This is a genomic window from Phytohabitans sp. LZ39, assembly GCF_059359075.1.
Window position 1 is genome coordinate 1 of the sequence record NZ_JCADBM010000005.1, and the last position, 57,671, is coordinate 57,671.

Annotated in this window: 42 protein-coding genes and 3 tRNA genes (1 of these 45 running past the window's edge); 22 read left to right on the forward strand and 23 right to left on the reverse strand. The window is 69.9% G+C overall.

The genetic code is table 11. The annotated features are described in order from the left end of the window. Window positions 1–181 precede the first annotated feature (181 nt). The gene (locus AC5L36_RS11440) at window positions 182–718 is read left to right on the forward strand and encodes a P-loop nucleotide/nucleoside kinase family protein (protein WP_441215429.1); all 537 of its coding nucleotides are present in this window, start codon (window positions 182–184) and stop codon (window positions 716–718) included. A 54-nt stretch (window positions 719–772) separates the two neighbouring features. Here AC5L36_RS11440 and AC5L36_RS11445 read toward each other — a convergent pair whose 3' ends face one another. Beyond that, a complete protein-coding gene (locus AC5L36_RS11445) occupies window positions 773–1,327 on the reverse strand; it encodes a hypothetical protein (RefSeq protein ID WP_441215430.1) in 555 nt (184 codons plus the stop codon). Between the two features lie 124 nt (window positions 1,328–1,451). Between AC5L36_RS11445 and AC5L36_RS11450 the strand changes: the two genes are divergently transcribed. Next, complete coding sequence (locus tag AC5L36_RS11450) at window positions 1,452–2,066, forward strand: cadmium resistance transporter (protein WP_441215431.1); 615 nt, start codon at window positions 1,452–1,454, stop codon at window positions 2,064–2,066. Window positions 2,067–2,132: 66 nt separating this feature from the next. Here AC5L36_RS11450 and AC5L36_RS11455 read toward each other — a convergent pair whose 3' ends face one another. The 7 genes from AC5L36_RS11455 to AC5L36_RS11485 form a co-directional block, all read right to left on the reverse strand. Further along, complete coding sequence (locus AC5L36_RS11455) at window positions 2,133–2,870, reverse strand: phosphotransferase family protein (RefSeq protein WP_441215432.1); 738 nt, start codon at window positions 2,868–2,870, stop codon at window positions 2,133–2,135. A gap of 167 nt (window positions 2,871–3,037) precedes the next feature. Continuing rightward, window positions 3,038–3,442 carry a hypothetical protein gene (locus AC5L36_RS11460; RefSeq protein WP_441215433.1) on the reverse strand — a complete coding sequence of 135 codons (405 nt, stop codon included), beginning with the start codon at window positions 3,440–3,442 and terminating at the stop codon, window positions 3,038–3,040. A 64-nt stretch (window positions 3,443–3,506) separates the two neighbouring features. After that, entirely contained in the window at window positions 3,507–4,187 is a 681-nt protein-coding gene (locus AC5L36_RS11465) for a GNAT family N-acetyltransferase (RefSeq protein ID WP_441215434.1), read from the reverse strand. 87 nt (window positions 4,188–4,274) lie between these two features. Next, a complete protein-coding gene (locus AC5L36_RS11470; RefSeq protein ID WP_441215435.1) occupies window positions 4,275–5,222 on the reverse strand; it encodes a hypothetical protein in 948 nt (315 codons plus the stop codon). Between the two features lie 262 nt (window positions 5,223–5,484). Beyond that, the gene (locus tag AC5L36_RS11475; protein WP_441215436.1) at window positions 5,485–6,090 is read right to left on the reverse strand and encodes a hypothetical protein; all 606 of its coding nucleotides are present in this window, start codon (window positions 6,088–6,090) and stop codon (window positions 5,485–5,487) included. Between the two features lie 71 nt (window positions 6,091–6,161). Next, complete coding sequence (locus tag AC5L36_RS11480) at window positions 6,162–6,593, reverse strand: peptidase inhibitor family I36 protein (protein ID WP_441215437.1); 432 nt, start codon at window positions 6,591–6,593, stop codon at window positions 6,162–6,164. A 41-nt stretch (window positions 6,594–6,634) separates the two neighbouring features. Continuing rightward, entirely contained in the window at window positions 6,635–7,684 is a 1,050-nt protein-coding gene (locus AC5L36_RS11485) for a hypothetical protein (protein ID WP_441215438.1), read from the reverse strand. Window positions 7,685–7,728: 44 nt separating this feature from the next. On the opposite strand from AC5L36_RS11485, the gene AC5L36_RS11490 reads away from it, so the two are divergent. The 8 genes from AC5L36_RS11490 (at window position 7,729) to AC5L36_RS11525 (ending at window position 15,281) form a co-directional block, all read left to right on the forward strand. Further along, window positions 7,729–8,154, forward strand: a complete 426-nt coding sequence (locus tag AC5L36_RS11490) for a cellulose binding domain-containing protein (protein ID WP_441215439.1) — start codon at window positions 7,729–7,731, stop codon at window positions 8,152–8,154. A gap of 388 nt (window positions 8,155–8,542) precedes the next feature. Then, a complete protein-coding gene (locus AC5L36_RS11495; RefSeq protein ID WP_441215440.1) occupies window positions 8,543–9,055 on the forward strand; it encodes a flavin reductase family protein in 513 nt (170 codons plus the stop codon). Then, complete coding sequence (locus AC5L36_RS11500) at window positions 9,056–10,111, forward strand: ABC transporter substrate-binding protein (protein ID WP_441215441.1); 1,056 nt, start codon at window positions 9,056–9,058, stop codon at window positions 10,109–10,111. Further along, a complete protein-coding gene (locus AC5L36_RS11505) occupies window positions 10,108–10,947 on the forward strand; it encodes an ABC transporter permease (RefSeq protein ID WP_441215442.1) in 840 nt (279 codons plus the stop codon). The genes AC5L36_RS11500 and AC5L36_RS11505 overlap by 4 nt, the downstream gene beginning before the upstream one ends. After that, complete coding sequence (locus AC5L36_RS11510; RefSeq protein WP_441215443.1) at window positions 10,923–11,651, forward strand: ABC transporter ATP-binding protein; 729 nt, start codon at window positions 10,923–10,925, stop codon at window positions 11,649–11,651. Before AC5L36_RS11505 ends, AC5L36_RS11510 begins: the two co-directional genes overlap by 25 nt. Window position 11,652: 1 nt before the next feature. After that, on the forward strand, window positions 11,653–12,984 hold the full coding sequence (locus AC5L36_RS11515) for an LLM class flavin-dependent oxidoreductase (protein WP_441215444.1): 1,332 nt from the start codon (window positions 11,653–11,655) through the stop codon (window positions 12,982–12,984). 12 nt (window positions 12,985–12,996) lie between these two features. Continuing rightward, complete coding sequence (locus AC5L36_RS11520; RefSeq protein WP_441215445.1) at window positions 12,997–14,232, forward strand: vanadium-dependent haloperoxidase; 1,236 nt, start codon at window positions 12,997–12,999, stop codon at window positions 14,230–14,232. After that, entirely contained in the window at window positions 14,232–15,281 is a 1,050-nt protein-coding gene (locus tag AC5L36_RS11525; RefSeq protein ID WP_441215446.1) for an LLM class flavin-dependent oxidoreductase, read from the forward strand. The genes AC5L36_RS11520 and AC5L36_RS11525 overlap by 1 nt, the downstream gene beginning before the upstream one ends. A gap of 81 nt (window positions 15,282–15,362) precedes the next feature. Here the strand turns inward: AC5L36_RS11525 and AC5L36_RS11530 are convergent, their stop codons facing one another. Continuing rightward, a complete protein-coding gene (locus AC5L36_RS11530) occupies window positions 15,363–16,769 on the reverse strand; it encodes a DUF8189 domain-containing protein (protein ID WP_441215447.1) in 1,407 nt (468 codons plus the stop codon). Window positions 16,770–16,994: 225 nt separating this feature from the next. Here AC5L36_RS11530 and AC5L36_RS11535 point away from each other — a divergent pair, with 225 nt between their 5' ends. Next, window positions 16,995–19,784, forward strand: a complete 2,790-nt coding sequence (locus AC5L36_RS11535; RefSeq protein ID WP_441215448.1) for an AfsR/SARP family transcriptional regulator — start codon at window positions 16,995–16,997, stop codon at window positions 19,782–19,784. 29 nt (window positions 19,785–19,813) lie between these two features. Here the strand turns inward: AC5L36_RS11535 and AC5L36_RS11540 are convergent, their stop codons facing one another. Then, window positions 19,814–20,236, reverse strand: a complete 423-nt coding sequence (locus AC5L36_RS11540) for a MarR family winged helix-turn-helix transcriptional regulator (protein WP_441215449.1) — start codon at window positions 20,234–20,236, stop codon at window positions 19,814–19,816. Window positions 20,237–20,323: 87 nt separating this feature from the next. On the opposite strand from AC5L36_RS11540, the gene AC5L36_RS11545 reads away from it, so the two are divergent. The 8 genes from AC5L36_RS11545 to AC5L36_RS11580 all read left to right on the forward strand — a co-directional run bounded on the left by AC5L36_RS11545 (window position 20,324) and on the right by AC5L36_RS11580 (window position 28,124). After that, on the forward strand, window positions 20,324–21,322 hold the full coding sequence (locus tag AC5L36_RS11545; protein WP_441215450.1) for an NADP-dependent oxidoreductase: 999 nt from the start codon (window positions 20,324–20,326) through the stop codon (window positions 21,320–21,322). A gap of 83 nt (window positions 21,323–21,405) precedes the next feature. Beyond that, on the forward strand, window positions 21,406–21,975 hold the full coding sequence (locus AC5L36_RS11550) for a SigE family RNA polymerase sigma factor (RefSeq protein WP_441215451.1): 570 nt from the start codon (window positions 21,406–21,408) through the stop codon (window positions 21,973–21,975). Beyond that, on the forward strand, window positions 21,962–23,071 hold the full coding sequence (locus tag AC5L36_RS11555; RefSeq protein WP_441215452.1) for a hypothetical protein: 1,110 nt from the start codon (window positions 21,962–21,964) through the stop codon (window positions 23,069–23,071). Before AC5L36_RS11550 ends, AC5L36_RS11555 begins: the two co-directional genes overlap by 14 nt. Window positions 23,072–23,240: 169 nt before the next feature. Further along, window positions 23,241–24,266, forward strand: coding sequence for a fibronectin type III domain-containing protein (locus tag AC5L36_RS11560; RefSeq protein ID WP_441215453.1), 1,026 nt, complete (start codon window positions 23,241–23,243; stop codon window positions 24,264–24,266). A 47-nt stretch (window positions 24,267–24,313) separates the two neighbouring features. Next, on the forward strand, window positions 24,314–24,775 hold the full coding sequence (locus AC5L36_RS11565; RefSeq protein WP_441215454.1) for a transglutaminase-like domain-containing protein: 462 nt from the start codon (window positions 24,314–24,316) through the stop codon (window positions 24,773–24,775). Window positions 24,776–24,818: 43 nt separating this feature from the next. Next, a complete protein-coding gene (locus AC5L36_RS11570) occupies window positions 24,819–25,130 on the forward strand; it encodes a hypothetical protein (protein WP_441215455.1) in 312 nt (103 codons plus the stop codon). Window positions 25,131–25,193: 63 nt separating this feature from the next. After that, a complete protein-coding gene (locus AC5L36_RS11575) occupies window positions 25,194–25,607 on the forward strand; it encodes a VOC family protein (RefSeq protein WP_441215456.1) in 414 nt (137 codons plus the stop codon). A gap of 348 nt (window positions 25,608–25,955) precedes the next feature. Beyond that, window positions 25,956–28,124: a CBM35 domain-containing protein gene (locus AC5L36_RS11580; RefSeq protein ID WP_441215457.1), complete on the forward strand. Its 2,169-nt coding sequence runs from the start codon at window positions 25,956–25,958 to the stop codon at window positions 28,122–28,124. 182 nt (window positions 28,125–28,306) lie between these two features. Here AC5L36_RS11580 and AC5L36_RS11585 read toward each other — a convergent pair whose 3' ends face one another. Continuing rightward, window positions 28,307–29,896 carry an FAD-binding oxidoreductase gene (locus tag AC5L36_RS11585; RefSeq protein ID WP_441215458.1) on the reverse strand — a complete coding sequence of 530 codons (1,590 nt, stop codon included), beginning with the start codon at window positions 29,894–29,896 and terminating at the stop codon, window positions 28,307–28,309. Window positions 29,897–30,145: 249 nt separating this feature from the next. Beyond that, the gene (locus tag AC5L36_RS11590; protein WP_441215459.1) at window positions 30,146–30,505 is read right to left on the reverse strand and encodes a nuclear transport factor 2 family protein; all 360 of its coding nucleotides are present in this window, start codon (window positions 30,503–30,505) and stop codon (window positions 30,146–30,148) included. Window positions 30,506–30,597: 92 nt separating this feature from the next. Between AC5L36_RS11590 and AC5L36_RS11595 the strand changes: the two genes are divergently transcribed. Next, complete coding sequence (locus tag AC5L36_RS11595) at window positions 30,598–31,602, forward strand: RNA polymerase subunit sigma-70 (protein ID WP_441215460.1); 1,005 nt, start codon at window positions 30,598–30,600, stop codon at window positions 31,600–31,602. Between the two features lie 462 nt (window positions 31,603–32,064). Continuing rightward, window positions 32,065–34,503, forward strand: coding sequence for a non-reducing end alpha-L-arabinofuranosidase family hydrolase (locus AC5L36_RS11600; protein ID WP_441215461.1), 2,439 nt, complete (start codon window positions 32,065–32,067; stop codon window positions 34,501–34,503). A gap of 114 nt (window positions 34,504–34,617) precedes the next feature. On the opposite strand, the gene AC5L36_RS11605 is transcribed toward AC5L36_RS11600, so the two are convergent. From AC5L36_RS11605 to AC5L36_RS11630, 6 genes are all read right to left on the reverse strand, one after another. Next, window positions 34,618–35,544 (reverse strand): phosphotransferase family protein, encoded by a 927-nt coding sequence (locus AC5L36_RS11605; RefSeq protein WP_441215462.1) that lies wholly within the window; start codon window positions 35,542–35,544, stop codon window positions 34,618–34,620. 103 nt (window positions 35,545–35,647) lie between these two features. Further along, window positions 35,648–41,356, reverse strand: a complete 5,709-nt coding sequence (locus tag AC5L36_RS11610) for an RHS repeat-associated core domain-containing protein (RefSeq protein WP_441215463.1) — start codon at window positions 41,354–41,356, stop codon at window positions 35,648–35,650. A gap of 29 nt (window positions 41,357–41,385) precedes the next feature. After that, a complete protein-coding gene (locus AC5L36_RS11615) occupies window positions 41,386–47,892 on the reverse strand; it encodes a LamG domain-containing protein (protein WP_441215464.1) in 6,507 nt (2,168 codons plus the stop codon). A 384-nt stretch (window positions 47,893–48,276) separates the two neighbouring features. Continuing rightward, window positions 48,277–49,479, reverse strand: coding sequence for a helix-turn-helix domain-containing protein (locus AC5L36_RS11620; RefSeq protein WP_441215465.1), 1,203 nt, complete (start codon window positions 49,477–49,479; stop codon window positions 48,277–48,279). 217 nt (window positions 49,480–49,696) lie between these two features. Continuing rightward, window positions 49,697–50,194: a YfbM family protein gene (locus AC5L36_RS11625; RefSeq protein WP_441215466.1), complete on the reverse strand. Its 498-nt coding sequence runs from the start codon at window positions 50,192–50,194 to the stop codon at window positions 49,697–49,699. Window positions 50,195–50,366: 172 nt separating this feature from the next. Then, on the reverse strand, window positions 50,367–51,386 hold the full coding sequence (locus AC5L36_RS11630) for a 5'-3' exonuclease (RefSeq protein ID WP_441215467.1): 1,020 nt from the start codon (window positions 51,384–51,386) through the stop codon (window positions 50,367–50,369). 240 nt (window positions 51,387–51,626) lie between these two features. Between AC5L36_RS11630 and AC5L36_RS11635 the strand changes: the two genes are divergently transcribed. Continuing rightward, the gene (locus AC5L36_RS11635) at window positions 51,627–51,818 is read left to right on the forward strand and encodes an MTH938/NDUFAF3 family protein (RefSeq protein WP_441215468.1); all 192 of its coding nucleotides are present in this window, start codon (window positions 51,627–51,629) and stop codon (window positions 51,816–51,818) included. Window positions 51,819–51,867: 49 nt separating this feature from the next. On the opposite strand, the gene AC5L36_RS11640 is transcribed toward AC5L36_RS11635, so the two are convergent. From AC5L36_RS11640 to AC5L36_RS11660, 5 genes are all read right to left on the reverse strand, one after another. Further along, window positions 51,868–51,940 (reverse strand) — tRNA-Arg (locus AC5L36_RS11640). Window positions 51,941–51,943: 3 nt separating this feature from the next. Next, window positions 51,944–52,015, reverse strand: a tRNA-Arg gene (locus AC5L36_RS11645). Between the two features lie 8 nt (window positions 52,016–52,023). Further along, window positions 52,024–52,097: transfer RNA gene (locus AC5L36_RS11650), tRNA-Lys, on the reverse strand. Window positions 52,098–52,248: 151 nt separating this feature from the next. After that, entirely contained in the window at window positions 52,249–55,050 is a 2,802-nt protein-coding gene (locus AC5L36_RS11655; protein WP_441215469.1) for an AfsR/SARP family transcriptional regulator, read from the reverse strand. 129 nt (window positions 55,051–55,179) lie between these two features. Next, window positions 55,180–57,671 carry the 3' portion of a S8 family serine peptidase gene (locus tag AC5L36_RS11660; protein WP_441215470.1) on the reverse strand. Its footprint extends 742 nt past the window's final position, so the window shows 2,492 of its 3,234 coding nt (coding positions 743–3,234); the start codon falls outside the window, past its right edge; the stop codon is at window positions 55,180–55,182.

The window sequence follows — 57,671 nt, forward strand, 5'->3', positions numbered from 1 at the left end:
CTACATGTGGTGCAGCGACATCACCATCACCTGACCGGTAACACCAACAGCCACAGCACCACCCCGGCCCAGGACACTCGGTGTCCTGGGCCGGTCGTCTCGGTGCGGGCGAAGTCATGGTATGACGGTTCCCAGGACGGCAAGTCCGCCAGCGATAGCCGGGCGCCGGAAGTGGGTGATGATGCGGCAACCAACGCTGTTCCTGACCGTGGGACTCCCCTGCACCGGAAAGACCACTGCCGCTCGGCGCATCGAGATCGAGCGAAAAGCGCTTCGTCTCACGAAGGACGAATGGGTGAAGGCTCTCTACGGGCGCGAGAATCCACCATCGGCTGGAGACGTGATCGAAGGGCGGCTCATCCAGATCGGGCTGCGCGCGCTCGAACTGGGCAACAACGTCGTGATCGACTACGGCCTCTGGAGTCGAAACGAGCGCTCGTGTCTACGCCAGGCAGCCGCGGACCTTGGCGCGACCGCGGAGCTGCGCTACTTCGCGCTCGCCCCGGCCGAGCAGCGCAGACGACTCGATCAGCGCCTGGCCGAAGCGCCACACACGACCTGGCCCGTGACCGACGAGGAACTCGCCGAGTGGGCAACCATCTTCGAGATCCCGACGCGAGGCGAACTCGACGGCAGTGAACCCGTCGACGACCCACCGGCTGGATTCGCGACATGGGACCAGTGGCGCGGACACCGCTGGCCGCCATCGGTGTCCTGACGCCTACTCCCCGCGGCACTGCCCCGTTCACGAAAGGTCGGAGGTGGAGTGTCGCTAACGCAAGATGTCGCAGAACCCTGGCAGCGCTCGCCGAATGTCGAAGCTGCCGTCAATGAGGCGGCGGATCGGGTGCGGGCCGACGGCAAAGAGAATCCTGCCGGTCTGGCCGTCGATGAGGATCGGGCCGCGGTCGACCAGGTGCTGGCTGCCGCGGCGCACGTTTACCGAGGTGCCCACGACGAAGATGTGCGTGCGCAGCCCCGTCTCCGGATCGAACGTCGACGTCTGCACGAAGTCGACGGGACTGTCCGGCAGGGTGAGCCCGGTGACCGTGTTGCGGACGGTGTTGTCCTCCGTGATGTGCTGCACCAGCTTTACCCGGCGCCCGGCCTGGTCGAAGAACGTCAGGTTGACCGAGTGCAGGTCGATGTTCCACTCGACGCCGTAGTCGCCGCACGCCACCGGATCGCTGTGCACGACCTGCACGTCGGTCTCGGTCCTGGTCGGTGGCGTGCCGCCGGCGGCTTCAGCCCGCGCCGGTGCTGCCAGACCCGCCAACGCCAGCGTCGTCACAGCCGCCACCACGACGCCTCGCCGGAGCATTGTCATCGCGCCCTCCCCCGTGGTCGATCCCGCGCCACGCAGACTATCGCGGGCCAGACGCATTCGGTGTGATCAATTCAGGAAAGGCACGAACCCGACTCCGGTCGAGCGGGCATTACGCTGGCCGGTCGTGGGTGACCAGCTCAGAACTGTCGTGGCAGCGGTTGGGGTGTTCGCGGGTACCAACGTGGACGACCTGATCGTGTTGACGGTGCTGTTCCTGTCCGCCCGCGCGGCTGGCCGGCCCCGGCCGTGGCAGGTCTGGGTGGGGCAGTACGCCGGTATCGGGGTGCTGGTTGCGGCGTCGGCGGTGGCTGCGCTCGGGTTGACGATCATCCCGGACCGCTGGGTCGGGCTGCTCGGGCTGGTGCCGTTCGCGCTCGGCGTCCGCGCTCTGGTCACCGCCTTCCGCGCCCGCGGTGGCGAGCAGGACGCCCCGCCCGTGGTGGCGACCGGGATGGCGTCGGTGGCCGGGGTGACGATCGCCAACGGCGCGGACAACATCTCCGTCTACACGCCGATGCTGCGCAGCATCGGCGTCGCCGAAAGCCTTCTGACGGTGGCGGTGTTCGCGCTACTGGTGGCGGTGTGGTGCGCGGCCGGCTCCTGGCTGGGTTCGCACAAGAGGGTCATCGAGGCCATGCAGCGCTTCGGGCACTGGATCGTCCCGGCGGTGTTTATGCTGATCGGCTCGGTCATCGTCGCCGAGTCCGGTGTCATCGGCGAGTTGTTCAGGCTCGGGTGACGGTGACCCGCAATCCTCGCGCCACGACGCCTGGCCTGGCCCGAGGCATTGCCGCCCCGTGAGGCCTCACATCTGCGATCTCAGTACGTCGAACTCGCAGCCCGGCAAGGACGGGTCGAATCCGTGCTCGACCAGCCAGCGGACCGCCACCAGGCTGCGCCACGACCACCATCCGCGGATCACGTCGGTGTCGACATCGGTGCCGTAGCCGGCGACCACGTCGGCGAGGTGCTCCTCGTGTCCGAGCGTCAGGACGGCGAGGTCGTACAGGGCGTCGCCCTGAGCCGCCTCGGACCAGTCGATCACACCGGTGATCTCGTCACCGTCGACGAACACGTGGGTGATCTGCAAGTCGCCGTGCGCGAACACCGGTTTCCACGGCCGCAGCGCGGTCTCGGCAACCTCGCGGTTACGGGTGACAAGTTCCGCGGGAAGCACACCGTTCGTGACGAGCCACTCGCACTCGCCGTCCAGGCGGGAGGCGAGCTCGTCGAGGCGCCGGCCAGGCCATGGCGGCAGGGGCGCGTCGTGCAGCTTCCGCGCGGCCGCGCCCGCCGCGGCCCACGCCGCCGGCGACGCGGGCGACGGCTCGCCGAGGCGGCCCAATGCCATCCCGGGCACGGCGGCGAGCGCGAGCACGGGCGGCTTGCGCCACAGCACCCGCGGAGTCGGGATCGGCGCCATCGTCATCGCCTCGACCTCGACGTCGGTGCGCGTCTGATCAGCGTCGATCTTCAGGAACACGTCGCCGACGCGCAGGGTCGCGCAGTCGTCGTGGGCGACAACGACCTTGACCTCCTCCATGCCGGCCATTATCGCGGAACGATCATCGACGCCGCCGCAGGTTTATCGCGCGCAAAATCGCGACCGCGCGACACAGCCGATGCCCGTGCAGGATTCACGGGCGGTCCCGCGTCTGTTTTGTAGGAGTCCGGCTGACGTGGTGACGACGCCGTCGGCGCGTTGCGGGCTCAGTCGCCCCAGCCGGGCTGGAACAGGTTGAGCGTGGCCGCCTCCTGTGTGCCATCGCGGTAGAAGGTCGCGATCACCGAGAGCGGAAACCTGTCGTCGAAGCCGTTGAGTTGGGGTCGGGCCGAGGCGGCCCATGGCACCGGCCCGTCCGCGCACGGCACGCTCACCTGGCCGGAGCCGGTGGCCACGTCGAGGGGAAACGAGTTGGTCGCCCAGTATCGGACAAGGGCCTGGCCGGTCGGCTGCGAGCAGGTGACCGTGCCCGAGACGACGATCTCGTTGCCTTGCCCGAAGTGGACGTCGTCGACGGTGATCGCGCTGGTCGCCGCGGCCGCTGGTGCGGCCGGTGCGACGATGGCGGCGACGAGGAGGACCAGTACAGGTAGGTAACGTGCGTACCGCATGGAACTTATCGTGTCGTCGCGCCGCCAAGACCACCAGTGGTGCCGGCCCATGTCCGGATGGTGCTCAGCGTGTCGGTACCCACTCCTGCCACCGGCCGACGGGAACGAATCCGGCTTGTGCGTACAGCCGCTGCGCCATCGCGGTCGACTGGAGGCTGGCGGTGACGAACCCGCGAGCCCTGGCGCCAGCCAGCGCGTGGCGCAGCACAGTCGTGGCCAGACCACGACGGCGCGCCGTCTCGCGGGTGGTGACGAACGAAACGTTGACGTCCGTGTCGACCGGGATGAGCACGAGTCCCGACTCAAATCCCTTGCTGGCGAATGTCCACAGCCCTGGCACTCCCCGCAGCAGCGCGGGGTCCACCTCGGTGAGCTCGGCGATCACCTCAGGCGCCACGCCCTCCAGGACGCCGTCGTCCTCAGGCCGTGGAACGATACGCAGGTCGCAGCACATGGGCACCGTTGTCATGTCCCGGCGCAGCCCGGCCGCCTGGACCGCCGCTCCGGTCACCTCGTCGGCCGACCAGATCGCGTACTGAACGGTGCCGGCGAACACCGCCAGGGCCGCCGGCAGCGCGTCCGGGCGCAGCAGGACGGCGTTGTTGAGCACGGGGTGTCCGCCGAACCGTGCCGCCATGAAGCCGTCACCCAGCACGACCTCCGCGTCATCGTGCGGCGCGGCGAGCGCCTGCCAGGACCCGACAAGCGACGTGAGGTACCGCTCGAACGAAAGCGTGTCCCGCATCGTCCAAAGTGTAGGCTCCGCTGCCCCCAGGTAACTGGCGGTCAGCGGGTGTGCCGGCCGCGTCGCACGGAACTTACGAAATACGGCCTAGCAGCCTCGCTGCCAGGTACCGGCAACCTGCTGGGTCTGTGTCGTCCCGTCGTGGTCGAAGTTTGCCACCACGACATTGCCGTCGGTGATTCCCTCGCTCGCGGTCATCCGGATGGCGAACTGTTCCCACGCGTTGCCGTTGCGCACCGCCACATAGACGGTGCCCGGAGGCGTGGCTACCATCACGCCCGAAGCGTTGACCGCATGTGGGAAGCTTCCGGCGAACTCCCGGACAACCTGTGCCGAGACGTTCCACTCCACGACGGTGTTCGTGGCCAGGTCCTCGCTCAGGATTCGACCCCGGTCGTACAGCCTCATGGACACGGGACGCGGCAACGTGATCCGTGAGCCGTCCGGGTTGACGATGACGCGGTTATTCAGGACCATCCGGCCACTGTCGTCGATGCCCACCGCATAGATCGAGGAGCCAAGGCTTGTGAACTGACCCGGCGTCGCCGCCTTCCACAGCAACCCCTCCGAGGAGGGGGAGAGAGTAAAGGCCTGACCGACGACGTCGCCGACGCTGTTGATCCCGGTGACGGCGACACCCATCATCGTCGACGGCACGGGCAGGATCTCGTAGGCGCCGTCCCGATAGCGCCACGCCGCTACACGGTTGTCCGCACCCCACCAGACACCCGCGATCACACCCTGGTCGTTGATGATGTCCGCGCGGTTGGAGCCGCTGCCCTGGATCGGCGGCTTGGGCAATACCTGGGGGATCCGGTTTCGCCACACCACGGCATCGCGCCCGCTCCCATCCGTACGCACCGCGTGCCCGACGACGGACCCCGACGCTGGCGCGACCCCGTTGGCGACGGCATACGAGTACCCAGCCGGCGCGGGCAGCGGACTAACCCGCCAGGTACACGCCGCCGCCGCGGCCGGAGCCGCCGGCACGGCCACAACAGCCAGAATCGATGCGACGCCTATCAATATCTTCATGGCCCATGAGTTTTGACCGCCACCACCGAACTACGTCAACAACCGATTCGCCGACCTATCCAGTAATGCTTTAAAGGAAAAATGGCCCAACGTGAGTTGATCCAGAACTTCTGGTTGAACGAAATCCTGCCGAAATTCAAGCGAGAAGTCCTCTGCCACTGTGGGGCACATCACCAAACCCATCATGTTCGAATGCAATCTGATCCAGGTTGCCCGGTCATCGCGGGCGATGTGCCAGACGTAAAGCCCGCGACAGCCGCGGCTAGCTCAGGCCGCGCGCCGCGCATTCCTCCTCGTACCGCTTGCTGTGCAGAGCGGCCGGGTCGACGACCGCACGACGGTGCGGTAGGTCGTCCGCTCGCCGCGCGGCTATCGGCAGCCCGTGCGCCTCGTACAATTCCGCGGCCGCGGCGAACCGGTCGTCCTGGTATCCGGCGTAGTGGTAGATCACGGCCTCCACCAGGGACTCGCCGGGCTGGATGTCGAACTCGCCTTCGGTGCTGAAGGTGACGACCAGCGGTGGCTCGCCAACCGGTTCGTCGGGGTGCAGCCAGTAGCCGACCACGTCGCCGTCCACAAGGGTGCCGATCCACGCCGCGTGCGGCAGCACGGTATCGATCGCGGCGATGTTGGCCATGATGTCGGGGTCGGCACGATCGTTCTCGTTGAGGTAGCTGTGGTCGAGCAGGGCGTCGGACTCACCCGGTTCGAAGATGACAGTCCTGGTGTGTAGCAACGGATCCCTCGCCCGCTGCTCGCCGGCGGGCCGCGCGGCCTGGATGGCCACGAGCCGGCGCAGATCGTCGGGCACGGGCCGGCCACGCAGCCGTCCGGCAAGGGAGGCGAGGATCTGATCCGCGGTCGCCATCTGGCGCCTCCTGATCGCTTGACACCAATGCGGCACCACGGTAGCGCCCCAGGACCAGTGGTCGCCGCGCGCTAGCAGCCGCCGTACCAGCTGTGCGACGAGCCGCGGTTGTTGGCGGGTCCCCAGGACGCCAGGCTCTGGCCCCGGGTGAGGCAGACCGTGACCGGCGCGCCGTAGTTGGTGTTGTCGAATACGCGGACCGCGTCGCAGCCGACGCAGGGGTTGCTCCGGTTGCGCCAGGACGAGTCGTTGTTGTTGATCGATATACCGCTGGCCGTGAAGTTGTTGGACCAGTTGGAGTCGTTACCCGCCCAGGCGTACAGGCTGAAGGTGAAGTTGACGACTTCGTACGCGCAGAAGTCGCCCGGATCGCACGAATGCGCGGCCAGCGGCTCGACGTCCACGACGGTGGCGACCGTGGCCTTCGGCGCGGCGTGCGCCGCCCCCGGCAGCAGGCCGACCACGAGGCCGACGCCCATGGCCAGCGCCGTCACGAACCTCATTTGTGTCCTCACCAGGCTCTCTCCCTTCAAAGCTGCCCCGGTCAACGGTTTCTGGTCAGGTCCGCCGCCCGAGGCAGTGCGGCGGCCTGGAAATCGCGGTGGGCGCGGATGTCCGCGGCGAACATGGCCCGCACCGGCGCGCCCAACTCCCGCTCCAGCTGACGACCCACCTCGGCCAACCGGGTCCGCCCGACGCACTCGGCTTCCGCCGTCGCCACCTGTCGTTCCCGCTCGGCGGATGTCGAGGGAAACCGTTCCCGCAGGTCTACCGGGTCCCGGTAGGCGTAGCCCCGGCCGGCCATGCACCCCGCCCATTCCCGCGCCAGCTCCTGGAACCGCTTGTCGGCGAAGACTTTCGGCCGGATCGCGGCGGCCAGATTGTTGACGATGGTCTTGGCCGGGAACCATCGCCGCAGGTCCCCGTACAGCTCTTGCTGGGCCGACGCGAGGCAGCCGTCCGTCGCCATGGTGACCTGGTCGCCGGTCGGGATCGTCACCGCCAACACCTTGACCTCCGCGCCGAACAGAGCAGTCGAGTAGGCACGCCGCCGATCCGGCGACAACGAGTCCGTGTACCGGCTGTTCGGGTTGTCCTGGCCGGCGCGGCGGCTGGCCAGATCGCGGAGAACCCGGCCCAGCCCGTGGCGGGCAGCCCACGCGGGATCGTCGATGCCGTACGGGAAGTCGCGGTCCTCGGCCAGCACCAGATCAGGCGGCACAACGTGGTATTCGAAACCTTGGGCACGCATGCACCGCGCCACCAGGACCTCCTCCGCCTCGGCCAGCTCGCGCAGCTGGGCCGGAGACAGCGGCGGCACATCTTCCACCGCCCGCGCCCCGCCACCGCTCCCGCAGCCGACCAACGCGACGGCCAAGAGCGCCCCTACCCACGCGTGCCTGAGCATGCCGCCCTCCCCCAAGGCCCGGACATCGACGCCTGTACGAAACGTAGAGGCTCGCAGCTTCAGATCGCCTTCACCGATGCTTCGCGCAAGCCACGCGGCACAGCGCGCCGGCGGTGCGTCCGGCGCGACTCCAGCGACGCGCTGAGCAGGACCACGTGGTCGAAGCGGCCGCAGAAGGACGTCCAAAAGAGGCACGATGGGTCCACGGCGACGCACGTAGGATGGCGGGCATGAGTCGTCGTCGATGGTTGTGGCGCACCGTCCCGCTGATCATCGCACTGGCCGCCGCCGTTGGGGTCGCCGTGCCGGCCCGGGCGGACGCGCCGATTTGCCAGACGAGCTATCAGGTGCTCGCGGTCTGGGACACGGGCTTCTCCGCGACCGCGACCATGCGCAACACGGGCACGGTCACGACGCAGAGCTGGCAGGTCCGCTGGTCCTACCTGGACGGGCAGAGAGTGGTCGCGCAGTCGGTCGCCAACGCGGAGCTGGTGCGGGCGACGTGGCCGCCGATCATCGGCCCTCTCGTCACCATGCGAAACCTCACCTGGAATGGGATCGTGCCACCGGGCGGCGCGGTGACGATCACCTTCAACGGGCGCCTCGGCTCGTCCGGCTCGACCGCCGCGGCGTTCCTGAGCTGCACCGCGACGTAGCCGCGGCTTGGCGGCCGGTGGGCCGGCGAACCCGATACCGATCATTCCGGCCGGCCGCACGGGCTGCACGCCATCGAAATCCTACTTGACACGTAGGAGAAATAGGCTAACGTTGAGGCCATGACCAGCCAGGACGCTCCGCTTGACGGCACCGCGGTGGCGGTGTCGCGGGTGTGTTGCCGTGGCTGGACCGGCGCGTGCGGCTGCTGCCGCCAGGCGCTCTTCCTTCCCTGACTTTGCCATCAGCGTCGCGCCGCCGGCTCAATGGGGACCGGCTGCCTTCGCCGTGATCCGATCAACGGCCGCTTGAGGTATCACCGCGCCCGCGCCCGCCCCGGACGCCTGCTCGTGCTGCCGTGTGCCGGTCGTCTCAACCGGGAGGAATGCCATGACCGTTGCCGCCGAACCGCTCGCTCCGGTCGACCCCGACGCGTTCCGCGCGCTGCTGCGCCGGCAGGCCGCGTCGGTCGCCGTGGTGACCGCCGCCGGTGTCCCGCCGGTGGGGTTCACCGCGACCTCGTTCACGTCGGTGTCGCTGCGCCCGCCGCTGGTGTCGTTCTGTCTGGACCGGGCGTCGTCGAGCTGGCCGACCGTGGCGCGCGCCGGGCACGTCGCGGTGCACCTGCTCGATGCCGATCAGCGGGATGTCGCGCGGACGTTCGCGACCAGCGGCATCGACCGGTTCGCCGCGCACCCCGGCTGGCAAGCCGGACCGTACGGGGTGCCCCTGCTGGACGGGACGCTGGCCTGGCTGCTGTGCCGGGTGACCCAGCGGGTGCTGGCCGGAGACCACGCCGTGGTGCTCGCCGAGCCGGTGGCCGGCGAGCCGGGCGACGGCAGTCCGTTGCTTTACCACATGGGGCGGTACGCAGCCCTGCACAACGCTTCCGAGGAGTACTGAGTGTCATCCATTGTGGACCGCCGAACGTTTCTGTCCGCGACTCTGGGCGCGGTCGCGCTGGGCCTGACCGCCTGCGCCGGCGACGACGAGCCGGACGCGGCACTCGCCGCCGCACCACTCACGGACTCGGTACCGAAGGGCACCGTGCTCACCGTAGGCGACAAGGAGCACCAGAAGGCGATCGAGTTCTCCGGTCTGGTGGACTCGCTCACGTTCGAGGTCAAGTGGGCCAACATCAGTGGCGGCCCGCAGACGCTGGAGGCGTTTCGGGCCGACGCGCTCGATATCGGCGCGGTGGCCGACATCCCGCCGATCCACTCGCACTGGACCGGCATCCCCACGAAGATCGTGGCGTCCAGGTTCCGCCAGGACCCGCTCGATCACGCCATCTACCGGCTCGGCATCGCCCCAGGCGTCGCGGTCACCACGCTCGCGGACATCCGCGGCAAGCGGATCGCCTACAGTCCGGGGCAGGCGCAGGGCGCGCTCGTGCTGCGCGTGCTGCACAAGGCCGGACTGTCCAAGCAGGACGTCGAGCTCGTCGAGCTGCCGAGCACCAACGACGTCTACGGCACCGCACTGGCCAGCCACCAGGTCGACGTGGCGCCGATCGGCGGAGTGCAGATCAAGCGCTACGAGAGCAAGTACGGCAAGGACGGCGCCAAGACGATCCCGCACGGGCTGCGCGACGACCCCGGCCACTTGTACGCCCCGACCAGCGTGCTCGCCGAACCGGCGAAGGCCGCCGCCATCCGCCAGTACGTGCGGGTGTGGGCGAAGGCGTGGCGGTGGCGGGAGGCGCACCCGGACGAGTGGATCGAGCGCTACTACGTCAAAGACCAGGGCCTCACCACCGAAGACGGGAGGTGGATCGTCGAGAACACTGGCCTGGCCGACATCCCGGCCAGCTGGACCGATGCCATCGCCCGACACCAGGAAACCATCGACCTGCTCGCCAAGGAGACCGGCAACAAGCCGCTCAAGGCCGAGGACCTCTACGACCGTCGGTATGAATCCGTCGCCGCGGACGCGCTCACCGCGGGAGGTGCCGGATGACCGCCTCGGTTCTCACCCCGCCGCGGGCGGCGACGACGACGGTGCCCGCCCGCAAGCCGCGGCGCCGGCTCGGACCCGGGCGGCCGATCCCGTTCGGGGCGGCGGTCGGCCCGTTGCTACTTCTGACAGTGTGGACGGTCGGCTCGGCGACCGGCTGGATCGACTCACGTACCCTGTCGGCGCCATGGACCGTCGTCACGACGGCGGGTGACCTCGTCGCGGACGGCCGGCTGCCGGACAACCTCGCGGTCTCCGCCCGCCGGGCCGGTCTGGGCCTGGCGATCGGCACGGCGGTCGGCACCGTCATGGCCGTCATCTCCGGCCTGAGCCGCTGGGGTGAGGCCATCCTCGACGGGCCGATCCAGATCAAGCGGGCGATCCCGGCCCTCGCCCTGGTGCCGCTGCTCATCCTGTGGCTCGGCATCGGCGAGCAGATGAAGGTCACGACCATCACCCTCGGTGTGTTCGTGCCGGTCTACATCCACACCCACAACGGGCTACGCGGCATCGACAGCCGGTACGTCGAGTTGGGCGAGTCGATGCGGCTGCGTCCGAGTGTGTTCGTCCGGCGGATCGTCCTGCCCGGTGCGCTGCCGGGGTTCCTGCTCGGCATGCGCTTCGCGGTCGTGGGCGCGTGGCTGTCCCTTGTGGTCGTCGAGCAGATCAACTCGACCAGTGGCATCGGCTACATGATGGACCTGGCCCGTGAGTACGGCCAGACCGACGTCATCATCGTCGGCCTGGTGCTGTACGGGCTGCTCGGTCTGCTCTCCGACGGCGCCGTCCGACTCGTGCAAAGGAGGGCGCTGTCGTGGCGACGCACACTGGCGGACTGACCGCCACCCACACCGTCCATGTACAGGGACTGGTGCGCGGCTTCGGTGACCGCGCCGTCCTGAATGGACTGGATCTGCGGATCGCCGGTGGCGAGTTCGTGGCACTGCTGGGCCGCAGCGGGTCCGGCAAGAGTACTCTGCTGCGCGCCCTGGCCGGGCTGGACCGTGACGTGGCCGGCTCCGGCCTGGTCGAGGTGCCGGAGAAGTCGTCGGTCGTGTTCCAGGACGCCCGGCTCCTGCCCTGGCAGCGCGTCCTGGACAACGTCATCCTCGGCCTGGGCGGGCCGGACGCCCACGAGCGGGGCCGCGCGGCGCTCGCCGAGGTCGGCCTGTCCGGGCGGGAGCGGTCCTGGCCCAACGAACTGTCCGGCGGAGAGCAGCAGCGGGTGGCGCTGGCCCGGTCCCTGGTCTCCGAGCCGGAGCTCCTGCTGGCCGACGAGCCGTTCGGCGCCCTCGACGCGCTGACCCGGATCAAGATGCACGGCCTGCTGCGCGAACTGTGCGCCCGGCACCGGCCCACCGTCCTCCTGGTCACCCACGACGTCGACGAGGCCATCACGCTGGCCGACCGGATCGTCCTGCTCGACGCCGGCCGCATCGCGGTCGAGCAGGCCATCGACCTGCCGGCGCCGCGCTCGCACCGGCAGCCACGGTTTCTGGCGTACCGCGAATCATTGCTGAACGCCCTCGGCGTGGAGGAATGACATGCTGCATCTGAACGCGTTCCTGATGGGCGTCGGCCACCACGAGGCCGCGTGGCGGCTGCCGGAAAGCGACCCGTTCGCACAAACCGACGTCGAGCACTTCAAACGCCTGGCCCGGATCGCCGAACGCGGCAAACTCGATTCTCTGTTTCTGGCCGACAGCCCGGTGCTGTGGAACAGCATCGGACGGCGGCCGGCCGGCACCCTCGAACCCACCGTGCTGCTCACCGCGCTCGCCGCGGCCACCGACCACATCGGACTGATCGCGACCGCGTCGACCACGTACAACGAGCCGTTCAACCTGGCCCGCCGGTTCGCGTCGCTGGACCACATCAGCGGCGGCCGGGCCGGCTGGAACATCGTCACCACCGCGGGCGTCGAGGCGGCCCGCAACTTCAACCTCGACGAGCTGCCCGCCCACCGCGACCGGTACGAGCGGGCGGCCGAGTTCGTCGAGGTGTCGCTCAAGCTGTGGGACAGCTGGGACGACGCCGCGCCGCTCGGCGACAAGGACGCCGGCCGGTGGGGAGACGACGACCTGCTGTACCCGCCCAACCACCGCGGACGGTACTTCCGGGTGGCCGGCCCGCTCAACGTGCCCCGCTCGCCCCAGGGCTACCCGCTGCTCGTCCAGGCCGGCTCGTCGGAGGACGGCAAGGTGCTGGCCGCCCGGTACGCCGAGGCGGTATTCACCGCGCAGCAAACGCTCGCCGAGGCGCAAGCGTTCTACCGCGACCTCAAGCGCCGGGCCGCCCTCCTCGGCCGGGAGCCGGACAGCGTCAAGATCCTGCCCGGCATCGTCCCGGCCATCGGCGCCACCGAGGCCGAGGCACGGGCGCTGGAAGACGAGCTGGATCGGCTGATCAAGCCCGAGTACGCCCGGCAGCAGCTCGCCACCACGCTGCGCGTCGCCCCCGAAGACCTCGACCTCGACTCCGAACTCCCCGCCGACCTGCCCGGCGAAGACCAGATCGAGGGCGCCAAGAGCCGGTACACGCTCATCGTCACCCTGGCCCGCCGCGAGCGGCTGACCGTACGCCAACTCATCGGCCGGCTCGGCGGCGGCCGCGGACACCGCACCTTCGCCGGGACGCCCGAACAGGTCGCCGACGCCATCGAGCAGTGGTACCGCGGCGGCGCGGCCGACGGGTTCAACATCATGCCGCCGGTGCTGCCGTCCGGATTGGAGACGTTCGTCGACCACGTCGTGCCGATCCTCCAGCGGCGCGGCCTGTTCCGCGCCGAATACACCGGGAGAACCTTGCGCGACCACTACGGGCTCGCCCGCCCGGCCAACCAGTCCACCCGGCAGCCCGCGACCGCATCCCGTTGAGGAGGGACCAGCATGAACCCGCCGACCTTTCGCGTCTGGCGCCGTTGCGCGGCCGGTATCGCCGCGGCCGCGTTGGTCGCCGGCATCTCCGCCGCACCCGCCGCAGCCGCGTCCACTGTGGATGTCGCGGTCGAATGGTACGACGTCACCGCCGCCACCGTCGCCACCGGCACCCGGCCGCAGGTCACCAGCAGCCGCGCATGGGCGATCAGCTGGCTCGCCGCCGCCCGCGCCGTCCGCACCGCGCCCGCCGGGACACTTCGCCACTACCAGGACGCCGCGCTCGCATCCGCCGTCCACACCGCGCTGACCACCCTGATACCCGAAGGCACGGCCGCCCTCGACGCCGCGCTGCGGACCACATTGGACCGGATCCCGGACGGGCGGGCCAAGGAGCGCGCCACCGCCGCCGGCCAGGCCCAAGCCCGCTCCCTGCTCGCCCAGCGAGCCGGCGACAGGCTCGACCCCGCCTCCGTCAACCCGCCATACGCCACGCCCGATCCCGCTCCAGGCGTCTGGCAACCAACCCCGCCGAGCTTCACCGCCGCCCAGCAGACCGGCGCCCGGTTCGCCACGCCGTTTCTGCTCGACCGCGCCGATCTGTACCGGCCCGAGCCACCGCCCGCGCTGGACTCACAGCGGTACCGCGCGGACCTCGCCGAGGTCCGTGCGTACGGTGCCGCCGACAGCGCCGTACGCACACCGCGACAGACCGACACGGCCACGTTCTGGCTCGGCTCCTCGCTGACCCTCTACACCGGAGTCCTGCGCGCCGCGCTCGCCCAATCCACCCGCCCGGTCGCCTGGCGGGCCGGCCTGGTCGCCATCTTCCACGTCGCGCTCGTCGACACCCAGATCGCCACGTCCGACACCAAGTACGCGTACCTGCGCTGGCGCCCGGTCACCGCCATCCGGACCGGCGCCGACCGTGATCCACAGTGGACGCCACTGCATCCGACCCCCGCGCACCCGGACTACCCCAGCGGGCACAACACCTACTCCGGCGCCGCCGAACAGGTGCTCACCGCCCTTGTCGGCCCAAGAGCTCGCGAGCCCTACACCCTCACCAGCCCCAGCCAGCCCGGCGCCACGCGCACCTACACCGACTGGCGGCGCCCCACCGAGGAGAACATCGACGCCCGGGTCTGGTCCGGCATCCACACCCGCACCGCGGACGAGGTCGGCGTCCGGCTCGGACGTGACGTCGCCGCACACACCGTACGCAACGCGGCGAGGTTGTTCCGCTGATGAGCGCCAAGTTCCTGTGGTACATCCCGAACCAGGCCCAGCCCGGTCACCGCGGCGACGACGTCGCGCCAGACCACAACAGCCTGGCCACGCTCACCAGCCACGCCAAGGCCCTCGAGGAGCACGGCTGGGCCGGAGCGCTCATCGGCACCGGCTGGGGACGACCGGACACCTTCACGGTCGCCGCCGCGCTGGCCGCGCAGACCACCACCTTCCAGCCGCTGATCGCGATCCGGCCCGGGTACTGGCGACCAGCCAACTTCGCCTCCGCCGCCGCGACCCTGCACCACCTCACCGGCGGTCGGGTACTGGTCAACATCGTCTCCGGCAAGGACAACCTGGCAGCGTACGGCGACCGCGAAGGCGACCAGGCCCACCGCTACGCCCGCACCAAAGAGTTCATCCAGGTCGTGCGCAGGCTCTGGACCGAGGAAGGCGTCACCTACCAGGGCGAGCACTTCAGCGTCACGGGCGCCACGGTGGTGCCACGACTGACCGAGCCACCACGGCTCTACTTCGGCGGCGCGTCCGAGGCCGCCGAGAAGGTCGCCGCCACCGAGGCCGACGTCCAGCTCTTCTGGGGCGAACCGCTCGACGGCGTGGCCGAGCGGATCGAGCGCCTCAAGCGCCTCGGCGAGAAGTGGGGACGCGAGCACGCCCCACTCGAGTTCGGCCTACGGGTCACCACCCTGGTACGGGACACCACCGAACAGGCGTGGGCCGACGCCGAAGCCAAGGTCGCGCGGATGGCCAACGGCAACGGCGCCTTTCCACCCGACCCGCTCCGGCGGGCGGCCGTCGGGCAGCAGCGGCTGCTCGATCTCGCCGCGCGTGGCGAGGTGCTCGACGACAATCTCTACACCGCACCGGGCCGGTTCGGTGGCGGCGGAGCGGGCACCACGTGGCTGGTCGGCTCGGCCGAAGACGTCGCGAGGTCGCTGCGCAAGTACCAGAGCCTCGGCATCACCCACCTCGTCCTCTCCGACACGCCGTACTTGCCGGAGATCAAGCGCCAGGGCGACCAGCTGCTACCTCTGCTCGGCGGCTGAGCCGCCGGCCGCCCGCTCGCTCAGGCCGAGGTCCGGAGCGCCGCCGAGACAACGGTGGCGCTCCGGACCCGTAGCGTTCGGTCAGCCGGCGAGTTTGGTGGTCGTGATGGTGTTCCAGGGGTTCCAGGTGCCGTTGTAGATCTTTTGGATCAGGTGGTGGTTGGTGTTGGCGGCGAAGATGTCGTAGCGGCCGGGGTCGGGGTTGACGGCGGTGGGTGCGGCGGTGAGTACGCCGCCGAGGTCGTTCCACCCGGTCCACGCCGTGCCGTCGTAGATCTTGTGGACGAGGTGGTGGTCCGAGTCGGTGGCGAACACGTCGTACCGGTCACCGCGACGGGTCACCGACGGGGCGGAGGTGAGGTAGCCGCCCAGGTCGTTCCAGTTCGACCAGTTGCCGTCGCCGTAGTAGACCTTCTGCACCATGTGGTGGTCGGTGTCGGTGGCGAACACGTCGTACCGGCCACCGACGGAGACCACGTCCGGGGCCGAGCGCAGCACCCCGCCCAGGTCGTTCCAGGCCGACCACTGGCCACCGGCGTAGATCTTCTGGACCAGGTGGTAGTCGGTGTCGACACCGAAGACGTCGAACCGCCCGGGCGACGGGTTGACCACGCTGATGCCGTAGTGCAGAACACCACCGAGGTGTTCCCAGGCCGACCAGGAACCGCCCTGGTAGATGCGGTGGATGAGTTGATGGTTCGAGCCGATGGCGAATACGTCGTAGCGTCCGGACGAGTCGACCGTGACCGCGGCGGCGGAGATGACCGGCCCACCCAGGTCCGTCGGCCCGTGCCAACGACCATCCTGACTATTCAGATACGTCCACTGCAACAGCCGGTTGTCCGCGGTACGCCCGAACACGTCGTACCTGTCTCCCCGGGTGACCGCTGACACCGCCCCCACCAGCTGCGCCGGCGGCGGCGGTGGCGGCGGCTCGACCACCACGTTGTTGTACGCGGCGACGAGCAGCGGCTGGAGGTTGACGAACGGATAGGCGGCGCAGGCTGACCCGGAGCACGAAGGCCGTGACGTGTAAGGCGGCGGCAGCATGTCGATATGCAGGTGGGGTTGCGTGCCCACGGCATGGGCGGACGTTCCGACGTAGCCGATGAGGGTCCCACGCGCCACGCGCTGGCCATCGGTGACCGCCAACCCAGGCGAGTGATGCATGTGTGCCAGGTACCAGATGTCGCCCTCGTCATCGCGAATCTGGACCCGGCTGCCGACGCCGGACGATGCCAGCGTCGCGCTGATGACGGTGCCGGACACCGGTGACACCACTCGCGTGCCGGTGGGAGCGAAGATGTCGGCGGCGTTGTAGTCGTGATGGCAGTTGCCTTGACTCGCGAAGCACCATCGCAGGGGCGACTGCGACTCGATGACCGATTTTGGCGCGTCGAGCGGAAACGTGATCGTGCTCGGCACGGCCGACGCGGCCGTTGCCACGGCCTGGCTACCCAACAACGCCACCACCGCGAGCACAATCATGAGCACTCTTCGATCGCGGAACCACCCGACGAACGATCCTCTTGTTGTCATCAACTCCACCTCCTGAAGCTTGGCAATGTGTCGTACCGCGGAGAGCATCAATGGCGGCCGTCATCGGACCGGTACCGATCCGGTCAGCCATCCGGTATCTGACTGGTGCGACCCGCGGCTGGGCGACGCGTGCGAGCATGGGCCGGACCGGTACCGGCGTCCGGGGGGAGGGGTGTGGAGTTTCGGATCCTCGGGCCGCTGGAGGTCGTCGACGCGGCCGGAGAGCGGTGCCCGCTCGAGCCCCGGCAGGTCCGGCTGCTGGCCGCGCTGCTGCTGGCCCCCGGGCGCACCGTTACCCGCGAGTCCCTGGTCGAGGCGCTGTGGGACGTAGGGCCGCCGGCCACCGCCGTGCAGCAGCTGAAGAACCTCGTCTCGGGGCTGCGACGCCGGCTAGCCGATGCCGGCGGCGGGTCGGTCATCGTCGCCGACGGACCCGGCTACCGCATCCGGCTCGACACCGCGAGGCTCGACCGGCTGGAGTTCACCAGCCGCGTCGAGGCCGTGCCGTCCATGGTGGACGACGGCCGGATCGCCGATGCCGCGGTGGAACTGCGTGCCGCGCTGAGCCTGTGGCGCGGCCCCGCTCTTGCCGGATGCGCCGGCGGCATCCTGGTGGCCGCCGCGGCCCGGCTCGACGAGGAACGCCTTGCGGCACTGGAGCAGTGTGTCGACCTGGAGCTGCTGCTCGGCCGCCACCATCAGCTCGTCGCGGAGCTCACCGAGCTGGTCGCTACCCATCCGACGCGCGAACGACTGGTCGGGCAGCTGATGCAGGCACTACACCGCTGCGGCCGATCAGCCGAGGCTCTGGACGCCTTCCACCGGCTGCGCGGCCGGCTCGCCGACGACCTCGGCATCGACCCCGGCGCGCCGTTGCGGGATCTGTACACCGCGGTCCTGCGGGACGACACCGGCACTGCCGCCGGCCCGACCGCGGGACCGACCGAGAGCCACAAAGCCGCGCCGCGACAGCTGCCCGCGGCGAGCCGCCACTTCGTCGGCCGTACCGCCGAGCTGAAGGAGCTGGCCCAGCTCGCCGCCGAAGCCACCGGCGAAAACAGTGCGGTCGTCTGCACGATCACCGGAGCCGGCGGCATCGGCAAGACCACACTGGCCGTGTACGCCGCCCACCAGGTGGCCGACAAGTTCCCCGATGGCCAGCTGTACCTCAACCTGCGGGGATACGACCCCGCCGACACTCCGGTGACGCCGTCGGCCGCGATCCGCTCGCTGCTGGAAGCGTTCGCGATGCCGGCGGAACGGATTCCGCCCGACCTCGACGCCCAGGCCGCCCTGTACCGAAGCGTGATCGCCGGCCGCCGCATGGTGATCGTGCTGGACAACGCCCGCGACGCCGAGCAGGTGCGCCCGCTGCTGCCCGGCAGCGCCGCGTGCCTGGTGCTGATCACCAGTCGTAGCCCCCTCGCCGGCCTGGCCGTTGCCGCGGGCGCCCACCCGTTCACGCTCCACCCGCTGTCGGACGTCGAAGCGCACGACCTGCTCGCACGCCACCTGGGCCCCGAGCGCTTGGCTGGCGACCCGGCCGCCGCGGTCGAGCTGGTCAGGCGTTGCGGTCGGCTGCCGCTGGCGTTGGCCATCGTCGCGGTCCGCGCCGCTGGACAGCCGACCTTCCCGCTGCGGACGTTCACCGCCGAACTGGCCGACCCCCGTCGCCTGGATGCCCTCGACATCGGTGATCCAGCCGTCAACCTGCGCGCTGTGTTCTCCTATTCCTACCGCTACCTCCACGAGCGGACGGCTCGGCTGTTTCGGCTGCTCGGGCTGCATCCCGGGCCGGAGATCACCGCGTCGGCGGCGGCCAGCCTCGCCGGGACGTCCTTGCCGGAAGCCCGACACGCGGTCACCGAGCTTGTCCTTCACCACCTGCTCACCGAGCCGGCACCGGGCCGGTACGCCATGCATGACCTGCTGCACGTGTACGCCGCCGAGCAGGCGCGGCACATCGACACCGACGGCGACCGCCGCGACGCCACGTTCCGGATGCTCAGCCACTACCTGCACGCCGCGCACGCCGCCGCCCAGCTCTTGAACCCGCACCAGGACCCGATCGCACTCGTTCCATCCCGTTCCGTCCTGGTTCCCGAGCGGCCGGCCGACTACCAGGCAGCCCTCGATTGGTTCGCCACCGAACGCACCGTCCTGCTAGCGGCGATCAATCACGCCGCCGCTGCCGGGTTCGACGCGCACACCTGGCAGCTGGCCTGGACAATGACCAGCTTCCTCGACCTGCGGGGGCACTGGGACGACTGGATCGCCGTCACACGAGCCGCCGTGACCGCCGCCGACCAGCTGGGCGACCCCGCGGCGCGGGTCCGCGCCCACCGCATGCTCGCACACGCCCACCTTGAGGTAGGCGCGATCGGCGACGCGGAGGCTCACCTACGGGTGGCCCTGGACCTGTACGAACAGGCCGGCGACCAAACCGGGCAGGGCCACGCGCACATCGCGCTCGCCGAGGTGTGCGGGCGGCAGGATCGCAATCCCTCGGCGCTACACCATGCGCGACGTGCGTACGAGCTGCACCAGGTCACCGGTCACCGCCGGGGCCTGGCGCACGCGCTGAACCTGGTCGGGTGGTACGAGGGCCGCCTCGGCAACCACGATCGGGCCGTCGACAGATGCCGCCAGGCGCTCACGCTGCTTCAGGATGTGGGCGACCGCGAGGGGACGGCAACCGCATGGGACTGCCTCGGCGTCGCCCATCACCACCTCGGTGAGCACCGTCAGGCGATCGATTGCTACCAGCACGCCCTCGAGCTGCGCGGGGAGCTCGGCTACCGGTACTACGAGGCGGAGACCCTCACCCACCTCGGCGACACCCAGCACGCCGCCGGTGACCGCCACGCCGCCCGTGACGCCTGGCTGCGTGCCATGTCCATCCTGGATGATCTCAACCACCCCGACGCCGACAAGCTCCGCACCAAGCTCGGTGATTCCGCGTAGGTCGCTTTGGATGGGGCCGCGGGTGCGTGTCAGCCCAGTGCTTTGCGCAGCAGGGCCGTCAACTGATCCTGTTCGTCGGACGAGAGTCGCCCGACCGCCGTGCGGGCGAAGGTGAAGGCTGCTGCGAACCGGTGGTTGATCTCGTCTCCTTGGGGGGTTCGCGTGACGAGTCGCGCGCGGCGGTCCCGGGGATTCGGTTCGCGGGTCACCAGGCCGAGCGCTTCGAGACGCATGACGATCTGAGTGATGTTGGAGGCATCACAGCCGAGCTCCTCGGCCAGGGCGCCCATGCCGCGTTGCTCGTCGAGTCGCCCGAGGACACATGCCTGCGCCGGGCTGAGCGACAGCTCGGCCGCGGCCGCCTCGTAGGCACGGTCGTATACGTCGACCAGGTCGAACAGGACGGCCTCGGCCTCCGACGAGGTGGTTACGGGCCCGTTCGGCAGTGCCATGGCGTCCAGCTTAGGGCAGTTACTTGATGTACTCAAGTATCCGTGGTCCAATGATCCTTGATTCACTCAAGTAAACGAGGAGAGCTGATGGACAGCAGGATCGAGCGCTCAACGGGCATCCCGACCGTGGCGCCACAGATGAAGGCGGTCGTCCTCGACCGGTTCGGCGGCGTCGACGAACTCTCGTCGCGCCGGATACCGCTCCCGGTGGTCGGCGACGACGACGTCCTCATCCGGGTGGAGTTCGCCGGGGTCGCGTCCTGGGACGCGTTCGAGCGGGAGGGGGGCTACGACGGCGCTTTCGGTGTCGCGTCGACCTTCCCCTATGTTCTCGGCTGGGACGCGGCGGGCACGGTGGCCGCGGTCGGCCGCAACGTCACCCGGTTCGACGTGGGCGAGCGCGTCTACGCTTCGACAAACCCGGTGAACCGTGGCGGCTTCTACGCCGAGTACGGCGTCGTCGAGGCGGAGTTCGTGGCGCGCGTGCCCGACCGGCTGCCGGCCGAGCAGGCCGGCGCGATGCCTTGGGATGCCCTGACCGCGTTGAGCGGCCTCGACCTGCTCGGCCTGCGGCCGGACGGAACCCTCATGATCTTCGGGGCCAGCGGGGGTGTCGGGCACATGGCTGTGCAGCTGGCGCGGCACCGCGGCATCCGGGTGTTGGCCGTGGCCTCCGGTGACGACGGTGTCGCCCTGGCCCGGCGGCTGGGCGCCGACGAGGTCGTCAACGGGCGCAAGGACGATGTGTTGGCCGCGGCATTCGAGTTCGCACCAGGCGGGCTCGATGCGGCTCTGGTCACCGCGGGAGGCGAGATCGCCGAGCGGTCTCTTCGCGCGGTCAAGGACTCTGGACGGATCGCCTGGCCGAACGGTGTCATGCCCGCGCCTGTGACGCCGCCGAGCGCGACGGTGTCCTACTACGACGGGGATATCACCCGTGCCGGCACCGACCGGCTGAACGCGATCATCGAGGCGAGCTCCTTCGAGGTCCACGTCGCCCAGACCTTCCCGATGGAGCGCGTCGAGGATGCGCATCGCGCCCTGACTGATCACTATGTCGGGAAGCTGGCCCTCCAGGTCGGATAGCCGAGGTACGAAAATAGCCGCCGCGGTGATGCAACCCCGCCGTAGGCCGCGTCCGTTTCACCTCGACGGAGGGAGCCGGCCTGTTGAAGCAGGACGATCACGACGGGTTTCGCGAGTTCGCCACCGCGCGCATGGCATCGCTGCGCAGCTTGGCGTACGTGACCTGCGGCGACTGGTACGCCGCCGAGGACGCCGTGGCCAACGCCCTGGCCAGGCTCTACCCGCGCTGGGGTCGGCTCGAGCGACCTGACCTGTACGCGCAGACGATGGTGTTCCGCGCCGCCATCGACGAGACCCGCCGGCCCTGGTGGCGGCGGGAACGACCGGCCGGCGACGTGCTGCCCGACGTACCGCGGCCCGACCCGGCCGAGTCCACCGACGAACGCCTCCGGGTGCGGGCTGCCCTCATGACGGTGCCGCCCCGGCAGCGGGCCGTGCTCTTCCTGCGCTACTTCCAGGACCTGAGCGTGGACGAGACCGCCGAGGTCCTCGGCTGCTCGGGCGGCACCGTGAAGAGCCAGACGCAGCACGGCTTGGCGAGGCTGCGCGCGGTCCTGGGTGTGGACCGGATCGAGCTGGACGAACCCCCCGACCGCCGGTCGGGCGGCAACGCCGCTATCAACACGGGAGAGTGGATCAATGCGGGTATATGACGTTGTCGACCTGGCGACGTCCGGGGCGCCGCCGCTGCGGCACAGCGCCGACGACATCGTCCGGGCCGCGGTGCGCAGGCGACGCCGCCGGGTCTGGGCCACGATCACTGGCGGCGCCGCCGCGGTGGCCGCCACCGCCGTCGCCGTCGCGGTCGTCGTGCCGAGCCCGGTGTCCACCGACGCATCGCCAGAGCCCGCCGGCGCACCGCCCAACGCGGTGCCGGCCACCGCGCCCGGCCCGCTGAAGGTGCCCGCCGACCCGTTCACGTTCACCTTCACGGGCTACGAGGTTGGCCGGTTCCAGGTGAAGGCGCCACTGGTCGCGTCCACGGCCTACCAGATCGCCCCGGTCGTCGAAGACAGCGACAACGGGCTGTCGGCCTACCTGGTGGTCTACCGGCCGGGCGCCTTCGACCCCAACGGACTGCGAAACCCGCGGCGGCTCACGGTCGCCGGACGGCCGGCCCTGCTACAGGAGCTCACCGACATCCGCTTCCACAAGCTGTTGGCCTGGCAATATCTGGACGGCGCGTGGGCCACCCTCGAGACGTACTCCAGCGACCCGGATGATCCCTCGCCGGACGACCTGGAGCGGCTCGCCCTCGCCCTGGCACCCGCCAACCCGGCCCCGGTCAGGCTGCCATTCCGGATGAGCTACGTGCCGGCCGGGTTCAAACCGGTCGTACTCGGCTCGCACGCGATGGCGGGAATGGATGGCGTCGCCGCCGCCGAGGACGGCGACTTCGGCGGTGCGGTCTTCGCCAAGCCGGCCCCCCGACCCGCCGGCCTGACCAAGCCTTGGCCGCAGAGCGCCGGCCCCGGCCTGCCCGGCAGCTTCGAGATCTTCGTGGTACCCAACGCCAACTCCAACCAACAACTGCGCGGCGGCCAGCGCCCCCCGACGTCACCCAGGTGCTCGGCCACCCTCTGCAACACCTGGACACCGGACGGCAAGGTCAACATTCAGATCGCCACCGAAAACGGAGCGCTCTCCAAAAACGAGATGATCAAGGTACTCAACGGCATCGCGCTCGCCTCGGTGGACAACGACGACACCTGGTTCGACGCCGCGACCGCCATCCCGGTCGCGCCCTGAGCGAACGAGCCCGCCCCAACAGCCATCGCCGCCCGGCCCCTCCGGCCGGGCGGCCTGCGGCCTGTGGCCCAATTCAGTCAAATGTCTCTTGTGGACCCTGGTGCGGCCGCCGGCGTTGGTTTCGACAACCATCGATATATTGATGGAAATCGAACTTGAGGGACTGCCGATGACCGCCCGTATCCTGCCCCGCAGACCGCTCGCCACCCTTGGTACCGCTCTCCTGACCGTACTCGTGGTGCTGGCCGTGTCCGGCCGCCCGGCACGGGCGGACACTCCACTGTCGACGCCTGGCACCCCGGTCGCCGGCGCCGTCACCACGACCAGCGCCTCCTTCTCCTGGACGCCGTCGACCGGTCCGGTCGCCAACTACACGATCGAAGTGACCCCCATCTTCGCCTCCGTCCCGCAGAGGCTCATCACCACGACGACGCCGTACCACACCCACACCGGGTTGAACCCGGACACCGCCTACCAGTACCGGGTGTGGGCCAACCCGCAGCCCGGCTCCGGCTACACCATGAGCAATCCGTCCGGGTACCTGACCGTCCGCACCCAACCGGTACCCGACAGCGCGCCGCCGACCGCGCCCGGCGGCGCCTACGTATCCAGCGTCGGAACGATCTCCGCCACCGTCGTGGTGCTCAACCCGTCGACGGACAACCATCGCGTCGCGGGATACGTGGTCCAGCGCCAGACCGACGGCGGATGGACCGACGTCGCCACCAACGACATCACCTCGCTGTACCTGCGCAACCTGACCCCGGACACCAGCTACACGATCGCCGTGGTCGCCTTCGACGCGAACGGCAACCGGTCGCCGCGCTCGGCCCCGCTGACATTCGCCACCGCGAAGCCCGAGCCGTACCCCACATGCAAGGTCCAGATCAGCGGCTGGGGTCAGTACGTCACCGTCTACGTGACCATCCGGAACTTCACCCTCGACACCGTGCTGAACGACTGGCGGCTCACCTTCACCCTGCCGACCGCGTACACCGTGGACTCGGCGTTCAGCATGACCGTCAGCCGCAGCGGGGACCAGGCGACCGGCACCCCGGCATCGTGGAACACCAGAATCCTTCCCGGCTCAGGCACGACTGTGGGCTTCAACGCGACCCGGTCGGGCGACGCCCCGCTACCGAGCGGGTTCGCCGTCACAAGTCCGGCGCTGAGCCCCGTCCTCTGCACCAACTAGCAATCGACCGCCGTGCGCCCCGCACGGCAACGGACAGGCCGGCCGCCGTGCCGGCCCTGTTCCGTGCGAGCGGACCCACCACCGACGCCGCGGACATGCTGTTGGCCGGCCAAGGCGTTTGCCGCGACTACGCGCACCTTGTCGCGACCCTGTGCCGCGCGATCGGCGTGCCAGCCCGAGTAGCCGCCGTCTACGCAGCCGGCCTCGACCCGATGGGCTTCCACCTGGTCACCGAGACCGCACTCGACGGCCGCTGGTGGGTATGGCACCCTCGAACCGGTCGAGCAGACGATCACCGCCACCACCGCCGGCGACCTACCACCCGACGACTACACCTCGCCGGTCGCACTGCCCACCTGAACTTTCTCGGACTTCTACGGCCGCCACCACCGGCAGCGAGCACTTCGGCCCGGGCACATGGGACACTCAAGCACTGTGATACCTCGATGGCTGATCGTCGCACCCGCCCTCATCCTGGTGACCGCGCTGTGTGGATGTGCCGCAGGTGACGAGGGCTCATCTGCCAGCAAGGCCACAGCGTCATCGAGCGCGGTGGCAACGCCGGCCACGGCCGCCGCGACGACCCCGGCCTTACCGAGCGAATCGTCGTCGACCTCCACCGACGCCGCTGGCCAGCAGATGTGTGACTCGTTGAAGGCGATCGAGGCGGCCGGCGGGGCGACCCCGGCGGACCTGGCCGCCGCGGGCGAGGTCGGCACGCAGTCATCCAACCCCGACATCAGCCGGCAGGCGCAGCTGCTGGCCGCGTACGCGGCGGCGGCCGCAGTGGGAAATCAGGCGGGCGACCTGCGCGGAATGGTTCAGGACCTGCTGGCGGCGTGCCGAGAAGGCGGCTACATATAGCTTGCGCGCAAGCCGTACCCCGAGAGCGTCACGGCGGTGAAGCCGCGCATTAGGGTGGTCCGGATGAGACCTGTGACTGTCGTCGTTTCGTTGCCCGTCGCGGATGTCGAGAAGTCGCTGCGCTTCTATCGCGACGGTCTACAACTAACAAACCCCGAGATTGACGAGGGGATGATCGCGTTCGAGCTGCCGAACCTGTCGCTGTTCCTGATCGAGCGGTCTGAGTACGCGACGTACACCGACCGCGCCGGTGTCCCGCCGGTCGACGCCGCCACGCCGGGGGCGTGTGTCTTCTCGTGCGCGATCGGCAGCAAAGAGGAAGTGGACGACATCCTCACGCGCGCCGGGGTAGCCGGGGGTTCGGTCCCTGGGCCGGCAGCGGACCATGACGGCTCGTACATGGGCTACTTCAGCGACCCCGACGGGCACGTCTGGGAGCTGGTCTTCAACGCCCGCACCGAGGCCGCCGCGCGCTAGGTCGGGCTGCTTGGGCTGGTGCCGTTCGCGCTCGGTGTCCGCGCTTTGGTCACCGCCTTCCGTGCCCGCGGTGACGGGCAGGACGCCTCGCCTGTGGTGGCGACCGGGCTGGTGTCGGTGGCCGGGTGACCATCGCCAACTGCGTTGACAACCTGCCCGGCTGAACCCGCCCGGTCAGGTCCGTCAATGTAACAGAATGGTAACAGCGACTTTCGTTGATGCGTGTGACCGGTCACACTACTTGCTGGCATCTCGCATCGGATGCCGTTGGGCGCCGGGCAGCCCACGCCATGATTCCGCACGCGCATGCGGCTGACGCTGCTCAAAACCCACGGAGGTAGCTCCCCCATGAGACCGATACGTCGAAAACTCCTCGCCACCGCCGCGCTGGCGGTACTGCTGGCGTCGGCACTGCCAGGCGGCGTGGCCAGTGCCGCACCGTCCCAGCTGACCGTCGACCTGGCGGCGAACACCGGCGCCTTGCGGTACGGCGCGACGGGATTCCTGTACGGCCTCGGTGACGAAGGCATCCCGAACGAGACGATGCTGTCCGCGATCAAGCCGCAGGTCGCCGCGCAGAAGGCGCCGGACGGCCTACAGCACCCGAACGGGGACGCCCTGCGGGTGGCGCCGATGTTCAAGCGGGCCGGCGGCCGCCAGATCGAGATCTACATGCAGGACATCTATCCGAACTGGCCGTACGACAACCTGGGTATCAACGACTACCTGTCCAAGGTGGACACGATCGCCCGCAAGGTGGTGGCCGACCCCAACCGCGGCTTCTTCGTGTACGTGCCGTTCAACGAACCCGACTGGATCTGGTACTCCGGCCAGCTCCAGGGCCGGTTCCTGACCGACTGGCGCACCGTGTACCAGCGGATCAAGTCCATCGACCCGAGCGCTCGCATCGCCGGGCCGGGCTTCGCCAGCTACCGTTCGGCGGACCTGCGCGCGTTCCTCACGTTCGCGCGGAACAACAACGTCCTGCCGGACGTGGCGACGTGGCACGAGTTGGGCAACGACTTCTTCGCCAACTGGAACAACCACTACAACGACTTCCGGGCGATCGAAAGCAGCCTGGGGATCAGCCCGCGGCCGATCACCATCGACGAGTACGCGCGGCAGAACGGTGACCTTGGCGTGCCCGGCAACCTGGTGCAGTACGTGGCCAAGTTCGAGGCCAGCAAGGTCGACGCGTGCCTGGCCTACTGGACCACCGCCGGCGGCCTCAACGACCTGGTCACCCGCAACAACCAGGCGACCGGCGGCTGGTGGCTGTACAAGTGGTACGGCGAGCTGACCGGCAACACAGTGGCCGTCACGCCGCCCTCGATCGGGGGCTCGCTGCAAGGGCTGGCCGCGGTGGACCCGGCCAAGCAGCAGGCCCGCGTCGTCTTCGGCGGCAACAACCCGCCATCCGGCAGCTACGACACGAACGTCGTGGTCCGCGGCCTGGGCTCGGCGCCGTTCCTCGGCGGCACCGTGCACGCGACCGTGTGGGGTGTGGACTCGTCCGGCCTGAACCCGTCGTCCGGACCGTTCGTCGTGGCCGAGGGCGACTACACCGCCAGCGGCGGCCAGGTGACGATCCCGCTGACCGGGCTGCGTGGCTCCGCCGCCTACCAGGTGATCCTCACTCCGAACAAGGACCTGTCCACTGTGGGCGGCGCGTCTCGGTACCAGGCCGAGTACGCGCGCCTGGACGGTGGTGCCCGCGTCACCTACGGCGGCAACACCGGCTACTCCGGCACCTACTTCGTCGAGGGCTACGGTGCCAGCACCAGTGCCAGCACCAAGTTCGTCGTCACGGTGCCCTCGGACGGCTACTACAACCTGGGCCTGCGGTACTCGGCCGGTCTGCTCTCCGGCGCCCCGGCCAACCGGTCGATCCGGTTGCGGCTCAACGGATCGGACCTGACCGACCTCACGCTGCCCGGCACCGCCGACTGGAACAGCTGGAACACGGTGACCACGAAGGTGTTCCTGCCCGCCGGCATCAGCCGCGTCGAGGCCAACGCGTACGCCGGAGACGACCGCGACGCCGTCAACCTCGACTACGTCGACGTCACCGCGACCACCGGCACGGTCACCTCGTACGAGGCCGAGGCGAGCGGCAACACGCTGTCCGGCACCGCCGCCCGGGGCAGCAACACCGGCGCCTCTGGTGGCCAGCACGTGGGGTTCGTCGGCGCGGGCGCCGGCAACACCTTGCGGTTCAACAACGTCACCGTGCCGACCGCGGGCCGGTACCGGATGGTGGTCGCGTACGCCAACGCCGAGGTCGTCGGCAACCACCAGTACAACAACAACATCGTCGACCGAGGCGCGGACATCAGTGTCAACGGCGGCGCTTCGCGGCGGGTCTACTTCCGCAACACGTTGAGCTGGACCACTTTCAGGACCACCGTCATCGACGTGGACCTGGCGGCCGGCGCCAACACCATCACATTCGGCAACGCCACGAGCGGCTACGCCCCGGACCTCGACCTGATCCGCGTCGCCGCCCCCATCGGCTGATGCGGGCCGGCAGCGCCAGCCAGATCACCGAGTTCGACAGATGGATGTTCCGCGACTTCTGGCGCCACCTCAAGAGCCGCTACGGCCGATAACCCAAACCGCTGGTCCCGGGCGTTTCCCCCCGCCCGGGACCAGCACCCGTCCCAACGCCGCTCAGGCGGCGGTGTGCGCGGGTCGCCCGTTCACCGGATGGAGAGGGCGTGGCGGAAGACGCCGCGCGGGTCCCAGCGGGCCTTCACCGCGCGGAGGCGGGCGTAGTTGTCTTTGTAGTAGAGGGTCTGCCACGTGACGCCGGAGGTGTTCCACGCGGGGTCGGCGAGGTCGGCGTCGGGATAGTTGATGAAGGAGCCGTCGTTTGTCGCGCCGGGTACCGGTACGCCGCCGGTGTCCGCGTACATGTCCCGGTAGAACTCGCGCAGCCAGCCCACGTGCAGGGCGTCGCCGGCCGCGTCGGGCCAGGCGGCCAGGTAGAAGAGCTTGAGGATCGAGTCGCGCTGGGCCGCCGCAGTGGCGTCGGGCGCTGTCGCGTTGACCTGCCCGCCGTACGAGTTGAGGCTGACCGTGCCGCTGAACAGCCCCGGGACGTCGCTGGTCAGGTGCTGGTACACGACGTCGACCTGCCGGTCGGTGAAGGCCCGGCGCAGGTACGCGGCCTTGCACTTCAGCCGCCACCGGCCCGGGTCCTCGCCAGGCCCGCGCAGCGCGGCGGCCAGCCACGGCATCCGCTCCTGGGAGCGCGCGGACGGCGGGGCGAACCCGTCGGCGAGCGCGCTGACATGCTCGTCCAGCAGCCGCTCGGCGTTTTCGCCGGCGACCTGACCGAGCATCATGTGCCGGCCGAACGGGCGCCGGAAGAGCAGCAGCTCGCTGTAGAGGCCGGCGTACGGCGATCCGGGCGCGCTGTGCCGCTCGAACCACCGGCCATGGTTGCGCACCAGCCGGGCGAACGCCTCCGGGCCGAGCCCGTCCCACGACCACTCCATCGAGAACGTCAGCACCGAGGCCGGCGGGCGGGGCAGCAGCCGCTCGGGGTCGCTGCCACGCGCGCCGGGAGAGCGGAACCAGTAGCGGGTGACCACGCCGAAGTTGCCGCCACCGCCGCCGGTGTGCGCCCACCACAGGTCGCGGTGCGGGTCGTCGGGCTCGCGGGTCGCGACCACGCTGCGCGCGGTGCCGTCCCGGCTCACGACGACGACCTCGACCGCGTACAGGTGGTCGACGACCAGGCCGAGGAGGCGGCACAGCGGACCGTACCCACCGCCCTGGACGTGCCCGCCGGCGCCGACCTCGGGGCAGTAGCCGCCCGGGATCGTCACGCCCCAGCCGAGGAAGAGCCGCCGGTACACCTCACCGAGCGTCGCGCCCGCCTCGACCGCGAACGCGCGCCGGTGCGGGTCGTAGTACACGCCGGTCATGCCGGACAGGTCGAGCACCACCCGGACCCGCGGGCTGTCGACGAAGTCCTCGAAGCAGTGGCCGCCGCTGCGTACGGCGATCCGCTTGCCGGCCCGTACCGCGTCTTGCACCGCGCGCACCACCTGCGCGGTCGAGCCGAGCACGTGTACCCGCTCGGGGTTGCCCAAAAAGCGGAGGTTGTAGCGGCGCCGGACCAGGTCGGGGTAGCGCGGGTCGCCGGGCGGGACGACCGCCGGGCCGAAGGGCGCCGGCTGTTCCGCCGGGGCGGCGCCGGCGGCTCCAGAGTGGACGGTGACTCCGGCCGCGGCCGCGATGGCCGTGGTGCGCAAGAGGTTTCGTCGCGTGGGCGTGGACATGGGTGCGTCTCCTCCGCGTGGACGTCGCTGTCCGAACGACGCTACGGACGCCCGCGCGGCATGGACATCCGGCAGCCTGGAGGGACCGGAGTGGGGCTGGCACTACCCCTCGCGGTAGTCGAGCTCGTGGCGGGCATGGGCGAGGGTCAGCTCGCCCTGTAGGACGAGGACCGCCCGCACCGGCTCGGTGACCTTTTTCGGCCGGCCAGCTCCGTAAACGCTGGCCGGCCGAAGACGCCCACCACCTGGCTATCGCCGGGCTGCCTCGAAGGGAGCGCGGTCGAACAGGAACCGGCTGTAGGTGATCTTGTTGTCTTTGACGGTGACACATTCGGCGCCTGGCGCGTTCGGCACCGGTACGGTCGTCGTGTCGTACATGACCAGTGCGGTCTGCTCGTCGCCGAACGCGGCGATCATCCTGGCGTCGAGGAGGATCCGCACGAACGGCGCCATGAACGCGCGGTACGCTTCGGCGCCCTCGATGCGGCCGGCCGGCGCGTCGCAGACGATGTCCTCGGCTATGTAGGACATGGCGCGGTCCAGATCCTTGGTCGTCCACGCTTCGTGGTAGGCGAGCGCGATCTGTAGGGCGGTGCTGTTCTCGGTCACGGTATCTCCTTCTCGTACGTCCTTCCGTTCGTTCAGACACCACCGAAGGCCTGGGCGGAACGCTCCCGCGGAAAGCATGGCAAGATCTTTTCGTGGGCCGGAACCTGCTGGAGCGCGCCCAGGCCGGTGACCAGGACGCGTTCCGTGACCTCACCGAGCCGCACCGGCGTGAGCTGCAACTGCACTGCTACCGCATCCTCGGCTCGCTGACCGACGCCGAGGACCTGCTACAGGAGACGCTGATCGCGGCGTGGCGCGGGCTGCCCCGTTTCGAGGGACGGGCCTCGCTGCGTGGCTGGCTCTACCGGATCGCGACCAACCGCTGCCTCAACGCGTTGCGCGACGCGGGCCGCCGGGTTCCGGCCGAGCCGGTGCCGCCGTTCACGCCGCCGGAGCCGAGCCGGCGCGGCGAGGTCACCTGGCTCCAGCCCTACCCGGACGACCTGCTGGAGCAGTTGCCGGAGCCGGCACCGGGCCCCGAGGCGCGGTACGAGACGCGCGAGGCGGTCGAGCTAGCGTTCGTCGTCGCCCTCCAGCGGATGCCGCCACGCCAGGCCGCGACCCTCGTCCTGCGCGACGTGCTCGGCTACCCGAGCACTGAGGTCGCCACCATGCTCGGTACCACCGAGACCGCCGTGAAAGGCGCGCTCCAACGGGCCCGCGCCGCGCTCGACGGGCGCCGCACCGCCGGTCAGCCGGCGCTGTCCGCGCCCGGGTCGAGCGACGAGCGGCAGCTGGTCCGCCGCTTCGCCGAGGCGTTTACCGCGGCGGACGTCGACCGGGTCGTCGCCCTCCTGACCGACGACGCGTGGTTGAGTATGCCGCCGGCGCCGCACGAGTATCACGGCATCCCCGCGATCGCCGACTTCCTCCGGACCAGCATGGCGTACCCCGGTAACCGGCGAACCGTTTTGGTGCCGGCCCGCGCCAACACCCAGCCGGCTTTCGGCGTCTACCACGCCGAGTCCGATCAGGTGCCGGCCGGCTCGGGAGGGCTGATCGTGCTCACTCTGACCGGTGGTCGGATTCGAGCCGTCACCCGCTTCCACACCAACCACCTGATGCCACGCTTTGGCTTGCCGGAAAAGGTGGGATAGCGGGCGAGCCCCGCCTTGGCCAGCTCTTGGCGTGCGATGCCGCGGTCGACCGTGCGGGTTCCTGCCACGGGCCGATGGCCAGCACGGGCCCCAAAACTATCGGCCGCTTCCTGAAACTACCGGTTGAAAATCTTGTGACTTTCTGCCAGCCTGAAAGACGTCTATCACTGTGAACGCTAACATGATCTTGTAGTTTGCCGGAGGCGCCTCACGCGACCAATCAGGCCCAGCCGCCCGCCAGGTGACCCACGTCCCCCACCTGGAGAGCCCAGCGCCCACCACCACCTCGGCGGTCGATCAAGCCTGTTTACCAGGCCCTATACCCGCTGGTCAGGCAGGCTAAAGCGACACGCCGACGGGCGGATGTGTGACACGAATCCCGGCCCGGTCTGGCCGCCAACTGAGCGGGCCCACCACCCGAACAGCGACAGCGATTTTCCTATCCCACGCTGGAGGATCCGCATGATTTCCCGAACACGTCCCACCAGACGCACCCGACTACGAGCGCTCTCCCTCTCCGGAACTGCTGCGATAGTTGCGGTCCTTGCCGTCTCGTTGCTGCCCAATCTCGCCCAGGCGGCCGAGACGACCCTCGGTGCGGCCGCGGCCCAGTCCGGCCGGTACTTCGGTGCCGCCGTCGCGGGTGGAAAGCTCGGCGACAGCGCGTACACCACGATCCTGAACCGCGAGTTCAACAGCGTCACCGCCGAAAACGAGATGAAGATCGACGCGACCGAGCCGCAGCAGAACAACTTCACCTTCGGCAACGCGGACCGGATCGTCAACCACGCGATCAGCCGGGGCTGGAAGGTGCGCGGGCACACGTTGGCCTGGCACTCGCAGCAGCCTGGCTGGATGCAGAACATGTCCGGCACCACGCTGCGCAACGCGATGCTCAACCACGTCACCCGGGTGGCCACCTACTACCGAGGCAAGATCGACTCCTGGGATGTGGTAAACGAGGCGTACGCCGACGGTGACAGCGGCGGGCGGCGTGACTCGAACCTTCAGCGCACGGGTAACGACTGGATCGAGGCCGCGTTCCGGGCCGCGGACGCGGCGGACCCGAACGCGAAGCTCTGCTACAACGACTACAACACCGACAACTGGACCTGGGCGAAGACCCAGGCGGTCTACAACATGGTGCGCGATTTCAAGCAGCGCGGCGTGCCGATCGACTGTGTCGGGTTCCAGTCGCACTTCAACGCCAACTCGCCGTACAACAGCAACTACCGCACCACGTTGTCCAGCTTCGCCGCCCTCGGGGTGGACGTGCAGATCACCGAACTGGACATCGAGGGCTCCGGCACCACGCAGGCCAACACGTACCGCAACGTGGTCAACGACTGCCTGGCGGTGGCCCGCTGCAACGGCATCACCGTGTGGGGCGTGCGGGACTGCGACTCGTGGCGCTCCGGCGGCACTCCGCTGCTGTTCGAGTGCAACGGCAACAAGAAGGCCGCCTACAACTCCACACTGGACGCGCTGAACAGCGTGGGCCCCACGCCCACCACGTCGGCGCCGACGCCGACCGTCTCACCCACCACACCACCGAGTTCTGCCTCCGAGATCGTCGGCACGCAGTCGGGCCGGTGCGTCGACGTAACCAACGCCTCACAGACCAACGGCACCCGGGTACAGCTCTACGACTGCAACAAGCAGTCCAACCAGTCCTGGACGTACACGTCCGGCAAGCAACTACGGGTGTACAGCAACATGTGTCTGGACGCGGCGGGTTCCGGCAACGGCGCGGCGGTCCAGATCTACACCTGCCACAGTCAGACCAACCAGCAGTGGAACATCAACGCCAACGGCACCATCAGCGGTGTCCAATCCGGACGGTGCCTCGATGTCTGGAGCACCGCCAACGGAGCACAGATCCAGCTGTACGACTGCCACGGACAAACCAACCAGCAATTCAGGCTCGTCTCCCTCGGCGGTCCCAGCCAACCGCCGCCCACGACGACACCGACGCCGACGCCGACCGGCGGTATGTGCTCTCTGCCGTCGTCGTACCGCTGGACCTCGACGGGTGCGCTGGCGCAGCCGAGGTCGGGCTGGGTCTCGCTCAAGGACTTCACCTACGCCCCGTACAACGGCCAGCATCTGGTCTACGCGACGACGCACGACACGGGAACGACCTGGGGCTCGATGAACTTCAGCCTCTTCTCGAACTGGAACCAGATGGGCTCGGCCACCCAGAACGCGATGTCTTCGGCGACCGTCGCGCCTTCACTGTTCTACTTCGCCCCCAGGAACATCTGGGTGCTGGCCTACCAGTGGGGTGGACCCGCGTTCTCGTACCGCACTTCGAGCAACCCCACCAACGCCAACGGTTGGTCGTCGCCGCAGACGCTGTTCACCGGAAGCATCTCCGACTCCAGCACCGGCCCCATCGACCAAGCCCTCATCGGTGACGACCAGAACATGTACCTCTTCTTCGCCGGCGACAACGGCCGCATCTACCGGGCCAGCATGCCCATCGGGAACTTCCCGGGCAGCTTCGGCTCGAACTACACGACGATCATGACCGACTCGACGAACAACCTGTTCGAAGGCGTGCAGGTCTACAAGCTTCAGGGCCAGAACCGGTACCTGATGCTCGTCGAGGCGATCGGCTCCCAGGGTCGCTACTTCCGCTCGTTCACGGCCACCAGCCTGGGCGGTACGTGGACGCCGCAAGCCACCAGTGAAAGCAACCCCTTCGCCGGCAAGGCCAACAGCGGCGCCACCTGGACCAACGACATCAGCCACGGCGAACTCATCCGCACCAACGCCGACCAGACCATGACTGTCGACCCGTGCAACCTTCAGCTGCTCTACCAGGGACGGTCCCCCAACTCCGGCGGCGACTACGGCCTCCTGCCCTACCGCCCCGGGCTGCTCACCCTCCAGCGCTAACGCCGTCCAAAAATCCCTGAACAGGGACGGACGGAAAACGGGCGGGCTCGGCACAACGCCGGGCCCGCCCGCGTCACGCGACCACCCTGGTGGCACCGTTGAACGACGCGGGTGTTAGCACCTGAGCATCCCCTGGAGTTGTGGAAGGCGGCGGAACAGGACGGGGAGGCCGCGCACGCCGTTGCGCACGGACTCGTGCGACAGCGCGAGGTCGGGGCCGGTGCTGGCCTCGACGCCGGCGAGGCAGCGGAGGATGTTCCATCTCGTGTGCCCCAGCCAGCCGCCGATCATGAACACGAACCAACTTGGACCCCACGGCGGCAGCGCTCCGCCCGCTGCGACGTAGCCGTCGAGGACCGAGCGGAAGATGGCGGGCTGGATGTCGTCGAAGCCAGGCCCCTTCGCGAGGCTCAGCGCGGTCGAGCCGAGCTCGCTGGACACGTCGAGCATCCCCGAGAGCTCCCAGTCGAGCACCACCGGCCGACCGTGTCGAGAGAGCAGGTTCCACGGTTGGATGTCCTTGTGGGTCAACACGACGGGGCCCGGTCGCTCGCAGGTGTCGACGAAGTGGGCGATCGCGAGGAACGTCTCGACCTGGGCGGTAAGTTCGTCGGCCCACGGCTGCCCGGTCGCCGTCGCCCGCTCGGCGAGCTCGGGCCAGTCCCGTGACGCCGGTTCCTCGGTCGAGACGCCGGTCCACGCGACGTCGAGCGCGTGGATGCGCGCGAGAATCTCGCCGATCTCGAACGCGTACGCCGCCGGCACCGGTTCTTCGGGCACCTTCTCACCCTCGACCCACCGGTGGACCAGCGTGTCGTGACTGGCCGAGATCGGCTCCGGCATCGGGATTCCAGCGGCGAAGGCCGCCCGCTCGAACCTGAACACGTCTTCGACGCCATAGGTCCACCGGCGATCGAGGAGGTTCAACTCCTTCACCGCGAACGACCCCTGCTCGGTGTCGAGCCGGTACATCCGGTTGGCGAACCCGCCGTGGACACGGATCATCGGACCGATCGGCGCGCCGAGATGTGAAAGCTCCACCCCACGCAATCTAGGACTGGCAGTTCGTCGACGCACCCGCTTTCCGGCGTTCCCGATCCCGGGCGGCCTCTGTGGCAAGAAGGCCGCCCGGTACGGCGACCGGTCAGTAGTGGGGCGCGCAGTACGGGTTGGACGCAAGACATGTCCAGCCGAACTCGAGGGTCAGACTGGCGCCCGCCTTGACTCCGGACCACTCCTGGAAGTCGGTGGGATCGCCCGAGTAGCCCAAGCCGAAGGCGGGGTTGGTCAAGGTTTGTTCGTCGCTGATGCTCCCGCCGGCTGAGCCGCTGATACCGATGGGGCCGGCGGAGGCTCCGACTTCGAGCGTCAGCCCGAAGCCCGCCGCACCGTCCAGGTTTTCCGCGTCCTGGATGAGCTTCACCGAGTTACCCAGCCCTACGCCGGCTCCCACGCCAGGACCGAACTTGACGGCGTTGAGAACGAGGTCTGGCTCGGCCGCGGATGTGCACTGCTCGAATCCTCCGGCGACGTAGAAGCCTTGCGCGGACACCGCCGAACAGGTCACCTTGAGCCAGGTGTGGTGCGTCATCTGCGGCGTCGGCTTGGGTCGGCGGCTCTCCCGGTAAGCCGCGCACTCGAAGCTGTTCGTGCCCGGAAGGTCTACCAGACCGCACTTGGGCGCGGGCGGCTGGTACTGCTTGTATCCCTGGTTGCGCAGACCCTTGCACCAGATACCCACCTCCGTCATGAGGAAGGCCGCGCTGCTTCCACAAACCGGTGCCTGGGTCCGGGTGGGGCCGCGGCCGACCTCGAACTCGCCGCGGCTGGCCCGAACGGGTGCGTAGTACTGCGGAGCCCAGCCGCCCGATGCCTGGCAGGAGCCGTAGCCGTCCGGGCAGCTTCGCGTGAAAGTCCGTGGTGTGGCCGGTGTTGCCGGCTTGTTCTTGCCGGCCGGGCCCTTGCCGTTGCGGCAGTCGCCGTCCGGGCACGAGTGGCTGAGCCCGGTCGGGTCGCTCAGGGTGACCGGGCTGTTGTTGGCGTACGAGTACGCCTGCATCTGCTGCGGATCGGCGAGGTTCATCAGCGGGTCGACGCTGATGAACCGGCCGATGCCGGGGTCGTACTCGCGGGCGCCGAGGTGGGTGAGTCCCGCGTCGGCGTCGAGTGTGCCGCCGACGAAGCCCTTCTCCGTGGGCCAGCTCACCGCCGTGCCACGCGCCACGCCGAACGGCGTCTGCCGGCGCTGCGTCACCGCTTGGCTGGCGCTGTCCACGGTCAGCTGGGCGGTGCCCTGGTGGTCGCCGACGAGCCACCGCACGCCGGCCGCGGTCCGGACCGCTACCGTGGCGGAGCCGTACCTGTAGTACCGGGTGGCGGTCTTCTTGCCGGTGGCCGCGTCCAGCCGGAGCTCCTGCCCCGCCAGGTACAGCGTCCGCCCGGTCGGGTCGCGGCGGATCAGCCGGTCGCCCTCCGCGTCGTATCCGAACTCGGTCGACTTGTCGCCGCCGGTGACCTTCGCCAGCTTGCCCTCGGCGTCCCAGGTCAGGTCCTGCCCCGGCCGCTTCACGGTGTTGCCGGTGGCGTCGTACGCGTACTCGTCGGTCTTCGTGCCGGCCGGGCCGGCCGTGGTGACCGCGGTGAGGTCGTGCGCGCCGGCGGCCGAGTACGCGTACCGCCGGACCGTGTCGCCGCCCGGCGCGTGCTGGGTCTCGGTGAGCCGGTTGCCCACGGCGTCGTAGGTGAACGACTGCCAGTACGACACCGGTCCGCCGAGGTCGCCGACCGCCGGATCGGCGGCGCAGCTCCCCGCGGGCGTCCACGCGTGGGTGAGGCGCCGCACGTGGTCGTACCGGAAGCACTGCCGGTCTGCCGGACCGTCCGGCGGAGTGTCGGCGATGGACAGTACGTTGCCGGCCGGGTCGTATCCGTAGTGCACGTCGGCCTGCACCGGCTTGGGCAGTTCGGCGTCCACAATGGTCCGGCTCAGGCGGCGGGTGCTGTCCTCGTAGTAGAGCGACAGCCACACCCGCTTTCCGGTGTCGCCGAGCTGGAGGCGCGCCAGCTCGCCGTATCGGGTGTACTGCGTGCCGGTCACGTACGAGGCGGTGCCGGCCTGGTCGAGCCCGCCGGACATGGTGCGCGGCGCGCCCAGGTCGTCGTACTCGAAGCTGACCGTCTCCTTGGGAAGGTCGCCGACCGCCGGCAGCGTGACGCCGTACGGGCTGCCGTCCGGGTTGTAGCTGTAGTAGGTGGTGTAGGAGCCGGCGAGTGTCTGCTCCGCCTCCGGGACCGCCACCGTCACCCCGGTGGGCTGGTAGAGCGGCGTGTAACCGGCGATCGTGCGGGTGTACGCCGCGCCGTCCAGGTACCGGACGGACGAGGCGAGCCGGCCCTTGCCCTTCGTCGCGGTGTCGTAACTCCACCCGGCCAGCACCGTGTCTCCCCGCTTCACGACGGTGCGGCGGCCGAGGGCGTCGTGCTCGTGGGTCAGCTTGACGTCTCGGGCGTCGGTCATCGCGACGAGCTGGCCCGCGGCGTCGTACTCCATCGTGGACACACCCTTGTCGGGGTCGTCCGCCCGGGTCTGGTTGCCGCGCACGTCGTACCCGTATCGCCAGGTGTTGCCGCCCGGGTCGGTGACCGTGGCGAGCTGGCCGGCCGGGGTGTAGGTGTACTTCGTCGCGTCGTACCCGCCCGACGGTGTGCCACCGTGGTACTGGCGCAGCTCGACCGTCTGCCCCCGGGCGTCGGTGATCGTGGTGGCGGCCGTGCCGCCGGCCGGCGGGGTGACGTGCACCCGGTCGCCGCCGTACGCGGTCGTCGTGCGCCACCGTTCGGCGCCGCCGCTCTGGTAGATCCGCGCGACCGCGCGGCCCGCGCCGTCGAACCGTGTCGTGGTCAGGCCCGGCACCTCGGTGTCGCTGGCCACCCAGAGGGCGTCGTCCGGCACGGCGTCGTTGAAGTACGGCTGAGTGGCCTTGTAGGCACGGCCCTGCGAGTCGTAGCGGGTGTCGGTCAGCAGCCGGCCGCCGCCGCTGGCCGGCCGTTGCGTCTGCCGCGGTCGCAGCAGGCCGTCGTAGATCTCCTTGCTGGTGACGTAGTTTCCGTTCGGCCCGAGCCTGCGGGTGGTGACCACCGACGGCGCGTCGTCGCGGATCAGGTACGCGAATTTCGCGCTGCCCTCGTAGTCGACCCCGTCGACGACGCGCGGCCGGGTGGGCAGCCATACCTCCACGGTCCGGCCGAGCGGGTCGTAGGCGGTCTCCGTCTTGCGCTTGTTGGCGTCGACGACGGTGGTCGGCTGCCCCCACGCGGGCGCGAGTGTCGTGGTCGTCGCGTGGCCCAAGGCGTTGGTGGTGACCGTCTGGGTGACCGGCCCGCCGGTCGCCGGGACGTACGCCGTCTTCGTCGCACGGCCGAGCGCGTCGCCCGCCTCGACGACCCGTCCGTGCACGTCGTACTTCGCCGTGGACGTCGTGACGTACTTCTTGTCGTCCGAAATGGACTCGGTCCGCGTCACGTTTCCAGCGACCGGTGCCACTTCGACGGCCTGGCCGTCGTAGGCGGAGCGGACGTCGGCGATGGTGTCCTTCGGGAACGAGGCCTCCGCGCCGCAGCCGACCGCGACCGTCTCGACACGGTACGGGAAGCTCAGCAGCCACCTGTCCGCGTTGCGCGCGTACCAGACGCGGGTGCACCTGTCGTCCGCCGGCGTCGCGGTGTCGCCGAGGTCGTTGGTGCGGGTCAGCAGGCCACGGTCGTCGTATGTGGACTCGGTGCGGGTGCCGCGCCAGCCACCGGCGGCCAGCGCGACGTACGACTGGCTCGCGCCGGTGCGGACCAGGTACGCCTTCAGCGCACCGCGGGTCGCCGTCGGCCCCTGCCAGGACGGCTCGTCGATCGTCTTGCTCACCACCCGATCGGTGTCCCCGTCGTACACGACCGATTCGAGCTGGACACCCCGCAGCCAGTCCTCGTCGGTGCGGGCCTCCCCCTCGCTCGGCTGGACGGTCACCGCCCGGGTGCCCGACGGCAGCTTGTCGCCGTGCATGCCGCGGTAGAACCGTTGCTCGGTCTTGCCGATCGGGCCGCTCGGGTCACCGGGCTTGCCGGTACGCACCACGACCCGCCCGAAACCGCGGAACTCGTTCCAGGTGCGCTTGTCGTCCTTGGTGAACTCGGACGTGTCGTGGTGCCAGGCCGCGCCGCCGAGGTACTCGTAGCTCGTCACCTGCTCGCTGAACGTGCTCAGCCGGTCGGACTGGGTCACGCTCTCCACCACGTACTTGTGGAAGTAGTCGGTGCGCTCCGCGTGGTCCTTCTTGGCCCAGATCGCCGGGAAGCAACGCAGCGTGTTCGACTCCGGCTTGGCCGGCATCGTGCCGCCGGCGACGCACTCCGGGCTGGCGTACTTGACTGACAGCACACCACCGGACTCCGACACCACACCCGTGATCCGGTACCGGTTGAGCGGTGCGTATCCGTCCACCTTGTACACCCGGTTGGCGAGCTTGGTGCCCTCGAAGCGTACGGCCGGCAGCGGCGCGGTGCCGCCCACGTGGCCGGTGTGGGTGATGCCGGCGAGCCAGAGGCCGGCCTTTTCCCCGTCGCCCGGGTCGGGAAACTTGTGGTCCAGCGTCCAGGAGTCCACGTCGGTGAAGGCGCCGCCCGAGCCCCGCACCTGTGCGGTGATCTTCGCCAGCCGCTTGGTGTTCCAGAACGTGGGCGAGTACTTGCCCGGGCAGGTGGCCGCCTCGCACCGGGCGTCGAGCGGCACGTCCGGCCAGTTGTCCTTCTTGCTCAGGACGCAGTCGCTGCCGGGCACGCAGCGGTCGGCCACCGTGAACTCGACCCGCCCGGTCGCCGGCTGGCCGTCCCGCACGCCGTACTCGACATGCCGCAGCGTGCCACCGCGCACATAGGACACCGCCGCGTCCTTGAGGTTCGCACCGTACGAGTTCGTCTCCCGCTCGTACCCGTAGAGGATCTGGTTGCCGTGCCGGTCCACCACCTTGTCGACGTTCCACCGCCAGCCCTGCACGCACCGCGAGGTGTCGAACGTGGCACCGTGGCACGGCTCGCGGTCGTCGTCGCCGTACACCGGCACCGTCCAGGTCGACTGCGCGTCCGCCCGCGATCCGAAGAAGTACTGCGTGCCGTCGGTCGTAGTGATCTTCCAGTACTCGCCGTCGTCGTCGCCGTTACCGGCGCCCGTCAGGCGCTCGATCCGCGAGCCGTCGTCGCCCTGCGCCCGCCATTTCCCGTCGCCGTCACAACAGATCAGCAGCCCGCCGCCGCCGGAGTAGGACGCCACCGCGTTGTCGCTGCGCCAACACAGGTCGCCCCGGCCGTTGCCGGCGTCGTCGGCGCACCCGCCGTAGACCCGCTCCACGAACCCCGGCGACAGGTCCCAGCCCTCACCGACCCAGGACGCCTGGTTGTTGGTGGCGCTGGTGCGCCCGTCCACGGCCGACGACGCGTACGACAACGCCAGGTCCGGCTCGAGCCCACCCGGCGCCGGTGGCACGCGCAACGGGTACGACCAGCTGAAGTCACCCGTCTGCGCGGACACCTGCCAGGTCGACGACGGCGCCAACGGCGTCGCCGTGGGATTTCCGGCGCCCTCCAGCGTGGACCCGCTGGCCAGCTGGTCGCCGTCCAACGCGTTGTCGCTGGCCTGGTCCGCCGGGCGGGAGGTCATGTCCTGCCGCTCGAGCGGAGTCGATCGAAGGTCCGGCAGCGGGACGGACGGTCCGGCGGCGGCCTCGGCGGCGGTCCGCTCCACCGCGAGGTCGGCCGTGACGATCAGGACGGCCGCCAGCACAGCGGACAGGACGCGACGCGTCGCCATACGTGCTCCCACGAGACTCATCCCCCAGCTCACTCGAAGACCGGCTCTTCGTTCGGGAACGCGATGAGCGCGTAGCCGAGGCGGTGCTCCATCTGATAGCCCTCGCAGTCTTCCCGCAGCGACGTGTAGGCCTCGCCCTTGACGCGGCAGGCGTACAACGGCCGGCTCGCCACGCCGTCCGGCGGCTCCGTCCATATGTGACCGAGCCCGGACTGCACGCGCTTGCCCGCGCACGTGGGGTCGAGCGACACGAACTGGTCATCACCGTCCACACAGCTCGTCAGCGTCTGGGTGCCGGGCTGGGCGGTCAGCGCCACCCAACCGGTCGGCCCTTCCAGCCAGTGACCGGGCGGCACCACGGAACTGCCGTCGTAGGTGGTGATGTGGTCCCACGCCGGGCCGTAGTAGCGCGCCAGCGACGCGTACGCGAGCGTGTACCCGAGCACGCCTTCCACGGTCGCGCCGGCGCAGTCGGAACGCAGCGACTCGAAGTGGTCGGACGGGCCCATGCACCGGTATACGGCCACCGTGGGCACGTTCGTCGGCTGGCGGGCGTACACGCGGCCGATCGCACCAAGCGACGTCTGACCCTCGCATTCGGCGAACACCGAGGTAAAGGTGTCGTTGCCGTACCGGCAGGCGTAGAGCACCCGGGTGTTGGGCTGCTCCGAGGGCACCAGCACGCCGAGCGTCGCCTCGAAGTGGTAGCCGGCCGGCGGTTCCTCGCTGGTCGACGCGGTGTGGTGGTCGCCGGCGGCGTTGACGTAGCTGCCGAGCTGGTAGCCGATCGGCTTGGGCCAGCTGGCCCGCTGCGCGATCTTCTGGTCGGTCACCATGCCGAGGTCGGCGTGCACCTCGTCGATGTCGCCGGGGAAGAACTCGGCCGGTGCACCGTCCACTTTGCTCCTGCCGACGGTCACGATCCCGTCGCCGACCCACAGCGCCACGCCGTCCCGTACCGAAGCCAGCTCGCCGTTGACGTACAGGCGGAGCTGCCGCGCCGCGTAGTCGTACACGCCGGCCAGGTGCGTCCACTCACCGACCTTCGCCGGCAGGGGTGAGGCCGCGTAGACCATGTCGGCGCCGTCGGCGTCCTGCGCGCGGGCGCCGAACACCCAACGCTTCAGACCCGGCCGGTACTGGAGGAAGTAGCTGCTCATCCGCATGCCGTCCTGTGCCACGACCGTGCCGGCCCGGTCGCCGGTGGACAGCTTGGCCCACGCGGACACCGTGTAGCTGTCCCGGGTGGCGACGGCCGGGAGCCGGCCGGTGGCCGCGCCGCTCACGCCGTCGAGCCGCAACGCCTTCCCGGTGACACCGGGTCCGAAGGACGACCCTCCGGTGGCGGTCAGGGGGTTGTCCTGCCAGTCGTCGTTACGGCCGGTCCCGTCGTCGAAGCGCCACAGGTTGAGGCCCACCGACGCCGCGTCGTCGTGCACCTTGCGCACCTCGCCGTCGCTGAGCGCTCGCGAGTACGCGCGGACGTCGTCGATGCCGCGGGGGAAGAAGTCCACCGGCTTGTCGTCCCATTTGGACCGTCCGATGGTGAGCGGGCCGGTGCTGTTCCACGCCGTGACGCCCACCTGTGCCGCGGAGAGCACGCCGTTGACGTACAACCGGAGCTGGCGCGAGCCGGCGTCGTACACGGCGGCCAGGTGCGTCCAGCCGCCCGGCGCGGCGGCGTTGGCGGAGGTGAGCAGCACCCCGCCAGGCATGTTGGTGTCCGTCTCCGGGATCCAGACCGCCCATTTGTTCGCGCCCGCGTGGTACTGGAGCATGAACGAGCTGACGTGGGCGCCGTCCTGTGCGACCACCGTGCGGTTGCCGTTGCCGGCGGCGGTGAGATACGCCCACGCGGTGACCGAGAAGCTGCGTCCGGTGTCCAGCGCCGGCCCGGCGGTCTCCGCGTATCCGGTGGAGCCGTCCAGCCAGGCGGCGGCGCCGGTGCGGCCGCCGATCCAGCCGGTGCCGCCCTTGAGCGTGGCCGGGAGCCCGCGGCTGCTGGCGTCGGCGACCGCGGTGCCGTTGCCCTCGTCGAGCTTCCAGTGCCCGGCGTCGGCGGCCGGCAGCTTGTCCGGCCCGATCTGCGCCGGATACGAGCCGTGGAGGCCCTTGACCCGGTCGTCGTTGAGGGCGCCGGTGTAGACGCGCACGTCGTCGACGCGACCCTTCCAGTACGCGGTGTGGGCGCCGGCGGCCTTGCCGCGTCCAATCTGGAGCGCGCCGGTCCCGTTCCACGGTGTGTTCAGCGTGCCGTCACCGATCCGGGAGCCGTTGACGTAGAGCCAGAGCTTGCGGGTGTCGGCGTTGTACACAGCGGTCAGGTGCACCCACGTGTCGACGTCGGTCGGCTCGGTGGTCACCGCCGCCTTGGTCACCCTGCCGGTCGTCGGCTCCGGCATCTCGAAGACCCAGGCCCCGTCCGGGCGCTGGATGTCGTCCACCAGGTGCCCGAGCCGGAACTTGCTGAAGCCGACGTCGCCGCCGTCCAGGGCCACCGCGTCCATGCGGCACCGCTCCACCTCGTTGAGGTCGCAGTTGCGGTCCGGCAGGTACACCCACGCCGACACGGTGAAGTTCTGGTCGGTGCGGACGTCGACGCCGGTCGCCGTGGCGGCGCCGGTGACACCGTCCAGCGCGACGCCGTTGCCGACCCGGCCGGGCGCGAAGCTCGCCCCGCCGGTGGTTTTCGCGGCGCGGGTGCCGACGGCGTCCGAGACGTTGGTGCCGCTGGTCTCGTCCAGCCGCCAGTTGTGCGCCAGCGAGAGGTCACGGCCCGCCATGACCTTGATCTCGTCGGCGAACAGCGGCCGCCCGTAGACGCTCACGTCGTCGACGGCTCCGGGGAAGAAGTCGACGTCGCGGCTGTCGTACCGGGAGCGCCCGATCTGGAGTCCACCGCTGGCCTTGACGTTCGACTGGTGGACGGCGGTGCCGGCCAGCACGCCGTTGACGTAGATCTCCAGCTGTCTGCTCTGCTTGCGGTAGACGCCGACCAGATGGGTCCACACGCCGAGCTGGGCCAGGCCGGAGCTCTTCGCGCGATCGCCGGGTGGCGCCGGTTCGTCCGCTGTGGACCCGAAGAAGCTCCAGTGGCCGTCCTCCATCGCCTGTAGGTGGAAGGAGCTGGCACGGGCGCCGTCCTGGGAAACCACCGTCGACCACTTGCCCGGCTTGTCGAGCCGCACCCACGCCGCCACCGAGAAGCTCTGGCTGGTGTCCAGCACGCCGGGCGCGCTGACGTGGTCGTCCTGGCCGTCGAGCTGCACCGCGAGGTCGCCGGCGTCCGGGTACGCGGACTGGCCGGCCGCCCAGGCGGGACCGCCGCGCAGCGTACCGTGCTGCCCGCGTGCCGACGCGTCCTGCGCCGTGCCGTCGAACCGCCACATGGCGGCCGGGACGCCCTCGCGGCCCACGATGCCCTCGATCTCGTCGGTGGACAGCGGTCGGCTGTACACCCGGACCTCGTCGATGAGTCCCGGCCACTGGTCCACGTGGTTGCCGGCGACCATGCCGCGGCCGATGACGAGCGGTCCGGTGGCGTTCCAGGCGCCGTTGACGTCGCCCTCGCCGGCGAGCGCGCCGTTGACGTAGACGCGGATCTTCTTCGCCGCCGCGTCGTACACCCCCGCCACATGGGTCGGCACGTTCGGCTGGGCGGTGCCGGCCGGCGATGCCGCCCAGCCCGGCCAATGTGCCGTGGCCGCCTCCTCGTTCAGCATCGAGAACTGCCAGGACGTGCCGCGCTGCTGTAGCAGGAACCCGCTGTTGGACCAACCGTCCTGGCTCACGAACGTGGTCGCGAGCCCGTCACCGGCGAGCCGGTCCGCGCGCACCCACGCGGCCACCGAGAAGCTGCGGTCGGTGCGCACGGCCGGTGCGGTGGTGGCGGCGAAGCCCTTGACTCCGTCGAACTTCGCCGCGCCGTTGACCAGGCCCTCGCGCACGAAGGTGGCACCCTCGTGCAGCACGGCCGACTCCGCGCCCGGCACGGCGTTCGCGGCCGTGGTGCCCTCCTGGTCGTCGAGCTTCCAGTGTCCAACCTGGACGTTCTCCTGGCTCACCGCGGCGCGCACCTCGGTGTCCGACAGCACCCGGTCGTACATCCGCACCTCGTCGACCATGCCGGTGAGCGCGCTGCCGACCAGCAGCGGCCCGGCGCCGTGCCATGACGTGTCGCGTGCCGCGGTGCCGACCAGCACGCCGTCGACGTACAGCCGGACCTTCTTGGCGGGCGCGTCGTACACGCCGGCCAGGTGGGTCCACTGCCCGGCCACCGGCTCAGCCGGCGCGCGGACGAAGCTGGACGCCGACGGGCTCAGCGCGTCTTCCGAGGGCATGACGAAAACGAAGCGCTTGTACGCGCCCTCGTAGTGCAGGCAGAAAGCGCACTGGTTGGCGCCGTTCTGCCGGACCACGCCCTGCCACTTGTCGTCGACCTTGTCCAGCTTCACCCAGGCGGAGACGGAGAAGCTCGTGTCGGTGCGCAGTGTGTTGGGCGCGGTCATCCGCCCGCCGGCCGCCGCGTCGACCCGCAGTCCCATGCCCGCCGCGCCGGCCTGGTAGGTGGCGCCGCCGGCCAGCGTGCCGTCGCGGTCGCCCAGAAACGCGGTGTCCTTGGTGTTGCCGTCCAGCGACCACTGCGCCAGCGGTCCGCTCCCGGCCCGCACGTAGACGCGGTGCACCTTCGTCGGGCTGCGGTGCCCGGCCCGGTCGACGCTCTGCACGAACAGCTCGCGCGGCCCGTCACCGGGCGGTGTAAGCGTGACGCTCGCCGGACCGCCCAGCGCCGACGCGTCCACCTTGGTCGACGGCGGATCCTGCCATCCGTACAGGTAATGGTCGATGTCCTCGACGCCGCTGGCGCCGAACGTGAACGTGTCCGGCACGTCGACACCGCCGTGCCACCGATTGTCGTCCTTGTACAGCAGCGCGGAGACGCTCGGCTGCTTGTCCACGCCGACCCGGTCGACGACGAACCCGGGACCGTTCACCCACGGGCCGCCGTCGTGGCCGTCGCTGGCCCACACCGTCCAGGTGACGTGCTGGCCGTGCCGCTGGCGCAGGTCCAGGTCGGTGCTGAAGAACGCGCCCGAGCCCTGCCACGGCCCCCAGTCGCGGTGGTCGGTCGACGGGCCGCCGTAGATGTCCCAGATCGGCCTCACCTGGTCGTTGTCCGGATCGGACAGTCGACTCTGGAGCCGGATCCACTCGTCGCCCGCGTACGGCGTGCCGTCGCACCACCGGCACGCGCGCAGCGGTGGGTCGGTGCCCATGTCGTACGGCGTGTTCGGGCGGGTGTTGTAGTTCACCACGACGTGGGTGGCGTACGCGTCGTACTTGCGCCATGCGTACGCGTCGCCCTCGTCCTCCGCCTTGAGAAAGTACGTGGAGATGCCGCCGCTGTTCAACGCGCCGGCCACGTTGAAGCCGATCCCCTTGTTGCCCCCGCAGCCGCTGTAGTTGCTCTGGGCCCCGGAGGTGCCCACATGCCAACCCTGCGGCGCGTTGTTCCACGAGGTGCCGCCACCGATCCCGGCGTTGGCCATGAACAGCTGGTGGTTACGGGTGTTGCAGCTCGGGCCGTACACGATGGTCGCGTTGAAGCCCGCCGAGATGATCCGCTTGCCGGACAGGAACCCGGTGTCGAACATGAAGTACGAGCGGGTCGCGCCGATGCCGTTGCAGCCCGCCCAACCGCAGTAGCCCACCTTGGCCCAGCCGTCGACGTCGTTTCCGCCGCCCCAATGCGTGCTGCCGGGCGCGCCGGAAAAGACCTTCGTCCAGCCGACGTTCCAGTACGTGCGCCAGTCCGGGTCGATCACCACCGGGTACACGGTCTTCGCGCCGGTCAGCAGCGCGCGGTCCGGCGTCAGGGTGAGCGTGCCCCGCTCGACGGCCACACCCACCGCCGCCCGGCGCGGCGTCTCCGCGGCGTCCCACATCTGCGCCGGCGGCGTGGCGAACACCGGCTTGCCCTTGGCGTCCCGCGCCTCCAGCGTGCCGGACCGGGTCGCGGTGACCCGCACGCCCTTGGTGGTGAGGCCCAGCCGAATCCGGCGCAGGGCCGGATTCTTCGCCGCCGTCGCGTTCTTGACCACGAGGTGGTGGGCGTACCCGTCGGCCTCGGCGCGGAGCGTCAGGTCGACGCCGGGCAGCACCTCCGGGTACGTCACGGTCGGCCCGTCGACGACCGGGGCCGGCAGCCGCCCCGGCCAGCTGAGCGCGAGCCGCGCGCCGTCCCGCCCGTAGCGCACCAGCGGCGTCCCCTCACCCCCGCCGGAGAACGCGTAGTCGCCCAGCGTGGCCCGGGGCGCGATCGAACCGTCAGCCTGGCGTACCAGAGTGGTGTCGACGTCGAGCCACGTCGCGCCCTTGCGCACGCGCACCGGGCGGGCAGCCAGCGTCGCCGTCAGCGTGCCGTCCGGCTTCGCGTCCACGACCCGGGTTTCCGTGGTCAGCTCGGCGACCCGCACGGAAGACCGCTGCGCCACCGCGAGCTGGACCGCCGTAGCGGTGTCCGCGGCCTCCCGCACGACCGGCCCTGCCGGCGGACGCGGGGACGGGGACGACGACAACCTCGCGACGGTGAGCAGCGAAGCCACCAGCGCGAAAAGGAGAACCGGGACCACGACCCGGCGGAGGGCATGCTTATCGGACGTCAGGCGCACGGCACGGAGCGTGACAGAGGCCGCTTACGCGCCGCTTACCTGGCGCTGTCGCGCCCCGTGGCTCGCCGGTGCGCAACCAGTGCCGCGTGAGGAGCGCATATCCCGCGGTCAGCATCGCCGCGACAGTGGACGCTTCGTCACTGAACAAAAGAAGCGTGTCCAATGCGGTAAGGAGGAAGGACGTGCCGGCAGGATTTCTATTCATGCCGAAAATGCTAGATCCGGTTTCCGGTCATTCGATTAATGGAATTAATCGAGTACGCCCAGGCGTTTGGCCAGTCCTCGCAGTCGACCGTCTCGACCAAACCGTGGCCTGGAGAGCAGCTCTCGGGCGGCGGCGCGACCCCCGTCGTAAACGGACACCTGCTGCGGTGCGATCGCTTCCGCCTGGTAGAGCGCCGCGGCGGCCGCGCTTTCCGATCCCCTGCCCTGGAGCAGGGCCCGCGCGAGATCGATGAAGTACGTCGCACGGCGGTGCCGCGACATGCTCTCCAGTCCAGCGGCTGCTGTCGGGGCTTTGGCCGCCGAACCCTCCTCGAGGGCTACCAAGATGGCGACCCGCCAGATGTCGACGTTCGTCGGGCCGAAGTTGAAGTTTCCCTCCGGACATTCGCCCGTGTAGGCGGCGACCCTTTTCGCCTCGTCGAGATGCGCGAAAGCCTTGGCGCGCTGCCCGGTACCGGCCACTATCCAGGCGCTGACGAGATGATGCATGCCATAGGTGCTCGCCGCGGTGACGCTTGTGCCGACGTGCGCGCTCAGCAGTTCGACACCCTCCCGTGCCACATGGATAGCGCCCGGCTCGCTGGCGACGGCTCGGAGCCGAGCGTAGTTGGCGAGGCCCAGCGAGCGTGGATCACCGTGCTCACGCGCAGTGCGGGCGGCCAACTCGGCTACCGTCAACGCCAGATCCGGATACCCCAACTGCATGCACGTCGACGCGGCGGTCGAACAGATCTCCACGGCCTCACGCAGCAGCCGCCGCTTTTCGTCATCCGCGCAAGCGTGTAAGCGGTACGCCAGACGCGTCAAGGCAGATCCGAGCGCCGGTACGAGAACATCATATCGGCATGCATAGAAGTGCTGATCGAGTTGTTCGGCGGTGGGAGTGTGCGGTCGCGAGCCTGGATCGTCGTCGACGACGACGACGAGCTGAGGATACGAGAGTGCGATGATGCCGGACCTCAATACCGCTACGGAGGCGTCATCGACCGGCTGGTAGCGCGCGGGGACGTTCTCGCGGCCGGTCAGCTCACGCACCGAGATCTGCAATGCGCGGGCGATCGCCTCCTGTGACGCATATCGATCGAGTGGCGTCGACCCCCTTTCTATCTGCGCGATGTAGCCCTGGCTGAACCCGGCCAGCTCGGCCAACACACGCTGGCTCAACCCCCGACGGTGACGCCATCGCCGTAAGCGTGCGCCCACATGTTCGTCGTCCATCGCAACCATGATTGCGCTGAATACCGGCCCGGCCCAGACAATCGGTGCTACGGCTTCGACGCTTCACGCTTACGGGTTAGCTCGTCTGGCCCTTACCCGCTTTGTGTCTCACTCCGCCGGCGTCGTGACTCGCCACGCGTCGCTCGGCGATAGATCGAGTACTGGAAGATCCGCAGTGTGCATTCCTCCGGCCAGGGCTGCGGATGGTCCCGCAGCCCTGGCATGGCTACTGGTCGACGGTGAAGATGACCGCGCGGTTCGCGGCTGCTGCCTGGCGGTAGAAGTCGCGTACCCGCTTGAACCAGCCCCAGGTATAGCCGAAGTCTTCATCGCTCAGCGAGCCCTGGTAGTCGGTGGGATCGATCCGGTCGTAGCGCCGGCGCATCCAATCCTCGTCTACTGCCTCAAGGGCCGCCGCGACCTGGGCGACTTCACCTGCCCGCAAGTGCGCGACGACGTAGTCGTCACCCTCATAGTGCTGGCCGCCGCCAAGCACCGCCATATCGAGCGCCGAAAGACGCCTGCCAGACCCAAGCGTCCCGTCGCTCAAACAGCGGTGGATGGCGTCCCACGCCTTGTCCGTCTCACAGTCCAACGGCTCACCATCCCAGTCACCCATCTCGACGTCCTCGACGAAGGCTCGAACCTCGGCATCGTCGCGTGTCGCCATCAGGGCGGCTTCCTGCTCCTCAGTGAGGGCGAAGAACATTCCTCGGCATGCCATGAGCCGCAGGATAACCGAAGGCCGCGGTGCGCGGACGACCTCTCAATGTGCGTGGCTCACGCCAACTTGCCGCTGTCCGAAGGTTCTGGGCGGATGCTGACCGCGCGGGCCGGGTTATGGAATGGTTCTGGGCAGGCTGCTGGACGGGTGCGCCACCGCCGGCTCCCGCCGGTCAGAAGAGGGTGAGCTGGCCCGGCGTCGGGCTGGGCCGGCGGGAACGCGGCGGACGGAGCGCCACGCGTACCCATGCCGGCGCGTCCTCGACCTCGTCGGGAGGAGCGCCGCCGGTCAGCGCCCACAACGACGGGCCGAGCAGGATGCCCCGGCCGGCGAGCGCGCGTCGCATCCGGGGAAACTCAAGTGGGAGCCGGATCCCTTCCAGATCGGGCACCGGAAGGTCGGTACGCATCCGCATCAACCGGCGGTTACGCTCCACCAACTCGCGCGCGGCCGGTTCGGCCAACCGCTCGGCCGCCCGTGCACCCACGGCCGCGCTCACCTCAGCCACCCTCCCACCATCCAGCGCCGCCCACGCCGCGTCCACCGTCCCGAACGCGGCGAGCAGGTCGCCGGCGGTCGCCGGCCCAAAGCCGGGCACCCCGGGAAGGTTGTCGGACGGATCGCCGCGCAACGCGGCGAAGTCGCGGTACTGCCACGCCTCGACCCCGCACACGTCAGGCAAGCTGGCCGCCCTCATCAGCACCGCGGCGTCGCGGCCACCGTTGCGGATCCGCAGCACCGAGGTGCCCGCGTCGAGCAGCGCGAAGGCGTCGCGATCGCTGGTGACCAGGACCGTACGCCAGCCGGCGTCCCGAGCCTTCGCCGCGCAACTGGCCAGAACGTCGTCGGCCTCGTAGCCAGCCGGGACGAACACCGGCAACCCGGCCGCGCGCAGCAGGTCGGGCGCGACGTCCAGCTGCTCCCGCAGATCCGCCGGCTTGGCCGCCCGTTGCGCCTTGTACCCGGCGTAGTCGTCCGCCCTCGCCGACGACACCGGACAGTCGAAGCCGACCAGCACCGCGTCCGGACGCAGCCGGGCCGCCGCGTGGGCGACATGCGTGACCAGACCCTTGAGCGCCCACACCGCCCGCCCCTCGCTGTCGCGCAACTCCCCCGTGGCCGCGGCGTGGTACGCGCGGTGCAGCAGGCTGTTGCCGTCGACGACAAGCAGCAGCGGCTCCGCAGCGCTCACGCCAACAGCTTAGAACCCCAGCAGCGGCAACACGCGGTCGGAGTCTGAGCGGGTTCGCGTAGTAACAGCGCGTCACGGCACAGGCGGTGTCGAGGTCGCGGTCCGACCCGTTGTTGCTGCCGATGCACCGTGCCCGGCATCCCGCCACCTGCCGGTGAGTGGATCACCAGTCAGTGTCGCTCGCTGGAGGCCGCCCTCAGGTGTCGTAGCAGCCATCCCACGGAGGAACTGCTCGCGCCTATGGCCGCGCACACGGTCGACGACAGATCCGGTTCCCAAGCACTCGCTCAGGTCGACCCACGCACCCTCGACCTCCTGGAGCAGCGCGGGATCACCGTCCACATCGCCGAGACCACCGAGGCCGTTGGCGTCTACAACGCCCTCGCCGCCGACGGCGTCACCGTCGCGGGGCTCTTCCACTCGACCTGCTGACTGTTGCCACCGGCGCCCCGGTAGCTCAGCGGAAGAGCGGCCGGCGTCGACCCTCGGGCGGGAGTCGAACCCGCACCTGGCGGGGTAGAAGCCCGCTGCTCTGTCCATTGAGCTACCGAGGGAGGTGCGACACCTGGGAATCGAACCCAGCACACTCAGCTTAGGAGGCCGAGAAGCGCATCCAGCGCACGTGCCGCGTGTTCGATGGTACGCCGCCGGAGGATCGAACTCCGCTCCCCCGATTAAGAGTCGGGTGCTAAACCACTCAGCTAGCGGCGCATGGAGGAGGATGAGGGAATCGAACTCTCGGGTGTGACCCCGGCACGGTCCACTGTGGAGTTTCAACCATCGGTCCCGCCGGCCCGCCTACAGCGCCACGAGCGAACGGTGGTCCGGCCCGCCGGGCCGGGCCACGTGCAACACAAGTCACCTAGCGCTGTGCCGGTGCTGGGGACCTCTGGGCCAGGGCGGCGCGTACCCGTTCGACCTCCTCGTGCTCCTGACTACCGGCCGCGGCGAGCGCGCGCCGCCAGGCCGCCCGCGCGGCGTCGGTGTCACCGGCCGCGGCGTTGCAGTCGCCGAGGTGGACGAGCGTATCGACGACGTGGTACGGCATCTCCAGCCGTTCGAACATGACTACCGCCTGCTGAAAGCAGCTTTCCGCGAGCTGCCACTCACCGAGGTGGTGGTGGGCGATGCCCAGCGTGTCGAGCATGCCGGCCTGGCCCCGGACGTCGCCAAGCGCGCGGAGCATCCGCATCGCCTGCCGGCCGTACCGGAGGGTCTCCCTGTGCCGGCCGAGCTTGGCCGCGAACCAGGCCACCGCGTTCAGCGCGTTGGCATACCCGAGGTCGTGCCCGGCCTCCTGGTACAGCGCGACGGCGCGCCCGGACCAGTCGAACGCTTCGGCATCACGCCCCAACCGCCCGTACGCCTGCGCCAAACTGACGTACACCCCGGCCTGGCTGACCGTGTCGCCCAGATCGGCAAACAGTGCGGCGGCCCGGATCAGGACCGCGAGCGCCTCGTCATAGCGGTTCGACAAGGCCATCGCGGTCGCCAGACCGCCCAGCGTGTGCGCCTCCGCGACCGGGTCGCCCAGCCGTGCGGCGGCGGCAAGCGCAGACTGGCTGATCCGCTCGATGTCGTGCACGTGGCGGTGCCGATCCAGGAAGCCGCCGACCACCCACGCCAGCTGCCACGCATGCCGCTCGAACCCATGAGCCACCGCGACCTCGACCGCCGCGATCAACACCGGATGCTCCACTGTGTACCACGCCGCCGCGAGTTCCGGATCGGCTACGTCGGTCACTACCGCGCCGGAGCACGGCCGCGCCACGTCGATCGGCACCAGCAGCCGCCGGTAGACACCGACGGCCGTCATCGCGCTGTGCAGGTAGTGGTCGAGCATCCGCTCCAGTGGCGCCCGACGCTCGCCCGGCGGCTCCGCCTGCGCGAGTTCGACGGCCCAGGCGTGCAGAAGGTCGTGCATGGCGTACCGGCCGGGTTCCGGCTCGGCGAGCAGGTGCGCTCTGGTCAGTTCGGCCACCAGCCGCCCGGCCAGCGGTACCGGGACGCCGGCCAGGCTCGCCGCGGCGGCGACGCTCACCGTCGGTCCCGGATGCAGGCCGAGCAGGCGGAACAACCGCGCAGCGGCCGAGCTGACCGCGCGCATCGACGACGAGAACACGGCGCGCACGTCGGTTGCCGGGCTTCCGGTGGTGAACGCGTCGAGGGTGCGCAGCTCCCGCGCGAACGCGCCGAGGGCGAACCCTGGATGGGTTGCCGCTCGCGCCGCGACGATCGCCAGCGCCAGGGGAAGCCGCGCGCAACGGCTGATGATCTCGTCGGTCGCGGCGGGCTCGGCCTCGGTGCGGTGGGCGCCGATCCGCCCGGCCAGAAGCTGCCGTGACTCGGCCGGGCTGAGCAGGTCGAGCGTCATCGGCTGGGCGCCGGCCACCACCAGGCCGGTGAGCTGGCTACGGCTGGTCACCACCGCCACGCAGCCGGGCCCGCTCGGCAGCAGCGGCATGACCTGCTCGGCCGACCCGGCGTTGTCCAGCACCACGAGCATCCGCCGCCCGTCGAGAAGCGACCGGTACATCGCGGCCTGCTCCTCGCGGTCGGACGGGATCCGGTCGCCGGGCACCCCCAGCGCGCGAAGAGACCGGGCCAGAGCGTACTCGGGCGTCGCCGGTTCACCGGAGGCGTTGCCCCGCAGGTCGACCCAGAGCTGCCCGTCCAGGAAACGATCGCTGACTCGGCGTGCCCACCGGACGGCGAGCGTCGACTTGCCCACACCGGGCGCCCCGGAGACCACCACCGTGCGCGGTTGCGCCGGATCGTCGGCCAACCGGTCGAGCCGGGCGAGCTCCTCGACCCGGCCGACGAAGCCGGGTACGTCCGGGGGCAGTTGGCGCGGCACCGGGGGCTCGTAGATCGCTGGCGCCGGTGCGTCACCGTTTCCGGAGCGTCCGTCCAGGATCCGGCGGTGCAGCCGGCGCAGCTCTTCGCCGGGCTCGATCCCCAGCTCCTCCGACAGCCGGCGGCGGGCCGCGTGGTAGGCGTCGAGCGCCTCGGCCCGCCGCCCGGCCGCGTCCAGGGCCTGCATGAGCTGCTCCCAGAACCGTTCGTGCAGCGGGTACCTGCCGGTGAGCTCGCGGACCTCGCCGATGACCTCAGCGGTGGCCCTCCGGTCGAGGTCCAGGTCGATGCGCCGGGCGAGGGCCTGGAACCACTCGTCCCGCAGGCTGGCTACGGCCCAGGCGCGCAACTGGTCCGACTCGACGTCAGCGAGCGGTTCTCCGCGCCACTCCGCGAGCGCCGCCGCGATCGAGGCCGCCTCGCTCTCGCGGTCTTCACGCTCGGCGGCCCGCCCGGCCTCGCGCATGTGTGCCCGGAACCGGCCGAGGTCGATCACCTCGGGTGGGACGTCGACGACATACGCGCCGGACACCGTCCGCATGATCTGCCGGTCTGGCACGGCGGCGAGCGCCGAGCGCAGCCGTGCCGCGTACAGCTGCACCGCCCGGCGGGGCCGCTCGGGCTGGTCTTCGCCCCAGAGCATCGCGGCGAGTTCGTGGATCGGTACTGGCCGACCGGCGTCGAGCAGCAGCCGGGCGGCCAGCACGCGTACCTTCGGGGAGGCGAGGCGCACGGGACGCCCGCCGACTCGAAGCTCGACCGGGCCGAGTATCCGGAAGTCGACGTCCATTCCGACATCGTCGTCCATCCACGCACTGGGGCAAACAGAAGGTCTGGCCCTATCCCCTCCGGCCCTGATCCCGCCGCGCGGCGACGATCGTCGAACGCGAAGGGCGGCCGTGGAGGGACCCTCCTCGGCCGCCCGCCCCGTGTCTGTTCAGCGCAGCCCGTAGGCCCGGATGATGGTTTGCGTCACGGACGTCCCGCGGTCGTCAGCCGCGGTGGCCCGCAGTGACACGAACGCCTTTCCGGCCGGGTGGTACACGGTGACTTTCCGGTCCAGGCCCGTGCCGCTGACCGGCGCCGCCTTCCAGGTCACACCGTCGTCGTAGGACACCTCGACGGTGAGCGTCGTGAGGTTGCCGTACGTGGCACCGGCACCCTGCTGGACGAAAACGGGATACGTCGACCGCTTGCCCGCCTTCGCCGCGTTGTGGTCGTCCAGGTGCGGCGCGAACCGCACCACCATTACCGGCAGCGTCGTGTTGACCGCCCTGGCCGACGTGAACGTCCACGCCGCCGCGAGCCTGGTCGTGTACGTGGAGTTGCTCCGCGTCGCGGTGGCCTCGAGCCGGTACGTTCCCGGGTCGTCCGGCACGGTGAAGATGTCCGCGTCGCGCGCGGACTCGCCGACCGGTTCGCCGTCCTTCGACAGGGCGAGCCGCATGGTGTCGGTCGTGCTGAAGCCGATGTGGTCGGCGGACCGATCGCCGTAGAGCGGAATCCCGGCGTAGATGACGCTCCGGTCCCGGACCAGATATGGCGAGTACGTCGGATGGGCGGCCAGGGCCGGCCCGAACACCCCGTAGTTCCACTGTTTCCGCGCGACCTGGCCACGCTGGTAGGTCGACGGCAGCGAGTAGTACACAGTGTGCGGGTCGGCGTCGCCCTCGCGGAACAGGCCGACTCCGTTCGAGATCTCCAGGCCGGGCGAGACGAACTGGGTGATCCGGACCGACCTCGCGAGTGGACCAACTGGCCCGAGCCAGGTCTGCTGGTCCGGCCCGCTCTCCCCGAACGTGTGCTCGATCCGGGCGAAGTCGCGGTTTCGCAGACGCGGACTCAGGTCGGCGGGCACGTTCCGGTCGTGCTTCCACTCGATGACGTACCCGTATGGCGAACCGCTGAACCCGCCGTTGCCGTCCGCCTTGCCTGCCGCCGCGACGACCCGGTAGGTGAACTGCCCGGGCGGCGCCGACGTCCGCGACGGAATGACCGCGTATTTGCTCGGCGGGCCGATCGTCTCGTCGCTGTCGGTATTTCCGGCGACGGTCCGGAAGAAGCCGATGTTCACACTTCCGGCGAGCGCGGCGTCCGGCCGGTCGAGCTCGAACCCGATCGGCTTGGCCCGGCGCGCGTCGATGGTGAGCGTCTTCGGACCATCCACCGTGTACGCCGGCTCCGCACCGAGCACATAGGAGTAGTCCTCGGGCCCGGTTGGCACGGCGATCGATTCCAGCACGAAGTAGGTGCCCTTCGGCAGCCGGACGGTCGTGCCGTCCGTCGACGCGTCGAACCTCGTATCCACGTTGGCGAAGCTCGCCCAGTGCTCGGTGGCCGGGGCGCCGTCGGGCCCGATCGCCCGCACGCCCACGTCGTAGCTCTCCACCTCCCGCGTGAGGCCGACCGGTGTGCGAACCACCATGCCACCACCGCTCGCCACGACGAACCCCTCGTACCGCCCGTCCGGCGCGTCGATCCGGGTGTCGGCGACGAGGTGGGCGGTCGCCGTGCCGTGGGCCGGTACCGTGAGGTGGGCCGGCGAGAGGGTGAACATGCCGGCCGGTGGAGCGTCGCCGGACGGGTTCTTCATCAGGACCTCCAGATGCAGCGTCAGGGCCGCGTCCCCGTCGTTGTGGTAGGTGAGCGCCTTGTCGACCGGCTTGTCGTCATGGTGCGGCCACCTCGCCGTCCCAGCGTCCACACTGGACGGGGTGGCGAAAACCGGGTGCTTCGCGGCGGCGGCCACGTCGATGCGGCCCGCGCCCTGGGCGTAGAGGCTGACCCCGTCGCGTGGGACCGCCGTGCCCATCAGCGCGGCTTTCAACTCGGTCGCCTTCCAGCCTGGGTGCTCGCCGGCCAGCAGCGCCGCCGCACCGGCCGCGTGCGGCGTCGCCATCGAGGTGCCGGAGAGCGCGACGTAGTGATCGTCCACCACCGGTTCGGAATTGGCGATCCTCGAACCCGGGGCGAGCGCGGACACGATGCCGACGCCCGGCGCGGTCACGTCGGGCTTGAGCCCCCCGTCGCGCTCGCGCGGGCCACGACCGGAGAAGTCGGCGAGCGAGTCGGTGTGGTCCACCGCGCCGACGGTGAGCGCGCGGTCGGCGGTACCCGGGGTGCTGATGGATCCCGGGTACGGCCCGGAGTTTCCCGCGGCCGTCACGAACAGCGTGCCGGACTGGTCGGAGAGCCGGTCGAGGGCCTCGGCCATCGGGTCCTCGCCGTTGACGACCAGCCCGCCGAGGCTCATGTTCACCACCTGGGCTCCCCGCTGGACCGCCCACTCCATGCCGGCGATGGTCCACGACTCCATACCGAAGCCGTTGTCGTCGAGCACCTTGCCGTTCAGCAGCGTCGCATCGGGCGCCACGCCGACGTACTTGCGGCCGTTACCGGTGATGATGCCCGCGACGTGCGTGCCGTGGC

Bases quoted from the DNA above. Each gene is read 5' to 3' on its own strand.
- AC5L36_RS11515 (WP_441215444.1), top strand. From the start codon at position 11,653: ATGCTGCATCTGAACGCGTTCCTGATGGGCGTCGGCCACCACGAGGCC.
- AC5L36_RS11560 (WP_441215453.1), top strand. From the start codon at position 23,241: ATGACCGCCCGTATCCTGCCCCGCAGACCGCTCGCCACCCTTGGTACC.
- AC5L36_RS11495 (WP_441215440.1), top strand. From the start codon at position 8,543: ATGACCGTTGCCGCCGAACCGCTCGCTCCGGTCGACCCCGACGCGTTC.
- AC5L36_RS11610 (WP_441215463.1), bottom strand. From the start codon at position 41,356: ATGGCGACGCGTCGCGTCCTGTCCGCTGTGCTGGCGGCCGTCCTGATC.
- AC5L36_RS11625 (WP_441215466.1), bottom strand. From the start codon at position 50,194: ATGGCATGCCGAGGAATGTTCTTCGCCCTCACTGAGGAGCAGGAAGCC.
- AC5L36_RS11480 (WP_441215437.1), bottom strand. From the start codon at position 6,593: ATGAGGTTCGTGACGGCGCTGGCCATGGGCGTCGGCCTCGTGGTCGGC.
- AC5L36_RS11600 (WP_441215461.1), top strand. From the start codon at position 32,065: ATGATTTCCCGAACACGTCCCACCAGACGCACCCGACTACGAGCGCTC.
- AC5L36_RS11460 (WP_441215433.1), bottom strand. From the start codon at position 3,442: ATGCGGTACGCACGTTACCTACCTGTACTGGTCCTCCTCGTCGCCGCC.
- AC5L36_RS11575 (WP_441215456.1), top strand. From the start codon at position 25,194: ATGAGACCTGTGACTGTCGTCGTTTCGTTGCCCGTCGCGGATGTCGAG.
- AC5L36_RS11505 (WP_441215442.1), top strand. From the start codon at position 10,108: ATGACCGCCTCGGTTCTCACCCCGCCGCGGGCGGCGACGACGACGGTG.
- AC5L36_RS11585 (WP_441215458.1), bottom strand. From the start codon at position 29,896: ATGTCCACGCCCACGCGACGAAACCTCTTGCGCACCACGGCCATCGCG.
- AC5L36_RS11530 (WP_441215447.1), bottom strand. From the start codon at position 16,769: ATGATTGTGCTCGCGGTGGTGGCGTTGTTGGGTAGCCAGGCCGTGGCA.
- AC5L36_RS11635 (WP_441215468.1), top strand. From the start codon at position 51,627: ATGGCCGCGCACACGGTCGACGACAGATCCGGTTCCCAAGCACTCGCT.
- AC5L36_RS11525 (WP_441215446.1), top strand. From the start codon at position 14,232: ATGAGCGCCAAGTTCCTGTGGTACATCCCGAACCAGGCCCAGCCCGGT.
- AC5L36_RS11580 (WP_441215457.1), top strand. From the start codon at position 25,956: ATGAGACCGATACGTCGAAAACTCCTCGCCACCGCCGCGCTGGCGGTA.
- AC5L36_RS11490 (WP_441215439.1), top strand. From the start codon at position 7,729: ATGAGTCGTCGTCGATGGTTGTGGCGCACCGTCCCGCTGATCATCGCA.
- AC5L36_RS11655 (WP_441215469.1), bottom strand. From the start codon at position 55,050: ATGGACGACGATGTCGGAATGGACGTCGACTTCCGGATACTCGGCCCG.
- AC5L36_RS11545 (WP_441215450.1), top strand. From the start codon at position 20,324: ATGGACAGCAGGATCGAGCGCTCAACGGGCATCCCGACCGTGGCGCCA.
- AC5L36_RS11475 (WP_441215436.1), bottom strand. From the start codon at position 6,090: ATGGCGACCGCGGATCAGATCCTCGCCTCCCTTGCCGGACGGCTGCGT.
- AC5L36_RS11520 (WP_441215445.1), top strand. From the start codon at position 12,997: ATGAACCCGCCGACCTTTCGCGTCTGGCGCCGTTGCGCGGCCGGTATC.
- AC5L36_RS11445 (WP_441215430.1), bottom strand. From the start codon at position 1,327: ATGACAATGCTCCGGCGAGGCGTCGTGGTGGCGGCTGTGACGACGCTG.
- AC5L36_RS11440 (WP_441215429.1), top strand. From the start codon at position 182: ATGCGGCAACCAACGCTGTTCCTGACCGTGGGACTCCCCTGCACCGGA.
- AC5L36_RS11455 (WP_441215432.1), bottom strand. From the start codon at position 2,870: ATGGAGGAGGTCAAGGTCGTTGTCGCCCACGACGACTGCGCGACCCTG.
- AC5L36_RS11465 (WP_441215434.1), bottom strand. From the start codon at position 4,187: ATGCGGGACACGCTTTCGTTCGAGCGGTACCTCACGTCGCTTGTCGGG.
- AC5L36_RS11470 (WP_441215435.1), bottom strand. From the start codon at position 5,222: ATGAAGATATTGATAGGCGTCGCATCGATTCTGGCTGTTGTGGCCGTG.
- AC5L36_RS11620 (WP_441215465.1), bottom strand. From the start codon at position 49,479: ATGGTTGCGATGGACGACGAACATGTGGGCGCACGCTTACGGCGATGG.
- AC5L36_RS11555 (WP_441215452.1), top strand. From the start codon at position 21,962: ATGCGGGTATATGACGTTGTCGACCTGGCGACGTCCGGGGCGCCGCCG.
- AC5L36_RS11540 (WP_441215449.1), bottom strand. From the start codon at position 20,236: ATGGCACTGCCGAACGGGCCCGTAACCACCTCGTCGGAGGCCGAGGCC.